Here is a 55,792-nt window from a genome sequence, read left to right on the forward strand (position 1 = left end):
AACTCCTGGGGGTAGGGAGCGGGCATGGTACACATCCTTCCAGGCCGCCCTACGGGCAAGCCAGATCAGATGTCACCCATCCTTGCGGCAGTCCCGTCCCGGTTGTTCGGGTCCTGTAGTGCCTTCTTCAGCGTGTAGTTGCTCGTCGTCCAGAACGATAGCCCCGCGTTGTCTGCGCTGCGGGTACGGATCTTGAGGTGCGTCCGCCGTTGCTGCTCACCGTCGTAGGTCGCGACCACCTCGCTCATCACCTCACGATGCGACTCCATGACGCACTCGAGACGGCGCAGGACAGTGAACGGAAGGATGACGGAGCCGTACTCGGCCTCCGCGTAGGGACCGCGCAGAGTGTCAGCGACACCCCACACAAAGCTGGAAAGGGCTGACACAGTGGCTCGATCTCCGATGCTGAATCGTGAAGTGGACGATGCTGCAACGATATCGGGTCACACGACATTCGGACCGTGGTCGGCCAACTTGTCCCGGGCCGAGACGTCCGTCCTGAAGCGGAATGGACTGGAGCCCGCGCTGCACTGCGCGTCGGCTCCAGAGCAACAGCCAACGGGCTCGACTTGAGCCCGCTCGGAACTGGCACGAGCACGTCAGGGCCCGCTCCGCCTCTGCATCCACGGATGATTCGGGGGACGGCCCGAGCAAATGACCTGTTCAACTCTCCGTCGGGAGCGGAGAATCAGCGCATGGACGATGAGCACCGCTTCGATGCAGCCGACTACATCCGCACGGCGGAAGACGTCGACGCGCTGCTGCGCACGGCTCTCGAGGACGCATCCGACGATCCGTCCGCGGTGGCGGCGGCCGACGGCATCGTGGAGCGATCCGGGCGTCAAGTTCCTAGCTGGTGGAAAGATTCTCGCTAGACGGCTCTACGCAAGTCGGGGGCGCGGGTTGCTACCGCCACGCTTGCTTGCCGCGTCAGCCGCCGCCCAGACGGACTCGTCGGCGAGCAGCGCTCGATCGTCATCGGTCAGCGGAGTCCCTGGGGTCTCGCCCTCAGAAGGCTTGTGGCCGTGCTCACTGTGTTCCATGGCGTGATCATCGCACGGTAGAGGCGATCAGCGACCGCCCAGCGCTGCGCAACCTTGCGTATAGCTCTGCGTATAGCTCGCTTGGACCCGGGCAAAGTGAAGGGCCCCTCCCTGGTGAAGTACCAGGTGAGGGGCCCTATTCGTAGCGGGGGCAGGATTTGAACCTACGACCTCCGGGTTATGAGCCCGGCGAGCTACCGAACTGCTCCACCCCGCGGCGACATGTTCAACTCTAGGACACCCCCGATTCGGAGTCCAGCCGGGAGGGCGGGAACGTGTGCCATGACACGTCACCCTCCTCCGACGGTCCTGGTCAGACGGGGCTCCGAGCGGCCGCGGGCATCCGCGCAGGCATCCGCGCGGACGTCGGCCGGACCCACGAGCACGGGTCCGGCCGGCGCCGTCGCGGTCGGCGGGTCAGTCCCCGCCGTCGCTCGCGCCCCCGCCGTCGCTCGCCGCGCCACCGGAGCCCTCGATCTCGCTGTTGGCGTCGACCGCCCGCTGCAGAGCGTCGGAGAGCTCGTCCTGCGCCTTGCCGTAGGCGTTCCAGTCGCCCTTCTTCATCGCGGCGTCGGCATCCTTGGTGGCCTGGTCCATGTCCTTCAGCGCCTGATCCAGACGCTGCTGGGCGGTGCCGCCGGCCGTGTCCGACCCCGCATCGCCGGAGTCGCCCGAGTCCTTCGAGGCGCCCGACGCGTCGCTCTTGTCGGCCTCCCCGCTCTCGGTGTCCACGGAGCCGGAGACCGCGCCGCTCTGGTCGCTCTCGACCTTCGCGTCGCCCGCGTTGGCCCCCGAGTCGCCCTCGAAGACCTTGTCGAGGGCCTCGTCGAGCGTCGGCGCGAAGCCGATCTTGTCCCCGAAGGACACCAGCACCATCTGCAGCAGCGGGTACTGGGTGCCGCCGCCGGCGGAGGAGGACTGGATGTAGACGGGCTGGACGTAGAGCAGGCCGCCGCCCACGGGGACCGTGAGCAGATTGCCGTTGATGACCTCGGAGTTCCCCGACTTCAGCAGGTTCAGCGCCTGCGAGACGTTGGGCTCGGCGTTGAAGGTGGCCTGGACCTGCCCGGGGCCGTTGACGGGGTTCGTCGTGGGCAGCACCAGGAGGTTCATCTTGCCGAAGGTCTTGGCCGGGTTCCCGGCCTTGTCCCCCGTCTCCGAGTCCACGGCGAGCAGGCCCGTCATCACGTTCTGCCCGCTCTGCCCCTGATAGGGGATGTAGTTCGAGGACAGGGTGAAGCGCGGGGACTCCTCCCCCGGCATCTGCATCGTGAGGTAGTACGGCGGCTGCGGGGCCTGGGTGCCCTTGGAGCCGTCGGCGTTGGTCGATGCCTTCGCCGTCGGGTCCGGCGAGACCTGCCAGAAATCCTGCTGGCCGAAGAACTCGTCGGCCTCCGTCACGTGGTACTTCGCGAGGATCTCGCGCTGGGCCTTGAAGTAGTCGGCCGGGTAGCGCAGGTGGCTCATGAGGTCGCCGGAGATCTCCGAGGCGGGCTTCAGCGAATCGGGGAACACCTGCTGCCACGACTTGAGGATCGGGTCCTCGGTGTCCCAGGTGTACAGGTTCACGCTGCCGTCGAAGGCGTTGACGGTGGCCTTCACGGAATTGCGCATGTAGTTGGCGTGCGCGTCCCTGTAGTTGTCGCTCGCGTCCTCCTCGGCGGTCTTGGAGTCGACCGTGGCGGAATCCAGATTCTGCTTCGTCGAGTACGGGTAGGCGTCGGTGGTCGTGTATCCGTCGATCACCCACACCATCTGCCCGTCCACGACCGCCGGGTACATCTCGGAGTCCAGCTGCAGGAACGGCGCGACCTCCTTCACGCGCTCCTGCGGCTGGCGGTCGTAGAGGATCTGCGAGTCGGAGTTGACGTAGCTGGAGATGACGATGTTGGGATCGCGGAACTTGATCGCGTACAGCAGACGGTTGAAGAAGCTGCCGACCTTCGGGCCGCCGTCACCGGTGAAGGTGTTGTTGTGCTGGGCGCCCTCGTTCTTCTCGTCGGTCCCCGTCTGGTAGTCGAACTCCTCCGGCTCCGAGCCCTCGGGCGCGCCGACGATCGAGTAGTCCGGCGAGTGGCGGCCGAAGTAGACTCGCTCCTCGAAATCGCCCAGCTCGCCCTTGCCGGGGACTCCGGACTGCAGGAAGTCGGGCTCGCCGTCCGAGTTGCGCTGGTTGCCGAAGGCGGCCGCGAGGCCGTAGCCGTGCGTGTAGACGATGTGCCGGTTGACCCAGCCGCGGCTGTCGAGGTTGAACTTGTCGGGGCGCAGCTCGCGCACGCCGATCACGGTGTCCTGGAGGCGGTCGTCGATCGTGTAGCGGTCCACGCTGAGCACCTGGTCGAAGCCCCAGTACTGGCGGTTCGCCTCGCGCTGCTCGAACGTCGGGGAGACGATCGAGGGGTCCAGCAGGCGGATCTGCGCGGTGGTGTCGGCGTCCTCGCGCAGCGCGCCCGCCTCGGCCGTGGTGGACGCGGAGTACGAGGTCTCGGTGACGTCGTCGACGTTCCACGCGGTGCGCGTCGCCTCGATGTTGCGCTGGATGTACGGCTGCTCGAGGGCGCGCTCGTTCGGGGTCACCTTGAACTGCTGGATGGCCCACGGGTAGGCGGTGCCCACCACGAGGGTGGAGAGCACCATGAGACCGGCGCCGACGGCGGGGATCCGCCAGTCGGCCCGCCAGATCCACAGCACGAACAGGGCCGCGACGATGACCGCGGCGATCGCGAGGATCGTCTGGGCGGGCAGGATCGCGTGGACGTCCGTGTAGGAGGCGCCGTCGAAGCGGTCGTGCTCGCCGGTGAGCATGCCGTAGCGGTGGAACCAGTGGCCCACGCCCAGCAGCAGCACGTAGACGGCGGCGACGATCCCGAGGTGGCGCCGCGCCGTCGTGGTGACCTCGAGGCCGCTCTCCTGCGTCCAGCTGATCCCGCCGTACACGAAGTGCCCGGCGACCGCCGCGACCGCGGAGACCAGCACCATGAACTGCAGGAACGAGATGATCATCGTGATCACCGGCAGCGTGAACACGTAGAAGCCGACGTCCAGGCCGAACACCGCGTCGGTGCTGCCGTAGGACTGGGGATGCAGGAACAGCTGGACATCCTGCCAGCGCCGGGTCGCGGCGAGCCCGGCGAAGGCGCCGATGACGATGGGCGCGACGATCGTGATGCCCCGGCGCAGCGGGTCCACGGCCGCGCGGAACTGCTCCATGGCCTCCTGCTCCCGCGTCACCGGCGGGTAGACCGGCCGATGTGTGTACGTCAGGCGCAGCGAGAAGAACAGCGGCACCGCGAACACCAGGAAGCCGCTCAGGAACAGGAGCCCCTGCGTCAGCCAGCGCGTGGTGAGGACGTCGGTGAAGCCGATCTGGTCGAACCAGAGGAATCTGGTCCACACCGCGGAGGCGATCAGCAGGAGGATCACGATGAGCGCGAGCACGCCGATCGTGATCGAGAGCGGGGAGAGGCGGCGGCGCCTCCCCGACGAACCGGCACCGGCCGGCTGTGGTCGGGGTCGGGGCTGGTCACCGAGGGGTGCGGAGAAGCTCACGGGGTCCTCTGGGAGAGTCGTGGGATGAACACCGCACCGGGGCTTCATCGCCGGGTGGAGGAGACGCAGCTCCGGATACAGTGTGGGGCCGACCGCGTGCAACGGTGGCCCTCCCATCTTGCCAGGTCTCCCCTGGAAGGATTGTGATGAGTGAGACTCCCCGCGGGGCCGATGCCCCGCACGACGATCTCGACCCCGCGCAGGCGGCCCTGGCCGGCGTGCTCCTGGAGGTGCTCCGCCATCTCGAGGAGCCTGCGCTCGAGCGCGTCCACTGGTTCGCCCTCCTGCGCAGCGCTCAGCTGCTCGCCGAGCAGCCGGGGCTCGCGGCGCTCCTGGGCGATGACGTGGCGCTCAGCCTGGCTCAGGACTCCCGGCACCTCACTCCCGTCGAGCTCGACGACGTGCCCTCGGACTCCGACCCCCTCTCCTCCCTCTCCGCGCTCGCGTGGCCCGAGGGCATCACCGGCCTGGCCGCGTGCTTCGACCTGAGCGCCGCGCAGCGCGAGGAGCGCGCACCCGAGGACTCGCTCCCCACGGGAGCCGGCAGCATGCGGGCCGCGGTCGCCGCGCTCGAGGACGGCACCATGTTCTGCGCGGTGCGCCGCGAGGGCCACAAGGAGGTCACGCTCGGCGCGCAGCTCCTCCCCGATGTCGTCGCGGCGATCCGCGAGGCCGTCACCGGGGAGGAGTGAGCCCGGTCCGGAGCGGCGGTCCGGTTCAGAACGGCGCGTCGGCGCCGCCCGCTCCCTGACCGGCGAGCTGCCTGCTCTCGTCCTCGTCGGCCCCGGGGCCGTCGGAGGCGCCCTCGGGCGGCGTGGCGGCGGGCGCACCGCCCCCGTCGTCGCCCACGACCCCGCTGAGGGGCCGCACCATGGAGGGCTGTCCGCCGGGGAAGACCTCTCCGGTGTTGATGTCGACGGGCGGATCGTCGTGGCGCTGGGCGCGCGTCATGTGCGTGGTGCCGAACACGAGATCGTGGCCCACCGCATCCGCGCGCACCTGCATGCTCCGACCCTCGGAGCCGTCCTCCCACGTCCACTCGGAATAGCTGAGGCGGCCGGTCGCGATGACCGGATCGCCCTTCTTCACCGAGCGCAGCATGTTCCTGCCCAGCGCCTTCGTGCCGTAGATGTTGTAGAAGTCCGGAGTGGCGGCATCCTTGTAGTCCTCGATCCCCTTGTCGTAGTAGCGGCGGTTCACGGCGATCCGCACCATGACGGTCGGCTCGCTCTGGTTGTTCGTGGTGTGGGCGTCGCTCGTCGCGTTGCCGCGGACGGTGACGTAGACATCCCTCATGCTCATGGCGGGTTCCTTCCTCGGAGGCGGGGCTCGGCCCGCCGTCGGCCCTCTGCCGACTCCCCCAGAGTTCCCAGCGGCGACGCCGTCCGCCACGGTCGCTGCAGGAATGGGGATAACCCGGCGTTGGGGAGGACCCACGGGGTCGAGGCGCGAACGCCGTGCCGTAAGCCGGGGGCGGCCGGCGCATCGGTTCCTCCGCCCGACCCCGCTGAGTCCACGAGACATGAAGAGACCGGCGGCCGGCTCCTCATCAGGAGCAGGCCGCCGGTCGAGCTGATCGCTCGCCCCCGCAGGCGGCGCCGGTGCTCGGGCGCCCGCGCAGGGGTCAGCGGATCAGGTGGGTCATGGCACCTCAGGCGCCGGGGTTGACCAGGCCCTTCGTGCTGCGCGCGTTCTCGAACCGCGCCTGGACATCCGCCCAGTTCACGATGTTCCAGATCGCCTTCACGTAATCAGCCTTCACGTTCTGGTAGTCCAGGTAGAACGCGTGCTCCCACATATCCAGCTGGAACAGCGGAACCGTCGCCACCGGGATCCCGTTCTGCTGATCGTAGAACTGCTCGATCACCAGGTTCCCCGCGATCGGCTCGTACGCCAGGATCGCCCAGCCCGACCCCTGGATCCCCAGAGCCGCCGCCGTGAACTGCGCCTGGAACGCATCGAACGACCCGAAGTACTCATCGATCGCCGACGCGAGCTCACCGGTGGGCTTGTCCCCACCCTCCGGCGAGAGGTTCTTCCAGAAGATCGAGTGGTTCGTGTGACCACCCAGGTTGAACGCCAGATCCTTCGACAGCTGGTTGATCGAGCCGAAATCATTCGCCTCGCGCGCCGCCGCCAGCTTCTCCAGCGCCGTGTTCGCACCCTTCACATAGGTCGCATGGTGCTTGTCATGATGCAGCTCCATGATCCGGCCCGAGATATGGGGCTCCAGCGCCGCGTAGTCATAATCGAGATCGGGAAGCGTGTACTCCGCCATGAGGTTCATCCCTTCCATTCGAGGTCGCGGGGACCGCAGACGGGTCCCGCCGTGTCGTCCATCCTGCCACGTCGGCCCTGCATACGGTCAGGGCGCGTTCACACAGGACATGCCGACGGCGACGCGCAGGCGGCACCGCCGCCGAGGCGAGGCGAAGGGCGGAGCAGGGCGAGTATCCGGGGCGCGCCCCGTTCGTCGGACCGCCTTGCGAGAATGGCCCGATGGCGCGCGGACGAGGTGCTGGACGGGGGACGGCCCCGGGTGCGGGGGCCGATCCCGCGGCGGACCGCGCCGCGCCCCCGGAGCGGGGTCCGGGTCTCGATGCGCCCTCGAGCGCGGATGCCCGCGCAATGCCCGATCGTTTCTCCCCCGCGACCCGAGCCTGGTTCACCGAGGCCTTCGCCGAGCCCACGCCCGCGCAGGAGGGCGCGTGGGAGGCGATCGGCCGCGGCGAGGACACGCTCGTGGTCGCCCCGACCGGATCGGGCAAGACGCTCGCCGCCTTCCTCACCGCGATCGACGATCTCGCCTTCGGCGGCGCCACGCTCCCGGAGTCCACCTCGGTCCTCTACATCTCCCCGCTCAAGGCGCTGGGCGTCGACGTCGAGCGGAACCTGACGTCGCCCCTGGTGGGAACGATGCGCGCGGCCCAGCGACTCAGCCTCGACCACCGCGAGCTCCGGGTGGGCGTGCGCACGGGCGACACCCCGCCCGCCGAACGCCGCCGCCTCCTCGCCCACCCGCCGGACATCCTCATCACCACCCCCGAGTCGCTGTTCCTCATGCTGTCCTCGTCGGCGCGGGAGACCCTCGCCGGCGTGCGCACCGTGATCGTCGACGAGGTCCACGCGGTCGCGGGCACCAAGCGCGGAGTCCACCTCGCGCTCTCCCTCGCCCGGCTCGACGCGATGCTCGACCGGCCCGCCCAGCGGATCGGCCTCTCGGCGACCGTCGAGCCGGTCGACGAGGTCGCCGCGTTCCTCGGCGGCGCCGGTCGACGGGGCAGGGCGCCCGGCGGCACCGGCGGCGGCACCGGCGGCGCCGTGCAGGTGGTGCGCCCGCCGTCGACCAAGGCCTGGGACATCGGCGTGCACCTGCCCGTGCCGGACCTCTCCGCGATCGATCCTCCCCCCGACGCGGTCGACGAGGACGACGTCTCCGGGACGATCTGGCCGCACGTGGAGCGGGCCGTGCTCGCCGAGGTCCTCGCCCATCGCTCGACCATCGTGTTCACGAACTCGCGCCGCCAGGCCGAGCGGCTCACCGCGAAGCTCAACACCCTGCACCGCCGGCGGCTCGTCGAGGATGCGGCCGCCCTCGCGCTGGGTGCCGACGGGGACTCCGACCTCGTGGCCCGCCCGACGGGCGCCTCGTCCCGGGACACCGGACCCGACGACGCCACCGTCGACCCCGACGGGATCGAGGACGTCGCCCGCGCGCACCACGGATCCATGTCCAAGGACATCCGCGCGAGCATCGAGGACCAGCTGAAGTCCGGCGCGCTGCGCTGCGTGGTCGCCACCTCCTCCCTCGAGCTCGGCATCGACATGGGCTCCGTGGACCTCGTGATCCAGGTGGAGACCCCGCTCAGCGTCTCGAGCCTGCTCCAGCGCATCGGCCGGGCCGGGCATGACGTCGGCGCGACCTCCCAGGGCGTGCTCCACCCGCTGCACGCCTCCGACGTGCTGCGCGCGGCAGTCACCGTGCACGAGGCGGTCGAGGGCCGCATCGAGCCCCTCGCCGTGCCCCGCAACGCCCTGGACGTGCTCGCCCAGCACACCGTCTCCGCGGCCCTCGCGGAGGACCTGGACGTCGAGGAGTGGTTCGACCTCGTGCGCGAGGCCCACCCCTACCGCTCGCTGCCCCGGTCCGCCTTCGACCAGACCATCGACCTGCTCGCCGGCCGCTATCCCTCGACCGCCTTCTCCGAGCTGCGTCCGCGCCTGGTCCACGACCACGCGAGCGGCACCCTGCAGGCGCGGCCCGGTGCCCAGCGCCTCGTCGTCACCAGCGGCGGGACCATCCCCGACCGCGGTCTCTACCCCGTGCACCTGGTCGCCGCCGAGGGCGAGACCCAGCCGCGGCGCGTGGGCGAGCTCGACGAGGAGATGGTCTACGAGTCCCGTCGCGGGGACGTGATCACGCTGGGCACCTCGAGCTGGCGGATCGAGGAGATCACCGCCGACCGCGTCACCGTCTCCCCCGCCTTCGGCCTCACCGGCCGCATCCCGTTCTGGCACGGCGAGGGCGCGGGACGGCCGGCCACCCTGGGCCGCGCCATCGCGAGCATGCAGGCCGAGCTCGCGGCCCTTCCCGAGGAGGCCGCGCGCGAGCGCCTCGGATCCCTGGGCCTCGACGAGAACGCGCGCGGCGCCCTCATCGACCACCTCGCCGAGCAGGAGCAGGCCACCGGCGTCGTCCCGGGCCCCGACCAGCTGATCATCGAACGCTTCCTCGACGAGCTCGGCGACTGGCGGGTCGTCCTGCACTGCTCGCTGGGCCAGCGCATCACCGGCCCCTGGGCCCTCGCCGTCGGCGCCCGCGTCGAGGAGCGGTACGGGCTCGACGGCCAGGCGATGGCGGCAGACGACGGCATCGTGCTGCGCATCCCGCACGGAGAGGAGCCGCCCGGGGCGGACCTCTTCGTCTTCACGCCCGAGGAGATCGAGGAGGAGGTGCGGCGGCTCGTCGGCACCTCCGCCCTGTTCGCGGCCCGCTTCCGCGAGTGCGCGGCCCGGGCGCTGCTGCTGCCGCGCCGGGATCCGCGCTCCCGGGCGCCCCTGTGGCAGCAGCGCCAGCGGGCCGGTCATCTCCTCGAGGTCGCCCGCCCCTATCCGCAGTTCCCGATCATGCTCGAGGCGGCGCGCGAGTGTCTGCAGGACGTCTACGACCTGCCCGCCCTGGTCGACCTCATGCGCGGGGTCGACGGGCGTCGCGTGCAGGTGCGGGAGGTCGAGACGGACTCCCCCTCGCCGTTCGCCCGCTCCCTGCTGTTCGGCTACCTGGCGCAGTTCATCTACGACACCGACGCGCCTCTCGCCGAGCGTCGCACCGCAGCCCTCGCGCTCGACCAGTCGCTGCTCGCGGAGCTGCTGGGCAGCGTGAGCCTGCGCGAGCTGCTGGACGCGCGCGTGATCGAGGACGTCGAGCGCCGCGCGCAGGGCCTCGACGGGGAGCGTCCGCTGCGCGGCGCCGAGGACGCGGCCGACGCCCTGCGCCGCCTCGGCCCGCTCACGCTCGACCAGATCTCCGCGAGGCTCCACGAGACGGACGAGCGCGCCTCCGATCGTGCTGCCGAGGTCGCCCGCGAGCTCGTCGACGCGCGCCGCGCCGTCGCCGTGCGCATCGGCGGCGTGGAGCACCTGGCCGCGATCGAGGACGCGGGGCTCCTGCGTGACGCGCTCGGGGCTGCGCTGCCGCCCGGGATCCCCGAGCCGCACCTGGCGCCCGTGCCGCGCGCAGTCGCGGATCTCGTCTCGCGATGGGCGCGCAGCCGCGGCCCCTTCGCCCCGTCGGACCTCGTCGACGCCTTCGACCTGGCCCCCGGCGTCGCGCGCACGGCGCTCGAGCAGCTCACCGGCGAGCGAGTCCTCCAGCAGGGCGAGTTCACGCCCGGGCGCGAGGGCGAGGAGTGGGTGGATGCCCAGATGCTGCGGCGGATCCGCCGCGCCTCCCTGGCCGCCTCGCGCAAGGACATCGCCCCCGTCCCCCATCCCGTCTACGCGCGCTTCCTCTCCGACTGGCAGCACCTGCCGGCGCGGCGGTCCGACGGCCGCCGGGCCCGGGCCGACTGGCGCGGGGCCGACGGCCTGCTCTCGGTGATCGACCAGCTCGCGGGGGTCTCCCTGCCGCTGAGCACCTGGGAGACCCAGATCCTTCCCGCGCGCCTCCCGGACTTCTCCCCCGCCGTCCTCGACGCAGCCTTCGCCTCCGGCGAGGTGGTCTGGTCCGGGCACGGCCGGCTCGGGGCGGCCGACGGATGGGTGCGTCTCCATCTGGCCGATGCACTCCCCCTGGGGCTGGATGCGGGCGCCCTCGAGGAGTCCGCGGGCGCGCTCGTCGAGGGATCGCTGAGCGCCCGCATCCTCGCCCTGCTGCGCGATACCCCGGGCGCCCTGCGCCACGGCGAGATCCTCACCGCGCTCGCAAGCGACGCTGGGGACGACGACGGCGAGGCCGCCCGTCCGCAGGACGTGCACGAGGCTCTCTGGGACCTGGCCTTCGCCGGACTCGTCACCAACGACTCCTTCGAGGCCCTGCGGACCTATGCCTTGGGGCCCGCGCCCTCCCGCGGCGCGAGCCGTACGGGCGGCGCGGGGCGGTCGGGCCGCTCGCGTCCCCTCACCCGGCGCGGCGCTGCGCGGCTCTCGGCAGCCATGATGCGACAGGGTGCCTCGGAGCCGTCGCAGCTGGTCACCGGGCCCGTCGGCGCGGGGCGGTGGTCGGCCCTGCGGGTCGAGGCGGTGGAGCCCTCCGCACGCTCCGCGGCGCTCGCGACGCTGCTGCTGGACCGCCACGGCGTCCTCACCCGCGGTGCGATGGACGTCGAGGACGTGCCGGGCTCGTTCGCGGGCGTCTACCGGGTGCTGTCGGCGCTCGAGGAGGCCGGCAGCTGTCGGCGCGGCTACTTCGTGGACGGCCTCGGCGCTTCGCAGTTCGCGCCCGTGGAGGCCGTGGACCTGCTGCGCGACCGCGAGCACGAAGCGCAGTCGCGGCGGGACGCAGGAGCAGATGGCCGCGAGGGCGGCGCCGGACCGTCGACGCTCGTGCTCGCCGCGACGGATCCGGCGAACCCCTATGGCGCCGCGCTGCCCTGGCCGGCCCTGCCGATCGCCCCGCCCGAGGGCACGACGGCGCGGCCCGCGCGCCGCGCCGGGACGCTCGTCGTCCTCGTCGACGGCGAGGTCGCCGCCTTCGTGGAGCGCGGTGGCAAGAGCCTGCTGTGGTGGGCCGGAGAGGAGGCCACGCCGCTGGTGGCCGAGCAGCTCGCCCGCGCGATCCGCGAGGAGTCCCTGCTGCCGCAGCTGCAGGTGGAGCGGATCGTCGGGCACGGGCTCGAGGACGCCGAGGTCGCCCATGTGGTCCGGGCGCTCGTCGACGCCGGCTGCTACCGCTCCCCGCGGTCGCTGCGCCTGCGCGCGGGAGGCCGCTGATGCCCGAGGGCGACACCGTCTTCCGCCAGTGCCGGATCCTCCACGAGGCCCTCGCCGGCGCCGAGATCACCCGCAGCGACCTGCGGGTGCCGAGTGCTGCGACCGCGGACCTGCGCGGCTGGAGGGTGCAGGAGGTGGTCCCGCGCGGCAAGCACCTGCTGCTGCGACTGCTCCCGCCCAGCGGTCCGGGCGCGACCTGCGGTCAGCTCACTTCCACCCGAACGGCCGAGCCGCTCACCCTCCACAGCCACCTGATGATGGACGGGATCTGGCACGTCGACGGCATCTCCCTGCGCTCGAGCGACACGAGCGCCGGCCCGCGTCCCCGGCACACCGCCCGCATCGTGCTCGAGGCGCTCCGCGACGACGGCCGCGAGGTCCGGGCGGTCGGGTACGACGTGAAGCAGGTGCGGTTGCTGCGCACGGCCGACGAGGACGAGCTCATCGGCCATCTGGGTCCCGACCTCCTGGACCCGGACTGGTCCGACCGGCATCGTGCGCAGGCGCTCGAGAACCTTCGGGCACGGCCCGAGCGGCCCGTGGGCCTCGCCCTGCTGGATCAGCGGAACCTCGCCGGGATCGGCAACATCTATCGCTGCGAGCTGTGCTTCCTGCAGCGGATCCACCCGTCGGCCCCGCTGCGCGAGGTCGCGGACCTGCCCGGCATGGTCGACCTCGCCCAGCGCCTGCTCACGGTGAACACGAGCCGCGCGGTGCGGATGACGACTGGCGGGATGATGGGCCGACGCGGCGACCTGTGGGCCTACGGACGCGCCCGCGAACCCTGCCGTCGCTGCGGCGCGCGCATCGAGCGCGGGGACCTCATCGAGCCTGCGATCGAGGGGTCCGAGGGACGGGTCATCTTCGTGTGCCCGCGCTGCCAGGCCGGTGCCCCCGAGGACGGAGCGCAGCGAGCCGCCGCGGGGACACGAGGATCCCGGCGACGCGGGTTCAGGACCTGACGAGCCCCTGGGCGATCATGCTGCGCCCGGCGTCGAGGATCACCTCTTGCGCGGGACGCGGCTCCCAGCCGAGCTCGCGGGCCGCCTTCTCGTGGGAAGCGCGCTTGGCAACGCCCAGGTCGGCGACGATGGCGCGCATCTGGCGGGAGAACAGTCCCGCGACCCGCACCACGGCGTTCGGGAGTGAGCGCGAGGGGACCTTCGCGGCGGCCTCCCCGAGGTGCTCGCGCAGGATCCGCGCGACCTCCTGCATCTCGAGCGCCGGTCCGTCGGACAGCAGATACCTCTGGCCCGCGGCCGACGGGCTCCGCAGCGCGAGCACATGGGCTCGGGCGACGTCGCGCACGTCGACGATCGGGAAGAACAGGTGCGGGCTCGCAGGGATGGCGCCCTGCAGGAGGCTCAGGACCACGTGGTTGGCGCCCGAGGCTCCCGCGCTCAGCAGCGGGCCCATGACCGCGACCGGCAGCATGGTCACGAGGTCCGGCGCATCCGGCTCGCTGCGGGCGAACTCCCAGGCGGCCTGCTCGGCGAGGGTCTTCGAGCGGGCGTAGGCGTCGGCCCCTGGGCCGTCGAGCACCGTCCAGTCCTCCTCGGTGAAAACCCGGTCCGTGTCGGCGTGCCCCAGCTCACGGCCCGGAAGGCGGAGGTGAGGACCACGCGCTCCACCCCGGCGTCGCGGGCGGCTCGCAGCACGCGCAAGGTGCCCTCGCGGGCCGTGGCCACGAGCTGCGCCTCGTCCTCCACATGGCCGGGCATGACCGGGGAGGCGACGTGCAGGACGGCGTCGACGCCGTCCAGGGCGCGCGCCCAGCCGTCGTCGGAGGTCAGATCCGCCGCGGCGAACTCGAGGTCCTCGCCACGGGTGAGGCCGGCCGCCTCGAGCTCGGAGCGCACACGCGCCTCCTTCTCGAGGGAGCGCATGGTGGCGCGGACCCGGTACCCCTCCTCGAGCAGCTGCAGGAGGCAGTGGCCGGCGATGAAGCCGGAGCCGCCGGTGACGAGGATGCGCTGGGCAGGCATGGGTGCCTCCGAGGGTGGGACGGGTGCGGGGTCAGGCGCCGTCGGGCACGACGGTCTCGAGGAAGAGTCGGGCGACAGCATCCTCCTGCGCCCCGAGAACGACCTGCACGTTCTTCCCGGTGTCCGCGAGCCCGTGCTCGGCGTCCTCTCCGGGCCCGCGCCGACGGTCCACGATGGTCTGGCCGCGTGCGGGACCGACCGCCGTCTCGACGCGCACCGGCAGGGTGCGGATGTCCATGAGGTCCGGGGCGACCAACGAGCAGACGGCGCCGGCGTCGCCGATCCGTGCCGCCTCCGGACCGCCGGGCAGGCCGTCCTCGTCGCGGAGCCAGAAGGCGAGCAGGTCGCCGAGCGCAGTGGTCAGGGGATCGGTGCTCGCCGCGAGCCGCGCCACGGACTCCTCGTCGAGACCCACGCGGTCGAAGACGTCGAGGCCGTACATGCGCACGGGCAGCTCGCTCTCGAAGACGATGCGCGCGGCCTCCGGGTCGTGCCACACGTTGAACTCGGCGACCGCGGTCGCGTTCCCGACCGAGGCGGAACCGCCCATCAGCACGATGCCCTGCAGGCGCGCCGCGGTCTCGGGGTACATGCGCAGCAGCAGCGCGACGTTCGTGAGCGGCGCGAGGGCGACCAGGGTGAGCGGCTCGTCGGAGGTCTCGATCGTCCGGCGTATGAGCTCGACGGCGTGCAGGTCGGAGACTGCACGATCACTGTGCGGGAGCGAGATCCCGCCCAGTCCGTCGGCCCCGTGGGCCTGCGCCGCATCGCGCGGCGGCTCGACGACCGGCCGGGAAGCTCCGGCCGCGACGGGCAGATCCTCGGGAGCATCGAGCGCGTCGAGCACGCGGCACGTGTTCTCGAGGACGCGCGCGAGGGGCACATTGCCGTCGACGCAGGTCACGGCGCGCACGTCGATGTCCGGGTGGCGGACCGCGAACATGATCGCCATCGCGTCGTCCACGCCGGTGTCGACGTCGAGCAGGATGTGGTGGGTCGCCATCGGGACCTCCAGGGGCGTGGTGGAAAGTGCGGGGAGCAGACGCATGCGACGAGCCCTCATCCCGGCCCGACGTGCAGGCTTCACCTTCGCACGGCGAAGGTCCGCAGCACGTCAAGAGGAGGCACCCGACCTGGCTAGACTGGTCGGCGCATCCGCACCGGTGCGCCGAGCGCACGGCGAGGATGCACGCCCCCATAGCTCAATGGATAGAGCAACGGCCTTCTAATCCGTCGGTTGCAGGTTCGAGTCCTGCTGGGGGCACCCCGTCCGCTTCGCAGGGAGCTCGACCCCGGGCACTGAGCCCCCGGATCCGGATCGGCACCGCTCGCCTGCTGCAGGTGAACTCCCTCGGGACCGGGCCGGGCCGGGCGAGGCCATCGTCCAGGCCGTCTGCGGCACCCCGTCCCCGCCGTGACCAGGATATCTCCCCCACCGGGGCTTGCGGCAAGGCCCCCACGGTCCGCCAGAATGCTCGCTCGCGGCCGGATGCTCCGGCCGCAGAGGGGCGGAGGCGCACATGGTGGACGCACGAGCGGACGAGGACGTGCACGACGTGATCGTCGCAGGCGGCGGGCCGACGGGCATGATGCTCGCGGCCGAGCTGCGACTGCGCGGCATCGACGTGGTGGTGCTCGAGAAAGAGGAGGAGCCGAGTCGTCTGGTGCGCTCGCTGGGCCTGCACGCCCGCAGCATCGAGATCCTGGATCAGCGGGGGATCCTCGAGCGGTTCCTCGCGGAGGGGACGGTGTACCCGGGCGTGGGACGCTTCGCCGGGATCCCGTCGACGGCCTCCCCCGAGCTGGACACCGCGCACGGGTTCATGCTCGGCATCCCGCAGCCCGTGACCGACCGCCTGCTCGAGGAGAGAGCGCGCGAGCTCGGGGCCGACGTGCGTCGCGGGAGCGAGGTCGTCAGCTTGGCCCAGGACTCGGAGTCCGTGGATCTCATCCTCGCCGGCGGCGAGCACGTGCGCGGGCGCTGGGCCGTCGCATGCGACGGCGGACGCAGCCGCGTGAGGGGCCTGCTCGGGATCGGCTTCCCGGGCGAGGCGGCCGAGCACGAGTGGCTGCTCGGGGAGATGGAGGTGACGGCCCCGGCCGAGGAGGTCGCCGCCGTCTCCGAGCGCGTGCGGCGCGAGCACCGCGGCTTCGGCATCGGCCCGTCCTCGAACCCTGGGCTCCACCGGGCCGTCGTCCCCGCGGCGAACGTCGCCGAGGACCGCACGGAAGGGCCGTCGTTCGAGGAGTTCCTCGAACGGCTGCGCACCTTCGCGGGCACCGACTTCGGCGCCCACTCCCCCGTCTCGCTCACCCGCTTCACCGACGCCACGCGGCTCGCCGAGCACTTCCGCAGCGGCCGGGTCCTGCTCGCGGGAGACGCCGCGCACGTGCATCCGCCGCTGGGCGGTCAGGGGCTGAACCTCGGTATCCAGGACGCCTTCAACCTCGGCTGGAAGCTCGCGGCCGTGATCTCGGGGCAGGCCCCTCCCGCACTGCTCGACAGCTACGAGGCGGAGCGGCGACCGGTCGCCGCCGACGTCCTGACCACCACACGCGCGCAGAGCGTGCTGATCTCCGGCGAGCCCGGCGCTCTCGCCCTGCGGCGCGTCCTCGGCGAGCTGATGGAGCTGCCGGAGGTCGACCGGCTCCTGAGCGAGAAGATCGCGTCGCTCTCGATCCGCTACGACCTCTGGCCCGGGGACGAGGCGCCGGGCGGCATCGTCGGCCGCAGACTGCGGGACATGCCCGTGGGGCCCGGGCGACTCTACGAACGGATGCGCGAGGGCAGGTGGCTGCTGCTCGATCCGACCGGCTCCTTCGACGCCGAGCAGTGGTCGGATGCGGTGGAGCACCTGGTCGAGCCCGCCGAGGGCCTCCCGACACGAGCCGTGCTGCTGAGACCGGACGGGCACATCGCCTGGGCCGCCACGGAACCGGCGGCCGACGGTGCCGGGGCCCCCGTCGCGCACCCCTCTCCCGACCAGCAGGGCCTGGAGTCGGTGCTCGAGCACTGGCTCCCGCGGTGACCTCGGGGCGCCCGGATCCGCATCCCGTCGCCTAGCGTGGGGGCGAGGGCCGGATCGCCTAGCCCTCGCCCATCCACGAGGACGTCGGAGGTCCAGGCCATGAGCGATGCATCCACCCCCATCACCGCGAGCGCGACGATCGCGGCGTGGCTCGAGCACCCCCGCGGTGGCCCCGTGCTGCGTGCTTTCCTCGAGCGCACCGGCACCAGCCCGGACTCCCTCGGCCCCGCACTCGACATGCCGCTGCAGCAGCTCGTGCCGCTCAGCCGCGGGGAACTCCCCCAGAGCGCCGTCGACGACATGGTGCGTGCTGCGAACGACGGGGAGATCCCCGCGGACGGGACCCCGGGCGGCGGGGCGGACGGGGCCGGGCGGACCGACCGGTCGGATGCGCCCGCGGGGCGCTTCGCCGGTCGCACGGTCGTGGTCACCGGCGCCGCCGGCGGCATCGGCCGGGCCACGGCCGAACGCCTGCTCGCCGAGGGCGCGCGCGTGGTCGCGACCGACATCTCCGCCGAGCGCCTCGAGGCGCTCGCGAACGAGACCTCTGAGTACCACGTGGACCGGCTGGTCACAGTCGTCGGCGATCTCGGCTCCGCGCAGACGATCGACGCGATCCTCGCAGCGGCCGGCGAGCGCGTCGACGCGCTCGCGAACGTCGCCGGGATCAACGACGACTTCTCCCCGAGCAGCTCGCCTCCTCGATCCTGTACCTGCTCTCCGAGGACGCCTCGAACGTCAACGGCGCGGTGCTCGCCTCCGACGGGGGCTGGTCGGCGGTGTGACCGGGCGCGGCATCAGGGCGTCCTCCCGGCTCACAGCAGGAGGGCGATGATCGCCCCGATCACGAGGACGGCTCCCGTGAAGGCCGGGATCATCCAGTCGCCCGGCGTCGCAGATCCACCGGCACCGGCGGGCACGGCAGCGAAGTCGTCGGTGCGCGTCGCGGCGAGCGCGTCGGCCCGCCGGTCCGCGAGGCGGCACACGATGAACAGCCCGATCGCGAGCACCCCGGCGAGGACCATGTACAGCGAGGTGCGGTAGAGCCACGAGTACGGGGAGAAGTGCACGATCGTCACCGCCGCGAGGACGATCGGGACCTGCCGGTGCGCGCGGCGCAGGATCAGGTAGAGGAGGATCGGCAGCGCGAACACCTGGGAGACGGCGAGCGCCGTGGACAGCTCGTCGAGCAGAGGGTTCTGCGGACGCGGCCCGGCGGAGGTCACGGCCATCAGACCGAAGGCGATCGGCAGGGCGATCACTCCCTGCAGGAGCACCGCATAGGCGCCCGCGTGCTCCCCGCGCCATCGCCAGACGGCCGCCGCCAGCAGCCAGGTGAGGCCGTAGGCGAGGAGGAAGGCGAAGCCGTGGTGGTTGACGGTCGCGAGCCGACTCAGATCCGTGTCCATGCCGACGGTCTACCAGGGGCGGCGCCCGCCGCCCCCGGGTCCGGGCGAGGTCATGACATCTGTCGTGGGGCGCCCCGTGACGCCGGTCCCTGATCGCTCCCGAACCCGGTCAGCACCTCGCGGACCACGGCCGCGGGGTCGCTCGCGCCCATGACCGCGCGCACCAGTGCGACCCCGGCGACGCCGGCCGCGGCGAGCGCGGGCACGTCGGCGGGCGTCACGTCGCCGATGGCGACGATCGGCAGGCGCGTGCTCGCGAGCAGCGTCCGGTAGCCGTCGATGCCCAGGGGCGTGCGTCCCGACTCCTTCGTGGGCGTGGGCCGGAAGGGGCCGGCACCCACGTAGTCGAGCAGCTCCGCCTGGGTCTCGGCGGACCTCACGAGGTCGAGGGTCCCCGTGGTCAGCCCGATGATCGCGTCCGGGCCCAGCAGGGCGCGGGCCCCGGCGACGGGCAGATCGTCCTGGCCGAGGTGGACACCGTGCACGTGCTCGCCGCACGCCCGGGCAGTGAAGGCCACGTCCGCCCGGTCGTCGACCAGAACCCGGCAGGTGGGCGCGGTGGAGCCGACGGCACGCCCCACCGCGGTCACGAGACCGAGCAGCTCACGGGCCTCGAGCCCCTTCGCACGGACCTGGACGACGCCCGCGCCGGCAACGGCGGCGGCCGCCGCGGTCTCCACGGTGCGGCGATCGGTCCCGGAGGTGACGAGATAGCAGCGCAGGTCGAGGGGCGCCGGGGCCGCCCCGTCCCCGTCCAGGCCCGGGTGGTCGTGGTCGTGGTCGTGGTCGTGGGTCATCGGTCCTCCGTGGTGATCTCCAGGGCGTGCTCGCCGATCTCGTCGAGGGCGTCGAGCAGGGCGGTGCGGAAGGCGCCGGGCCGCGGCGCGCGGCGCGCGGCTCGCTCCCCCGCGACGTCGAGCCACACGGTCGCGGCGTGAGCGGCGCGGGCGGCGGCGGTGGTGAGGTCCGAGGGCCCGACGGGCGAGTCGTCAGGCCCGCTCCTCTCGACCGCGACGAGGCACGCGGCGGTGAGCGCCCCGAGCAGACAGCCGGTGCCGGTGACGCGCGTGAGCAACGCATGCCCGCGTCGGACCTCGATCCCCGGTGTGCGATCCCCATCGGCCATGACTGCACCCGCACCGACGATCCAGTCGACGGGCCCCGAGACGGCCACGGCTCCGCCGGTGAGAGCGACGATCTCGCGGGCGGCACCGTGGGCGCTCTCGGCTCCGTCGCTCGCGTCGGCGCCGCGTCCGCCGGTCCCGCCGCGCAGCGCGAGGATCTCCGAGGCGTTCCCGCGCACCACGTCCGGCCGCAGGCCCACGAGCTCGCGGGCGAGGGGCGTGCGCACGGGCGCGCGCCCGATCGCGGTCGGATCGAGCACCCAGGGGTGACCGGCCGCGATGCTCGCGGCCACGGTCGCGGGGATGCCCGACATCGCATCGGTGCTGAGGGTCCCGAGGTTCACGAGCAGCGCGTCGGCCGCCCCTGTGACCACGGGCGCCTCGGCCTCGGTCTCGGTCATCATCGGGCGGGCGCCCGCGGCGAGCAGACCGTCGGCCACGATGCCCATCGACACCGTCGCGGTGAGGCAGTGGACGAGCGGCGGATGCCGGCGCACCTCGGCGAGCACCGGGGCGACCTCGCGCAGGTCCGGGTCGTCACCGAGCGCGGCGTCATCGTCGACGTCGTGGTCTTCGCGAGGGTGCGGATCAGTTCTCATCGCCCGCTCCCCCGGCTGCCGCGGTCGGCGACCGCGTCGAGGTCCCCGTCGATCTCCGCCGCCGACAGCCGGGGCCCGAGCGCCGCACCGACGATGAGGAGGACGCCGCCGAGCACGAGCAGTCCGAGCACCGCGGCGTGCACCCCGAGCAGCGCCGAGAGCCCGGGCAGGTAGAACGGGTAGAGCGCGGGCAGGATCAGCGAGAGGCTGTAGCCCATCCCGTACCCGGTAGAGCGCACCGACGTCGGGAAGCGCTCGGAGAGGTAGGCGGAGACCGGTCCGTACGCGGCGACGGTGACGACCTGCAGCGCGGCGGCGAGCACGGCGGCACCGGCCAGCGTGCTCGAGCCGACCGCCATCCACCACAGCACCGGGCCCAGCACGGTCGCCGCGATCCCCCACAGGACGAACAGTCGGCGCCTGCCGGTGCTGGTGGAGAGATGCCCGGCGAGCGCCATCGCGAGCGCCTGCGCGCACGAGGCGATGCCCATCGCGACCGAGACGCTGGTCGCCGACAGACCCGTATCCTGGCCGAGCTGGGCAGTGAGCATGATGACGGTCGTGTTCGTGAGCAGCCACAGGCCCGTCATCAGGGTGAACACCTGCCAGAAGGCGCGCGCCCAGCGTCCGCGGAGCATGGCCGCGATGCCCGAGGCTGCGGGCCCCTCGTCCGCCAGGGATTCGTCGGCCAGGAGCGGGCCGTCGTCCGTCGAGGGATCCTGGCCCTCCCGCTCCTCGATCACTCGTCGCGTCGTCGGCGCATCGACCACGCGCCGCCGGTAGTAGGCGAGCATGCCGAGCGAGGCGAGCGCCCCGAGCACGAACAGTGCGCGCCAGCCCCACGCGGCATAGGCGTCGGGCCCCAGGACCAGCAGCAGCGCAGCGGTCGCGAAGGCGATCGCGGCCTGCGCCCAGGGCGCCATCGAGAGGATGAGCCCGCTCATGAGGCCGCGCCGGCGCGGGGCCGACCATTCCATGGCCAGGGGGATCGCGGCCGAGTACTCGCCGGCCACGAAGATCCCGCCGAGGAACCGCAGGGCGAGGATCAGGCCGATCGTTCCCACGCCCAGCAGCTCGTGGGTGGGCATGGCGGCGATCAGGAGGGCGCAGGCGGCGGTGCCGGTGATCGCGACCTTCGTGGTGCGGGTGCGCCCCAGGCGGTCCGAGATCCTGCCGAAGACCATGCCGCCGACGGGCCGGCCGAGCATCATCGCGATCACCACGATCGCTCCGGTGGTGGCGGCGATCCCCGGGCCCGCGACGACGGCGAGCGCCGGGGTCAGCGCGGTCAGCGGCAGGAACACGTGGACGTTGTCGATGAAGTTGCCGACCACCCCGGCGCGCAGGGCGGCGCGGCCCTCGGGCGGCAGCTGCGGCATCGGCGTCGGCCCGGCCGACGGCGTGTGGACCGCGGCGGCGGTCGTGGGCGGGCTCTCGGGCAGACGTGACCGCATGGCGGACATCCCTTCGTCAGTGCGAACTGCATCAGGTTCCACGGGTGTGATCTCAGCGCGCGCGGCGCACCCCGTGTCCGGCGCGCCAGTATTCCAGAGCCGTCGGCGGCGACGCGGCGCCGTCCGCGGCGACTACCCTTGCCACGTGAGCACTTCGAACCGTGGAACTGCCGACCGCATCGTCTGGGTCGACTGCGAGATGACCGGACTGGACAAGGAGAAGGACGCGCTCGTCGAGATCGCCGTCCTGGTCACCGATGGTGACCTGAACATCCTCGGGGAGGGCGTGGACGTCGTCGTCAAACCCCCGGCCGAGGCGCTGGAGCAGATGGGCGATTTCGTGCGCACCATGCACACGAACTCAGGGCTGCTGGAGGAGCTGGACGCGGGCATCACCCTCGAGGCCGCGCAGGAGCAGTGCCTGGCCTACGTGCGCGAGCACTGCCCGGAGGCCGGCAAGGCGCCGCTCGCGGGCAACTCCGTGGGCACCGACCGCGTGTTCCTCGACAAGGACGTGCCGGAGTTCGCCGCCTGGCTCTCCTACCGCACGATCGACGTCTCGAGCCTCAAGGAGCTCGCCAAGCGCTGGTTCCCCCGCGTCTTCTACAACACGCCCGCCAAGCACGGCGGCCACCGCGCCCTCGCCGACATCCGCGAGTCCATCCAGGAGCTCAAGTACTACCGCGAGGTGCTGTTCGTGGCCGATCCCGGGCCGACGACCTCGCAGGCCCAGGCCGCCGCGCGCACCTTCGAGCTCGCCGTCGACGGCGAGAGCGCCGACGGGTCCGACGACGCGGCCGCCGGCGCCGCGGGATCCTCCGCGCCATCGGTGCCGTGGCTGCAGCGCGCCACCCACCGCACCTGGCTGGACTCCGAGGGCGAGGAGCTGCTCGTCTTCGGCGCCGAGTCGCTGCGGGAGGACGGCGGCTTCGGCTGGCTCGACGAGAACGGGGAGCTCGACGGCGACAAGCCGGCAGAGCTCTGGGTGACCTGCCGCATGACCCACTGCTTCGCGCTCGCCACGATGCTGGGAAGCCCCGAGTACGGGCGCTTCGTCGACCATGGCATCGAGTCCCTGCGCACCGTCTTCAAGGACGAGGAGCACGGCGGCTGGTACTCCAAGATCTCCGGCGAGACGGTCATCGACGACGCCAAGGAGGCCTACGCGCACGCCTTCGTGGTGCTCGCCGCCGCCTCCGCGACCGCCGCCGGCCGTCCGCACGCCGCCGAGCTGCTCGAGGAGGCCCTGGGCGTCCTCGACGCGAAGTTCTACGACGAGGAGGCGGGGATGAGCGTGGATACCTTCGACCGTGCCTTCGCCGTCTGCGAGGACTACCGCGGCATCAACGCGAACATGCACACCACCGAGGCGCTGCTCGCCGCGTCCGACGTCACCGGCGACCGCCGCTGGCTGGACCGCGCCGTGGGCATCATGACCCGCGCGATCGACGAGTTCGCGCGCGAGCAGGACTGGCTGCTGCCCGAGCACTTCGACACCTCGTGGAACCCGATCCTGGACTTCAACGAGGACAAGCCCGCCGATCCCTTCCGCCCCTACGGCGCGACCGTCGGCCACTGGCTCGAGTGGTCCCGCCTGGTCCTGCACGGCCGCGCCGCACTGCTCGCGAAGGACGGCGACGCCCCCGAGTGGATGCTCGAGGCCGCGAACGCCCTCATGGCACGGGCCGACGACGCCTTCGGCATGGACGGGGAGCCCGGCTTCCCGTACACCGTGGACTGGGACGGCACCCCCGTGGTGCACGAGCGCATGCACTGGGTCGCCGCCGAGGCCACGGCTGCCTCCGCCGTGATGTTCCAGGTGACGGGCGAGGCGAAGTGGGCCGACCGCTACCAGGCCTGGTGGGAGTACGTCAGCGAGTTCCTGCTGGATCCCGAGCGGGGCAGCTGGCACCACGAGCTGGACCGGCGCAACCAGCCCCAGGCGCGCACCTGGGAGGGCAAGCCGGACATCTACCACGCCTACCAGGCCACGCTCATCCCGCGACTGCCCGTCACCCCGACCATGGCCGCCGCCGTCCGCGACGGCCTGGTCGACGAGATCGGCTGAGTCAGCCGGGCGGTGCCGCCCTCACGTGCGGCGCCGCCCTCAGTTCCGGTCGAGGGCGGCGTCGAGGCGCTCGATCTTCCCGTCGAGCTCGCCCTCATGGCCGGGGCGGATGTCGGCCTTGAGCACGAGGGAGACGCGCGAGCCAAAGCGGCCGGCCTCGGCCGTCGCGCGCCGCACCACGTCCATCACCTCGTCCCAGTCGCCCTCGATCTCGGTGAACATCGAGCTGGTGCGGTGCGGGAGCCCGGACTCCCGCACCACGCGGACGGCGGCGGCGACGGCGTCGTGGACGCTCGCGGCGTCGGATCCCTCGGCGAGGTCGCGGGTGAGGCCGGGATCGGAGGGCTCACCGGTGGGCTGAACGGAGAAGGCGATGATCATGCCCCCACTGTTCTCCCCCATCGGCCCGCGGGCAAGCGGATCATGCGCCCAGGAGCATGCGGCGACCCTGTCATGACGAGGCTGGATCCGGCTCCTGCTTTTCCGGCCCCGGAGTCCTCCAGGCCCGACACCCCAGTCTGCCGTGCCGACGAAGTGCAAGGCGTCTCACAGCGAGAACCCCCGTTCGAGGGTGCGGAGCAGGGCCGACGCCCGGTATGCTTGCTTCTCGTTGCGGTCCTCGGAGCGCACATGGTGGTCGTAGCTCAGTAGGTAGAGCTCCTGGTTGTGGTCCAGGCGGTCGCGGGTTCAAATCCCGTCGATCACCCCAAGAAACGCCCTGGTGACAGGGCGTTTTTTCTGTCTGAGCCGATGTCTGGACACCCACGCGGACGACGGCGGCACCAGCGCACCGATCCACCTGCCACCTCTCGCCCCGCACCCATGCGACGCTCCCGGCCGTCCACCGACGCCCCTGACGTCCACCACTACCCGCAATTCATTCGATCGCCGGCGCATCGAAAACGTGATCGGTATTCAAGAAGGTGCCCGCGGAGAATCTCCGAACCCGTCGACCTGCGCATGCACCACGAGGCTCTGCCGCACGGCCTCCATTCTTCCTCCTCACCTTTCTTCAATTCACTTACCGTTCGTCCGCATCCCGTTCACCGCCCGTACACCTGACGTACTGCGTCCGTTCCCTCGGGCGGTGAAGTCGACCACGGAACCCCGTTCGAGACGGTTCCGCTCACCTCGCCGAGCAAGCAGGCGACACGTGTCGGAGCCCGTCCCCGCCGCCACGACCTGCACGCCATGGCCACCAGCGCCTCTCACCTGGGGCGATGCCCCGCCCGTGGCGAGCACCTGAAGATGCACCGCCCCGCGCTCCCACGTCCAGCGCCCCGCCCTCCAGGTCCGGCCGCCGCGGCGGCCCCGGCCGGCCTGCGGGATCTCCCCAAGACACCGACGCGACACGACCGATTTCCCCCAGCGGTGCTGGGCTAGACTCGCCGCAAGCATTTCGATCGCCCGCCCGGAAGAGCTCACGCAGCGAATTCACGGGCACATGCACGAAATGCACCCCAGACTCCAGGCGTCACCTCCTGCAGCAAGCGATGAGAGGCAAGGATTCACCAGATGACCGATCCGAAGCAGACATTCGACGTCGCCGTGTGCGGTTGGTGGTACGGGAAGAACTACGGGTCGATCCTCACGTACTACGGCCTGAACCGCGCGATCGAGAACCTCGGCCACTCGGTGCTCATGGTCCACGAGCCCCTGGGCTACAACGGCTTCCGCGTCGAGTGGCCGGACGACATCGTCTCGATGCAGTTCGCCGAGCGCGTCGGCTACCACACCACCCAGCAGATGCACTTCACCGAGCTGCCGCGCCTGAACGAGCGCGCGCGCACCTTCGTGGTGGGCAGCGACCAGCTGTGGAACCCGCTCATCGGCCGCGTGAACAGCGACCTCTTCCTGGACTTCGTCTCGGAGAAGAACAACCGCGTCGCCTACGGCACGTCCTTCGGCAACCGCGGCACGAAGAAGTTCACGCCCGACTTCATCGCCACCCACGCCGCGCAGCTGCAGCGCTTCAAGGCGATCTCCGTGCGCGAGGGCTACGCGGTCGACACCGCGCGCGACATCTTCGGCGCCAAGGCCTCCCTGGTCGTCGACCCCGTCTTCCTGCTCCCCCGCGAGCACTACGACGAGCTCGCCGCGAACGCCACCGTCGCCCCGGAGGGCGAGTACCTCAGCGTGTTCTTCCTCGATCCGACCGAGGAGAAGAAGGCCGTCGCGCAGGGCATCGCGGACAAGCTCGGCCTCGAGATCATCCGTGTGATCCCCAACCCCGACGACGGCATCGAGCACTGCCGGACCCTGTGGGCCGACGAGCCGCGCGCCCAGATCCTCGACGAGGATCGGCCCGAGAACTTCCTGCGCACGTACAAGGACGCGGAGTACGTCGTCACCGACAGCTTCCACGGCTCCGCCTTCGCAGCGATCTTCGAGAAGCCCTTCTCCTCGATCTTCAACACCAAGCGCGGCGCGGACCGCTTCAAGAACCTCATGAGCTCGCTCGGCTTCGACGAGACGCGGCGCGTGCGCGAGACCGACTCCCACGAGGACATCGCCGCGAACCCGCACGTCACCCGCGAGATCGACTATTCGACCGCCCGCGACTACATCAGTTCCGGCCGTGAGTCCTCGATGGCATGGCTGAAGGACGCGCTGGACCCGAGCACCACGGGCTCCGCCGCGCTCTACCCGCGTCAGAAGCTCACGCTCACCGCGCCGGACTTCGCGACCGGAGGGTCCGGCTGGAAGATCTCGCGCCGCGGCAAGCAGACCCGCCTGCGGGTGGCGCGCGATGGCTCCGTGCTGGGCAACCTGGTGTGGACCGACCTGCCGGAGCCGCTCGTGGCCGGTTCCGCCTACCAGCTGCGCATCGACTGGACGCCGACGACCGACGCCAAGAAGGTCAACATCCACGTGCGCAACCCCGAGACGACCCGGTTCCGCGTCGTCGGCGCCGTGAACGTCGAGGGCGCGCGCGGCCAGGCCCGCACCGACACGCTCACCTTCACGGTCTCCGAGCCCGGATTCACCCAGTTCATGCTCGGCGGCGTGCACTTCACCGGTCGCCGTGCCGGGGCAGACATCCGCAGCATCGAGATCGAGCGGATCCCCACCGGCGCGCTCGCCGCGCAGGCCCCGGCCAAGCGCAAGGGCGGAGCGCCCGCGGGCGGCTTCTCCTCCCAGGCGAAGGCTCTCGCGCTCAAGGACTCCGAGCGCCAGGTGCGCTCCTTCAGCCACGCCCGTTCGGCCGACGGCGTCTCCGGCGCCCAGGCGCGGATGATCTTCCACGCCCACGCCATCGAGAAGGGCCTGAGCCGCAGCAATTTCCGACCCGGCTTCGGTGGGCGTGCGGTCCCGGGCCTCTCCAAGGAGATGAACGCCTGGCTCGCGGCGGATCGCGACATCTCGGACGAGTTCCTGCAGAGCTCGGCCGCCGTGATGAAGGCCTACTTCGACCGCCACGACCAGCTCGGCACCGACGTCTCGCACTTCCGCCAGCTGTTCTCCGAGGCCGCCCAGGACCTCATCGACGGCACCACCCACTCCGAGGGCGGCGTGCTGCCGGCCGGGCAGGTCCGGGAGCTCGTCGGCGAGGTGGAGAACGAGGACGAGGAGCGCAGCTTCCTCGACGTGGTCTACGGCCGCCGCAGCGTGCGCGAGTACACCTCGGAGCCCGTCAAGGACGAGGAGATCGCGCGCGCGGTGCAGATCGCGCTGCAGTCGCCCTCGGTCTGCAACCGCCAGGGCGCGAGGGTCCACCAGTTCGAGGACCCGGACGTCATCAAGAAGGTGCTGGACATCCAGGGCGGCTTCGCCGGCTACGAGATGCCGCCCAGGCTGCTGCTGGTCTCCGCGGACCTGGACGCGTTCCTCTTCGCGCCCGAGCGCAACCAGCCGTTCGTGGACGGCGGGCTGTTCATGATGTCGCTGCTGCTGGGCCTCACGCAGGTGGGCCTGGGCTCGGTGCCGCTGAACACGGCGATGGGCACGGAGAAGGAGACCAAGATCCGCGAGCTCATCGACATCCCGGACCACGAGGTCTTCATCTCGTTCATCGGCGTGGGCCACTTCGACGAGAGCGTGCTGGTGCCCCGTTCGAAGCGCACGGGCGTGCAGCGCGCGCTGGTCCAGCACAAGGACGCCTGAGTCCCGGAGCTCCGGCGGCCTCTCCCCCGCCCGGTCACGACGAGCGCGCTCACCCTCGGGTGGGCGCGCTCGTCGCGCTCCTGCTCCGCGCGTCCGCGAGCACGCCGTCGAGCCGGTCGCGCGCCGCGTGGAGCTGCTCGATCTGGTCCTCCATCCGAGCCCGCTCGCGCTCCAGCCGCTCGACCATCGCGGCCGTGGTGCGGCCGCTGCTCATGCACGGCAGCAGCTCGGCGATGTCGCCGCTGCTGAGCCCCGCGGCGAACAGCTGCTGGATGAGCAGCACGCGATCCACGGCCTCCTCCGGGTAGGAGCGCTGACCGCCGCCCGTGCGCTCCGCCGCAAGCAGGCCTCTCGACTCGTAGTACCGCAGGGAGCGCACGCTCACCCCGGTGCGCCTCGCGAGCTCGCCGATCCTCAGCATTCCGGTGCCTCCTGCATCGTGCCTCCCGATCGCTTGCACCTGACATGGCTGTCAGGTCCTAGTGTCGCGCACATGGACATCGCACACAGCACCGCACTCGTCACCGGAGCCAACCGGGGCATCGGCCGCATCGTCGTCGAGCAGCTGCTCGAGCGGGGCGCCCGACGCGTCTACGCCACCGCCCGGCGCCCGGAGTCGCTCCCCTTCACCGATCCGCGGGTCGTCCCGCTGCGCCTGGACGTGACCGACGCGGCGCACGCCGCCTCCGCCGCCGAGCAGGCCCACGACGTCGACCTCCTCGTGAACAACGCCGGCATCGCCTCGGCCCAGAACCTGCTCACGGGCGACCTCGAGCGCATCCGCGCCGAGATGGGGACGAACTTCTTCGGCGCCCTGCACGTCTCGCGGGCGTTCGCCCCGGTGCTCGCCGCGCACGGCGGCGGCGCGATCATCAACATCATGTCGCTGCTGTCCTTCCGCACCTTCCCCGGCAATGGCTCGTACGCCGCCTCGAAGGCCGCCGAGTGGCAGCTGACCAACAGCACGCGGCTCGAGCTCGCCGCCCAGGGGACGCAGGTGCTGGGCGTCCATCTCGCCTCGACCGACACCGACATGATGGCCAGCTGGGACATCCCGAAGAACGACCCCCGGCAGGTCGTGGCGATGACCCTCGACGCCCTCGAGGCCGGCCGCAGCGAGGTGCTCGACACGGACTCCGCCGCGATCAAGGCGCGCCTCGCGAGCCCTCCCGAGGAGCTCTACGCGGAGCTCGGCTGAGCCTCCGGGACCAGGGCAGGTGGGAGGATGCCCCGATGGACACCTCCCCCTCTCTGGTCCCCGAGCTCATGGTCGAGGACCTCGCGCGCAGTCTGCGCTTCTGGGTCGAGGGTTGCGGCTTCTCCGTCCGCTATGCGCGGCCCGAGGAGGGCTTCGCCTACCTCGAGCTGGGAAGCGCCCACGTCATGCTCGATCAGCGCGGCATCGGCCGAGACTGGGCCACCGGGCCGCTCGAGTCCCCGCTGGGCCGCGGCATCAACCTGCAGATCGGCGTCGCGGACGCCGAGACGCTGGCACGGCGCCTGGCGGCGCGCGGCGTGGAGCTGTTCCTCGCTCCCGAGACGCGCTGGTACCGCACGGGAGCCCAGGAGGCGGGCGTCGTGCAGTTCCTGGTCCAGGATCCCGACGGCTACCTGCTGCGCTTCCAGTCGTCCCTGGGCAGGCGACCGGTCTAGGCGGTCGCCTCGTACTTCCGCGCGCCCTCCTGGACGCCCGCGAAGCGGAAAGGCGCCGTGGTCACGCGCGGGGTCTCGACGTCCTCGTCGCTGCCCAGCAGGCGCTCGTGCAGCTCCTCGTACTCCTCGACGGTCACGGGGACGCGCGCGTCCAGGGCCGCTCGGGTCGCCGCGGCGCGCTCGGGTCGCGCGTACCCGGGCTGGACGGTGCCGGTGAGCATCTCCCCCGCGCTGCCGGATCCGTAGCTGAACAGGCCGATCCGTCGGCCCTCGAGCCCTTCTCGATGGTCCAGCAGCGCGGCGAGGCCCGCCCACAGCGAGGCCGTGTAGGTGTTACCGAGCCGGCGGTCGTAGACGGCGCCCTGCTCGAGCGCCTCGGGATCGAGGCGGCCCCCGGTGTGCTGGTCGAGGAAGCGCTGCGCCTTGACGGCCATCTTCGTGAAGGGCTGGTGGTAGACCACGGCCTCGAGCTCGTCGACGCCGGGGCCGCCCTGCGCCTGCAGGTCGTCCCATGCCCCCAGCAGGGCGTTCTTGTAAGCGCTGATCGAGAGCCTTCCGTTCACGAGCGCAGTCGTGGAGTCGTTCGGGCGCCAGAAGTCGTCGACGTCGGCCGAGTACACGCCGGAGACGGGGTCGATCGCGAGGAGCGCGGGGTCGGCGGCGATCAGCAGCGCGACGGCGCCGGCGCCCTGGGTGGGCTCTCCGGAGGTGCCCAGGCCGTAACGGGCGACGTCGGCCGCGATCACGAGGACCTTCTCCTGGGGCCGACGGGCCACGATGCCGATGGCCGTCTGCACGGCGGCCGCGCCCGCGTAGCAGGCCTGCTTGAGCTCGACGGAGCGCACGGAGCTCGGCAGCCCCAGCAGTCCGTGGACGATCACCGCACCGGACTTCGACTGGTCCACGCCGGACTCGGTCGCGAACAGCACGGTGCGCAGCCCCTCGGTCCCGGTGCGCTCGAGCAGGCGCGCGGCGGCGGAGGCGCCCAGGGTGACCACGTCCTCGTCGGCCGCGACCACGCCCATCTCGTCCAGCCCGATGCCGCGCGTGTACTTCGCGGGGTCGACGCCGCGGGCCTCGGCAAGCCGGCCGAGGTCCAGGACGTGGTGGGACGCGCCGAGCTCGAGGTCCTCGATGCCGATGCTCGCGCTGGAACTGGTGCTGGTGGATTCTCCGGTGCGGTTGCTGGTCATGAGCGCGGTGCCTTCCTCCGCTCGAGGCGACGATGGGCCGTCATCAGCTCACCCTGGTTGGTCTGGGCGGCCAGCAGCGAGAGCTCGCCGCAGAGCACGCTCGCGGCGATCAGCGCGGCCAGCCGGCGCGAGTTCGCGCCGGGCTCGCGCTCCTCGCGGCAGCCGAGGCGCTCCATCGCGTAGTCGACGTGCGGGAGGTCCTTGCCGTTGCCGACGGTGCCGACGATCAGGTGCGGGAGGGTGCACGAGAAGTACAGCCCGTCCTCGCGGACCTCGGCGTGGGTGAAGCCCTGGGAGCCCTCGACGATGTTCGCGGCGTCCTGCCCGGTCGCGAGGTAGAAGGCGAGCAGCATGTTCGCGTAATGGGCGTTGGCGGAGCGCAGGGCGCCGGCGATCGTGGAGCCGATCCAGTCCTTGCGCACCACCAGGTCGGTGATCCGCTCGGCGGTCGAGCGCAGCTGCTTCTCGACGACGTCGTGCGGGATGAGGATCTCGGCGACGACGCTGCGGCCGCGGCCGAGCACGCCGTTGACGGCGGTGGCCTTCTTGTCCGAGCAGAAGTTCCCGGAGATCGAGCCGTACTCGATCCCCAGGTCCCAGGAGAGGATCCGCTCCATGAGCTGCTCGGAGGCCTGCGTGACCATGTTGTGGCCGGAGGCGTCGCCCGTGGTGAGCGCGAAGCGCGTGAACAGCAGGTTCCCGACGATCTCGGGGTGGATCTCCTCGAGGCGGGCGAAGCGGGACCCGGTGGAGACGACCTCGCGCAGCTCGTCGACGCGCTCGGCGATGACCTTCGACGCCTCGAAGGCGGTGGCCGCGTCGGGGGCGACGAACAGCGTGGAGCGGGTCATCCGCTCCCCCAGCACGGTCGCGCGGATGCCGCCCTCGACCAGACGGGAGATGCGCGCTCCGCGGCCGACGGAGGGCCACAGCGGCGTCTCGTAGGTCGCGAGCGGCACCTCGACCTCCCCCTCGACGGCGTTGCCGCTCATCCGCAGGGGCCCCACCCAGCGGGTGGGGATCTGCGTGGTGGGCGCGGGCGCGGTCGGATCGGGTGCGGTGCTCATCGCTGCTCCTGGGGGTCTGCGGGGAGGTCGACGGGATGGAACATGGGTGCGGGCGCGGGCCGGGGCGAGACGGCCTGCTTCCGCCGCGCGCAGGCGCTCGCGTCGATGCCGCGCAGCGTGCAGAACTCGCGCAGTCGCCCGCGCACGAGCACGTCGGTGCTCTCGAGGTCGGCGGCCGTGCGGGCTCCGAGCAGGGCCGCGAGCTCGCGGGTGTGCCGCTGCCAGGAGCCGATGAGCTCGACGAGCCCGTCGGGCCCGCCCTCGACGACGGCCTTGAGGAAGGAGCCGGCGACGCCGACGGCGCGGGCGCCGAGCGCGAGGGCCTTGACCACGTCGAGGGGGTCGCGGACCCCGCCGGAGGCGAGCAGCGTCATCCCGCCCAGCTCGCCCTGGTGGGCGCGGGCGTCCAGCAGCGCGGCGGGGGCGGACTGGCCGAAGCCGGTGAGATAGGAGTAATCGCGGCCGGGGCGGCGGTCGTTCTCGATCGCGAGGAAGTCCGTGCCGCCGCGCCCGGAGACGTCGGCCCAGGCGACGCCGATGGAGGCGAGGTCGGCGAGGGTGCGGGCGCTGAGCCCGAAGCCGACCTCCTTAACGAGCACGGGCACCTCGAGCGCCGCCACGATCTGCTCGATGCCCCGCAGCCACGAGGAGAAGTCGGGGCTGCCCTCGGGCATGACGGTCTCCTGCACGGCGTTGACGTGCACCTGGAGGGCGTCGGCCCCCACGAGGTCGACGGCGCGGCGGGCGTCCTCGACGCTGCGGCCCACGCCGATGTTCGCCATCACGAGGCCGTCGGGGTTCTCGCGGCGGATCACGCGGAAGGCGTCCGCGGCGGACTCGTCCTCGAGGGCGATGGAGACGGATCCGCAGCCCATGGCGGTGCCGGTCTCGCGCGCGGCGATCGCGAGCTGCTGGTTGATGCGCCCGGTGGACTCCGTGCCGCCGGTCATGCCGTTGATGTAGAAGGGTGCGGCCACGGTGCGGTCGAACAGCTCGACGCCGAGGTCGACCTCGGGAAGGCTCACCCCGCCGAGGGCGTGGTGGACGAACTCGAGGTCGTCGAACTCGGTGGTGCGCGTCCCGCCCTGCCACTGCGCGGTGGCGAGGCGCACGTGGTCCTCCTTGCGCTCGCGGCGCCCCGCGGCGTCGGCGTCGGGCCTCGCCCCGTCGGTCCCCGCGCTCATCGCACGGCCCCCGCGGTGTCGGCGGTCTGCGGGAGGTGGGGGCGCAGGTCCAGGCGCAGGATGTCGTGCTCGCGCCAGGTGGCGAGCACCGCGTCGTCGCTGACGCCACCGGGCAGGAGCATGATGCCGCAGTCGCCGCCGCCCGCCCCGGAGGGCTTGCCGGCGGCGCCGCTCGCCTCGGCGAGATCGCACAGGGTGCGCAGCTGGTCGGTCTCGATGGTGGTGCCGCGCAGGCGACCGAGCTGCTGGAGCAGGCGGCGGCAGCGGCGGATGATCTCGAGCATCGTCCCCGGGTCGCTGTCCCAGGCGGCGACGAGCTCCTCGACGGCGGCGCGGGAGTCGTCGAGGAACCGGGCGTAGTGCGCGTCGAGGTCGTCCTCGCTCATGCGCACGCGGTCCACGAGCCGCTCGGTCGAGGCGGGAGAGCCGGTCCAGCCCACGAGCAGGCGCAGCGCGGTGAGGTCCGGCAGCGGACGCACCGTGCACACGTCCCATTCGGGGGCGGAGAGCACCTCGGCCACCGGGAGGGCGTCGCTGAGGGCGAGCAGCCTCGCCCGGTCGGGCGCTGTGTAGGCGATCCAGCCGCCGAAGGTCGAGGCCGCGAGGTCGCCGCCCGAGGCCTTCGGGGCGACGTGGATGGTCGCGAGCAGCGCGAGGCGGAAGCGCTCCATCGCGGTGAGCCCGAGCCCGTAGAACCGGTCGAGCGCATCGACGACGGCGACCGTGACGGCGGCCGAGGATCCCAGCCCGAACTTGCGGCCGCTGGAGTCATCCAGCTCGGAGTCGATGTGCAGGTCGAAGTAGCGCGGGTCGAGGCCACGCTCGGAGCGCAGGCGCTCGAGGATCGTGATCGCGGCCGTGACGTAGTCGAAGGGGCTGTGGTCCACGACGATCGTGTCGCCGTCGGCGTCGCGCACCCAGGTCACGGGCCCGTGGCCGTAGCGGCTGGAGTGGACGCGCCCCATCCCGATCGCCTCGGTGAGGCGCACGGTGAGGTAGCGGTCCACCGCGACGAGGATCGCGGGGTGGCCGGGCTCGACGACGGCGTACTCGCCGGCGATGTAGAGCTTGCCGGGGGCGCGGGTCTCGATCATCGCGCCACCCCGTCCGTCTCGCCCGCATCGACGGTCTCGTCCACGAGGTGCGCGCCGGGCCCCGGGCCGACGATCCGGACGCTGCCGTGCGCGGCCACGGCCTCGGCGACCCGCTCGGCGTCCGCGGGCGTGGTCAGCACGCACACGTTGGGGCCGGCGTCAGCCGTCGGGTGGGCGAAGACGCCCTGGGCCCGCAGCGCCGCGGCGCTGTCGAAGACGGCCACGCTCGCGGGCGCGAGGTAGCGCACGGGCGGCTCGCTCGAGGCGATGACGGCGTGCATGCGCAGGGCGTGGGACTCGGTGATCTCGCCGATCCGGGTGAGGTCGCCGGCGGCGCACGCGCGCACCATCTCCTCGAGGGTGCGGGCGGTCGAGGTGATCCAGGCATCGTAGAACGGCGAGGTCGCGGCCGTGCGGCGCATGCCCTCGCGGCTCGAGACGGCCTTCTGGGCGCCGTCGACCGTGACGATCACCAGACGCAGGTCGGGTGCGTCGATCTGCTCGGCGTACGAGGTCTCGTCGTCGGTCCCCGCATGCCAGACCGCATAGCGGTCGACGACGGAGCGGCAGGCCGAGCCGGAGCCGCGGCGGGCCAGGCGGCTGAGCGCGCGCTCGTCGAGGGCGAGCCCGAAGGCGCGGGAGGCGGCGAGGGCGAGGGCCGCGAAGCCCGAGGCGGAGGAGGCGAGGCCCGCGGCGGTCGGGGCCTCGTTCACCGAGTCCACGTGCGCGCGCTCGCGCGAGCCGGCGAGCTCTCGCACGTGGTCGAGGAAGCGCGTGGTCCGCGCGAGCGCGGTGCCGGTCGCCGGGGAGCCGTTCAGGACGAAGGAATCCTCGTCGGCCTCCGGATCCAGGGTCACCGTGGTCGTCGTCGCGAAGGCGTCGAGGGTCATGGACATGCTGCCGGCGACGGGGAGGATGAGCTCCTCGTCGGCCTTGCCCCAGTACTTCACGAGCGCGATGTTCGGGTGCGCGCGTGCTGTCGCCGTTCTCATGCGGTCTCCACCGTGGTCTGCCAGGTGCGGGTCGCGCCGGCGTCCTGCAGCATCGTCTCGAGGTGCGCGGCGCGGGCCGCATCGGGCGCGAGGGCGAGCACGCAGCCTCCGCGCCCTCCCCCGGTGAGCTTCGCGCCCGCCGCGCCGGCCTCGCGGGCCGCGCCGACGAGGCGGTCGAGGGTCTCATCGGACACCTCGAGCTCGGTGAGCAGGCCGTGCGCCTCGTCCATGAGCGCGCCGAGCGCGGGGACGTCGCCGGTGGCGAAGCGGTCGAGGGACTCCTCGACGATGGCGCCCAGGCGGCCGATGATCCCGTCGACCCGGCTCGGGAAGGTCTCGCGCAGCTCGCGGACCGCCCCGACGGCCTCCGCGGTCGAGCCCTCGTGGCCGCTGTCGGCGAGCACGAAGGTGAGGGGGGCGCCGACGGGGACGGGAGTGACCTCGCCGGCGCGGAAGCGGATGGGCACGTCGGACGCGACGGCCCGCCCGTCCAGTCCGCTCGAGCGGCCGTGGGCGATCGTCTCGGCGGCCATCACGACGTCGTGCACGGCCTCGGGATCCAGGGGCGTCTCGGTGAGGTCGCCGATCGCGCGGGCGATGCCGGCGGCGACGGCCGCGCTCGAGCCGAGCCCGCGCTCGAAGGGGATCGCCGAGTCGATCTCGACGTCCAGGCCGAGCGGCGCCGAGGTGGTGAGGGCGAGGGCCGCGTGGATCGCGGTCACGAGGGGGTGCAGGCGCTGCGGGGCGTCGGCCGCGGAGCCTGTGAACAGAGCGCTGCGCAGGTGGAGCTGCTCGTCGGCGCGCTCGGAGACGCGCACGGTGAGGTCGAGCGCGTGCAGCGGGACGGCGATCGCGGGGGCGCCGTAGACGACGGCATGCTCGCCAAGCAGGATCGACTTCGCGTGGGCCCGACCGATGCCGGTGCGCGCACCGTGCACGCTCGTGCGCGCTGGGTTCATCCTCGTCTCTCCCCGCTGCCTGGTGGATTGCCGGCCGACCTCCGGCCGTGCGCCAGGATACGGCGCGCCGCCCCGGGGCCGCCCGCCGCGGTGGGCCTGCTCACCTGCACGCTCACCTGCACGGACGTCGAGGGAGGACATGCGTCGATTCTGGCACGCGCCGGACGGTCCCGAGCGGGGTTCCTGGGCCGGGCGTGCGAAGGTTCTGTGAACACCCCGGCGGAGCCGCCGGAGGGTCCGCCTCACATGCGCGACCAGCCGGGGGTCGAGGGACCGATGAGGGGGCGCCAGCCCGTCTCGGACATGAAGCGCACGGAGCTCACGCGCAGGCTGCGGCGCTGGACCTCGAGCCGCGTGCCGACGACGGTCTGCGCGATCTCGGGATAGAACTTCGCGGGCCCCTTGGCCTTGGCCTCCGTGCCGAGGTCCTTGGCCCAGCGTCCGCGGGTGATCGGCTCCCCGCCCACGTTGTAGAAGCCGCTGCGCGCGCCGAGGGCGGCGACGAAGGCGCGGCCCGCGTCGCGGTGGTGCAGCAGGGTGATGTAGCTCTCGGGCCGACCCAGCAGGATCTGGTCGCCGCCGCGGGTGGCCTTGAGCGTGTGGGTGGTCTGCGGGTCCCGGCCGAAGAGCTGGCCGAGGCGCAGGATCACGGCGCTGCGACCGCCGGTCGCGAAGTCGACGGCCGCGCGCATCTCGCGCACCCGCGGGCGGAAGGCCTGGTTGCGGACGGACAGCGGCTCGTCCTCGCCGATCCACTCGTCGCCGTTGTCCGGGTAGAGGAACATCGTCGACTCCTGGACGAGGCGCTGCACGCCGGCCTTCTGCGCGGCGGAGGCGATCGCGACGGAGGCCTCCATGTGCAGCTTGTCGTCCTCGCGCCAGGCCAGCGGGCGCATGGCCGCCATGCCGATCGGCACGTGGGCGAGGGTGTTCACGACCACGTCGTGGCCCGCGAAGACGTCCTCGAGGGCGGCGGCGTCGAAAACATCGGCGACGACCGCGGAGGCGCCGCGGCCCTCGACCACGGGAATGCCGCGCTCACGGCGGGTCACCCCGGTCACCTCGTGGCCCGCGGAGACGAGCGCCTCGACCGCCTCCTGCCCCAGAACGCCGGTGGCACCGGTGACGGCGATCTTCACAGCCGATCTCCTTCCGCAGGTCGCATGTCGCGTCGTGCGCGGATCGTCCGGATCGAGAGCCCTCGAGCGGTCCGAGCCTGCACAGGTCGAGTCTAAGTGATCCTGCACCGCTCTCCCGATCCGCGGCTGGGAGCGGCGTGCACGCGGACCGGACACGGGGCGAACGGTCGATGGGAGCGACGAAGCCCCCGCCGCTTCCGCGACGGGGGCTTCTCGATCGGGTGCGCCATCAGGGACTCGAACCCCGGACCCGCTGATTAAGAGTCAGCTGCTCTAACCAACTGAGCTAATGGCGCCGACGAACGAAAACATTACCCCGCTCCGGTCCGAGTGCAAAACCGGAGGCCACACCCTGTGAGCGAGCAAACAGGAAGCGGCCCGCACCGGGCGCATCGCGCGTCGGCCGGGCCGCCCCGCCGGGGATCAGTGGGCGCCGGCCCGCTGGGCGAGGACGAAGGACTCGGCCTCCTCGCTGAGCTCCTTCGCGTGCGCCGTGGCCTCCTTGCGGTCGCTCGCGGCGGGCTTCGAGCCCCACAGCGGCCGGCCGTTGCTCTCGGGCACGATGTGCACGCAGATCAGACCGATCACGCCGGCGGCCATCAGGTAGATCGCGGGCCACATGAGGAAGTGGGTCCACGTCACCAGAGAGGTCATCACCGTGGAGGTGGTGCCGCCGAACAGCGAGATGGCGACGTTGAAGGAGATCGACAGGGCGCCCGCGCGCACGGCCGTCGGGAACAGCGACGGCAGCGTCGAGGGCATGGTGGCGCTGAAGCAGATCAGGCTCAGCCCCATGATGAGGAGGCCGAACATCACCGTGACATCGCTGTTCCCGCGGATCAGCAGCACCGAGGGGATCGAGAGCACGATGAGCGCGATCGAGCCGGCGCGCACCACGGCCTTGCGGCCCACGCGGTCGCTCAGGCGGCCGACCACGGGGATCAGGACCAGGCACATGACCATGACGATGATCTGCAGGATCGAGGAGGCGAGGTCGGAGACGCCGCCGCTGCCCTGGTACTCGCGGATCATCGGGAAGAACTGCGGCATGAACGCCGTGAGCATGTAGTTGGTGACGTTCCAGGCGAGCACGAGGCCCATGCACGCCAGCAGGTTCGGCCACAGGCGCAGGATGCCCTTGATCTCCCCGCGGCCCTTCTTCGTGTCCTCGGTCTCGGTGCTCACCGGGGCGCCGGCCTTCTTCGCGGCCTCCTTCTCCTCGACCTTGGCCTTGGCCTCCGCGTCCTGCTGCTTCTCGAGCTCGCGGTAAGCGGGGGTGTCCTCGAGCTTGGAGCGCAGGTAGACGCCGACGAGGCCCAGCGGCAGGGCGACGAAGAACGGCAGGCGCCAGCCCCAGCTGAGCAGCTGGTCCTGGGTGAGGATCGCGGTCATGATCGTCGCGACCGAGGCGCCCAGCACGTAGCCGCCGAAGGTGCCCACCTCGAGCAGGCTCCCGAAGAAGCCGCGGCGGCGGTCCGGGGCGTACTCGGCGATGAACGCCATCGCGTTGCCGTACTCGCCACCGGTCGAGAAGCCCTGGATCAGCCGGCAGGCCAGCAGCAGGAACGGAGCGGCGAGGCCGATCGTCGCGTAGTCGGGCAGGACGCCGATGAGGAAGGTGCCCAGCGCCATCATGATCATCGTGGTGGCGAGGACCGACTTGCGTCCGATGCGGTCCGCGAGCGGGCCGAAGAACATGCCGCCCAGAGGGCGGACCAGGAAGGCGACGGCGAACAGTGCGGCCACGATGATCGCGCCGGCGGCTCCCGCGTTCTTCGGGAGGAAGACTCCCTCGATGGTGACCTGCAGATATCCGTAGACGCCGAAGTCGTACCACTCCGTGATATTGCCGATGGCCGCGGCGCCGATCGCGCGACGGATCACCGAGGGTTCGGTGATGGTGACCTGCTCGGGACGCCACTTCTGCGGCGTATAGCTGATCGTGCTCAAAGAACTCCTCCTGCGTGCTCGATGAACGGGTGCGCTGGGCGCCGTCGTCCAGGAACCGCTCGTGCACCGTACTCCTGTGATCTCCCCGACACGGTGGGGAAGGCGCGCACGGGAACCGCCGAGCCCTCGCCCCTCACGCGGGCGTCGGCACGGGACTAGGGTCGTGGCAGGACACGACGAGGAGGCCGCGATGACGCAGTTCCAGGATTCCTACCCGTACGTGATCGTCGGCGCGGGAGTCGCCGCGGCCAGCGCCGTTGCGGGCATCCGCGAGAAGGATGGCACCGGCTCGATCGTCGTCCTCGGCGCGGAGCCCGACCCTCCCGTCTACCGACCCGATCTGTCCAAGACCCTGTGGCTGGACGCCGACGCGTCTCTCGAGGACTCGCTCCTGGATGTGACCGGAGAGGGCGTCGAGCTTCATACCTCGAGCACGGTCGCCGCGATCGACCCGGACGGGCATCGCGTCGAACTCGCCGACGGCACCCGCATCGGCTTCGAGCACCTGCTGATCGCGACGGGCGCGTCGCCGCGCACCGGCCCGATCGCGCCGGGCCCGCGCGTCATCCACTACCGCACGAGCGCCGACTACCGGGCTCTGCGCGCCGCGGCGAGGCCGGGCGCGCACGTCGCCGTGGTCGGCGGCGGGTACATCGGCGGCGAGATCGCCTCCGCGCTGCTCCAGAACGACGTCGAGGTGACGCTGGTCCTCCCCCACGGCACGGTCCAGCCCGGCATGTTCCCGCCGGACCTCTCGGACCGGGTCACCCGGAAGCTGGCCGCGAAGGGCGCCCGCATCGTCACCGGCCGTCTCGCCGGAGGATCGGAGGACGAGGACTCCGTGACCCTGGCCCTCGAGGACGGCACCGGGATCACCGCGGATGCGGCCGTGATCGGGATCGGCGTCACGCCGAACACGTCCCTCGCCCAGGAGGCGGGCATCGAGGTGGACGACGGGATCATCGTGGACGAGCTGCTGAGGACCTCGGCCGCCGACGTCTTCGCCGCCGGGGACGTCGCCTCCTACCCCGACGCCCTGCTGGGCAGGCGTCGCGTCGAGCACGTCGACAACGCCGAGACCATGGGGAAGGCCGCCGGCCGGGCGATGGCGGGCGACCTCACCCCCTACGAGCACACGCCGTTCTTCTGGTCGGACCTCCTCGAGGACGGCTACGAGGCGATCGGGGACCTCGACTCCTCGCGCGTCCTGCGCGAGGACGCCTCCGAGGACAGGTCCGCCGAGGTCGTCCTCTACGGGGCCGACGGACGGGTGCGCGGCGTGCTGCTGTGGAACACGTGGGACAGCGTCGACGCCGCCCGCGAGCTCATCGCCCAGACGCGCGAGACCCCGGTGGCCGGCCCCGAGGACCTGCGCGGCAGGATCAGCCCCGGCGGCTGAACGGTCCGCCCACTAGGCTCGCCCCCATGCACCGCATCTTCACCATGCCCGTGGCCGAGGTCTACCCGCACTACGTCACGAAGGCCGAGAAGAAGGGCCGCACCGAGGCCGAGGTGCGCGCGGCGATCACCTGGCTGACCGGCTTCGAGGATGCGACCATCCAGCATCACCTGGACGCGCGCACGACCTTCGAGGACTTCTTCGCCGAGGCGACGCTGAACCCCTCGAGTGCGCTCATCACGGGCTCGGTGTGCGGGGTGAAGGTCCAGGAGGTCGAGGATCCGCTCATGCAGCGGATCCGCTTCCTGGACAAGCTCGTCGACGAGATCGCCAAGGGCCGACCGATGGAGCAGGTGCTGCGCGACTGATCCCGGGCGCGCCGGATCAGGAGCGGGTGCGCTCGCTCCCGCGGTCGACCTCGGCGTCGCCCTGCTCGACCTCGGCCGATGTCGAGGCCCCCTCCGTGCCGCCACGGGTGCGCAGCAGGCTCGCGACCGTCGCGATCGCGACCACGAGGCCGATGAAGGACAGCGAGAACCAGATCGGGACCTCGGGCACCCACAGCAGCGGCTGGCCGCCGTTCACGAAGGGCAGCTCGTTCACGTGCAGGGCATGCATCACGAGCTTGACGCCGATGAAGGCGAGGATGATCGCGAGCCCCTGCGCGAGGTAGACGAGGCGCTGCAGCAGACCGCCGATGAGGAAGTACAGCTGACGCAGGCCCATCAGGGCGAAGGCGTTGGCCGTGAACACGATGTACGTCTGCTCGGTGAGTCCGAAGATCGCGGGGATCGAGTCGACGGCGAAGACGACGTCGACCACGCCGATGGTGAGCACCGTGAGCATGAGCGGGGTGACGAAGCGTCTGCCGTCGATGCGGGTCATGAAGCGGCCGCCGTCGTACTCGTCGCTGACCGGGAGGACGCGGCGCACCAGGCGCATGCTCCGGCCGTCGGTCGGATCGGAGTCCTCGGAGCCGAAGGCCTGGCGCCAGGCGAGCACGAGCAGCAGCGCGCCGAACACGTAGAAGGCCCAGGAGAGGTTCTCGATCAGCGTCGCGCCCACGGCGATGAAGGCGCCGCGCAGCACGAGGGCGATGACGATGCCGATCATCAGCACCTTCTGCTGATGGACCCTGGGCACGGCGAAGCTGGTCATGATGAGCAGGAACACGAAGAGGTTGTCGATCGACAGCGCCTTCTCCGTGAGGTAGCCCGCGAAGTACTCGCCGCCGTATCCCCATCCGGAGAAGACCCCGATGCCGACGCCGAACAGCAGAGCCAGGCCGATGTAGAGGGCGGACCAGCGGGCGGCCTCGCCGATCGAGGGCTCGTGCGGGGTGCGCACGTGCGCGAAGAACTCGTAGACGAAGAAGGCGACGGTCACGGCGAGCGTGATCGTCCAGACGAGGGGTGAGACGTCCAAGAAGGGCTCCTGAGGGGCTCGGGCATGCGATGGCTGCCAGAGTCTCCTTCGTCCTGGTCCCCCAGAACCGACGGCCCGGGTCGTGATCGCACGACCGTATTGACGAGCCCGCCGAGGCGAAGTACTCCCTCTGCACCGCAGACGCTACGGAGAGAAGGTGAACCGGAGCTGGGAACGGCCGGCTCGGTCCGCTCAGACCGCTCAGTCCGCGCGTTCCGCCCGGCGCGCGAGCCGCGAGGGCCACCACACGCTGCGCCCCACGTCGAAGGCGAGCGCCGGGACCAGCAGGGTGCGCACCACGAAGGTGTCCAGCAGGACCCCGAAGGCGACGATGAAGGCCAGCTGCGCGAGGAAGAGGATCGGGATCACGGCGAGCGCGGCGAAGGTGGCCGCGAGCACGATCCCGGCCGAGGTGATGACGCCGCCGGTGAGGGTGAGGCCGCGCAGGATCCCCGGTCTCGTGCCGTGCGCGAGGGACTCCTCGCGCACGCGGGTCATGAGGAAGATGTTGTAGTCGATGCCCAGGGCGACCAGGAACACGAAGCCGTACAGCGGCACGGCCGCGTCGGCCCCCGGGAAGTCGAGCACGTGGTCGAAGACGAGCGCGGAGACCCCGAGCGCCGCGCCGAAGGACAGGGCCGTGGTCGCGATGAGCAGCAGCGGCGCGAGCAGGGAGCGCAGCAGCAGCACGAGGATCGCCGCGATCACCGCGAGGACCACGGGGATGATGAGGTTCCGGTCGTGCACGGAGGCGTCGTCGGTGTCGATCGCGGTGGCGGTCTCTCCGCCCACGAGGGCATCCTGCGGCAGGTCCTCGCGCAGGTCGCGCACGGTGGTCTCGGCGGCCGCGGAGTCGGGGGCGTCGGCGAGCGTCGCCTCGAGCAGCACGCGGCCGTCCTCGACACGGGGAGCGGCCCCGCCCCGGATCCCGTCGGCCGTGACCGCGGCGCTGCCCGAGGGGGCGTCCGAGGAGCGTGCGCTCACCGACTCCACCCCGTCCGCGTCCAGGAGCCGGTCCGCCGTCTCCTGCAGCTGGCCCTGCGGGACGAGGATCTGGGCGGGGCTCCCGGAGCCGCCGGGGAAGTGCTCGCCGAGCACCTCCTGGCCGGTGCGGGCCTGGGAGTCGCCGAGGACGAGCTCGGACTGGGAGACGCCGTCGGCCCGCAGCTGGAGCAGGCCCGCGCAGGCGACGCACAGCACGAGCACCACACCGATCCAGAGCCGGCGCGGGTGGCGCTCGACGCGGCGGGCGACGCCGGCCCAGAGCCCGCGGGTCACGAGCCGCTCCTCGCTGCGCTCGGCCTCGGCGGGGTCGTAGAGAGGCCGACGGGGCCAGAACGCGGTGCGCCCCGCGAGGAACAGGAGCGCGGGCAGGAAGGTGAGCGCCGAGAGCATCGCGAAGGCGATGCCGATCGCGGCGACCGGCCCCAGCGTCGAGTTCGAGCGCAGGTCGCTCAGCAGCAGGCAGAGCAGGGCGGCGATCACCGTTCCGCCGGAGGCCAGGATCGGCTCGGCGGTGCCGCGGATCGCCCGCAGCAGCGCGACGCCGCGGTCGGGGACGGCCCGCAGCTCCTCGCGGTACCGGGCGACCATGAGGAGGGAGTAGTCGGTGGCGGCGCCGATCACGAGGATGAACAGGATGCCCTGGGTCTGCCCGCTCAGCAGCAGCACTCCCGCGTTCGCCAGGTGCCAGAGCACCGCGAGCGCCGCGCACAGTGCGAACATGCTGGTCGCGAGCACCATGAAGGGCAGGAGCGCCGAGCGGTAGACGATCAGGAGGATCGCGAGCACGGCGGCGAGCGCGACGCCCAGCAGCAGGCCGTCGATGCCGGAGAAGGCCTCCGTGAGGTCGCCCGAGAAGCCCGCGGGCCCGGTGACGTACGAGGTCGTCCCCTCGGGCAGGTCCGCCGCAAGGGCGGTCTCGAGGTCGGAGACCGCCGCGCCGAGGTCCGCATCCGCGTCCAGGGGCACGAAGGATTCGACGGCCCGGCCGTCGTCCGAGGGGATCGGCGGCGAGGCGCTCCCGGCGGCCTGGTCGATGTCCTCGGCGGAGGCGAGGGCGTCCTGGACGCCGCGCAGCTGGTCCTCGCTGAGCGTCCCATCGCCCGCGCCGTCGGTGGTGACGACCACGATCGCGGGGATGGTGTCCCCCTCGGTGAAGGCCTCGGCGGCCTTCTGCACCTGCGTCGCCTCGGCCGAGGTCGGGAGGTAGGCGGTCCGGTCGTTGGAGGAGACCTCGTCGATGCGGCCGAACAGGGGTCCGCCGACGGAGGCTCCCGCGAGCCAGAGCACCACGAGCAGCGCGGGCAGCACGATCCGCACGGCGCGGATCCAGCGGGTCCGGGGCGGGGGCGTGCCGCGGTGGGTCATGGAGGACTCCGTCCAGAGATTGCTAGCCTGGCGAGCAATCTACCCCATCGCCGCCCCATCACGACCCCGCCCCCGCCCATCGCCGCCGGTCCGGTCGCGGGCGGTGGCTACGCTGTCGCCCATGAGCACGAGCCCCGAGCCGCACTCCCCCTCCCCGTGGCGGGTGCAGGACATCGACGCGAGCGACCCGTCCGGGGAGCTCGTGGACCGCTCGGGGCTCACGCGCGAGGCGATCACGGGGATCGACGAGCTGATGGCGGCCCTCGTGGAGCTGCGGCGCACCGAGGAGGAGCTGCGCGAGGCCTCCGAGGCGTACATGCAGCTGAACTCGACGGACATGCGCGCGCTGCACTACCTCATCGCCGCGGCCCATCGCGGCGAGCGGCCGACGGCCGCGGCCCTGGGCTCGGAGCTGCGGATCTCGAGCGCCTCGACGACGAAGCTGCTGGACCGCCTCGAGCGCGGCGGGCACGTCCACCGCCGCGCGCACCCCTCGGACCGCCGCGCGATCACGATCGAGGTGGCGCCCGCGACGCGGCAGGCGGCCATGGAGACCATGGGACGTCAGCAGGCGGGTCGCTTCCGGGCCGCCGCGCGCCTCACCGACGCCGAGCGCGAGACGATCACGTCGTTCCTGCGCTCGATGGCCCGCGAGATCTCCGTCGAGGACGCTCCGTGGGCGCGTGGGGCACGACCGCCCGCACCCGCCCCCTCCCCTTCCAGAGAACCGAGGACCTGACGATGACGTCCCAGCCGGTGCCCGTCGCCGCCCCGCACACCCTGCCCGGATCGCCCTGGTACGAGCGCCTCTCCTGGCTGTTCGTCCTGGTCGTCGGGGTGCTCGCCTACATCGTGGTCTTCGTGGTCATGCTGCTCACGCGCAACACCACCCTGCTGCCGACCGTGCTGCTCGTGGGCGCCGGGACCGTGCCGCTCACGGTTCTGCTGGCCGCGCAGACCACGCGCCGCGGGATCCTGGTGCCGATCCCGATCGTCCTGCTGACGGTCGGCGTCGGCGGCCTCCTCGCCGTCACCCTCGCGGGCTTCCTCGAGACGATCGCGGCGCTGCTCCTCGGCCAGGAATCCATCCTGCTGGTCGGGATCATCGAGGAGACCGCGAAGCTGATCGTCCCGCTGCTCGTCCTCGCCATCGCGCACCGCGCCACCCGCGGCGGCGGGATCGCCGTCGGCATCGCGGCCGGGACGGGCTTCGCGGTGCTCGAGACGATGGGCTACGGGTTCAACGCCCTGCTCGAGCGCGGTGGCGGCCTCGCGGCGCTCGACTCGACGCTGGTCCTGCGCGCGATCCTCGTCCCGGCGGGCCACGTGGCGTGGACGGGCGCGATCTGCGCCGCCGTCTGGCACCTCGTCGAGGGACGGCGCAAGGGTCTCGCGGTGCTCGAGCTGGCGCTCACGTATGTGGTCGCGGTCGTCCTGCACACGGCCTGGGACGCGACGTCGAGCGCGGTGCTGCACGTGCTGATCGGGGTCGTGAGCGTGGGCGCGCTCGTGTTCCTCATCCTGCGCGCGCACCGGACGCACGTGAGAGCGCTGGAGGGCGCTACCGGCGACCCGCGCTGAGGCGACCCTCTCCCCTCACTCCCCTCACCAGGAGCGCGCGGCACTCTCGAGGGCCTCGCGCACGCGGACCACGGCAGGATTGCACTCGGCGCCGGGCCGCTGGACCAGGAACAGCGTGTTCAGGGGCGGCACGTCCTCACCCCCGAGGTCCACGAGGTCCCCGGCCTCGAGGTCCTCGCGGCACAGCGACCGCGGCAGCACGCTCGCGCCGGCCCCCGCGCGCACGGCCGCGAGGACGGCGTGCAGGGTGGGGGCGATGAGCGCGGCCCCGGGAGGCTGCGCGCCGAACACGGAGCGCCAGTAGCGGCGCACGATCGGCATGTCCTCGGCGATGCTCACGAGCGGCACCTCCCGCAGCGCACGGCAAAGGCTCTCCCCGTCCCCGCGCCCCTCGAGTCGGCGCGCCCAGTCGGGGGCGACGACCAGCACGTACTCCTCGTCGCTGAGCGGCGTCGCCGCGAGCGCTCGGCCCCGCGGCCGACGGGTCGTGATCACCAGGTCGTGGACCCCCTCGCGCAGCGACTCGAGGAGCTCGTCGGTGAGCCCCTCGGCCGTGCGCAGCTGCACGCCCTCGGCGACGAGCGGGGCGAGGGCTGGGAGCACGCGCGAGCACAGCAGCTCGGCGGGGCCCGCGAGATGGACGGGGGTGGCGACGCCGTCGAGATCGCACTCGTCGGTGCGCAGGGCATCGAGGGCGTCGAGCGGTCCGCGCACGCGCTCGGCCAGCTCGTGCGCGTAGGGCGTGGGCTCCACGCCGCGCGGCAGGCGCGTGAACAGCGAGCGGTCCACCTGCGCCTCGAGGGCACGGATCTGCGTGGTGACCGAGGGCTGGCTGAGACGGAGCGCGCGCGCCGCCGCGGTGAAGGAGCCGGCCCGGTGGACGGCGAGGAAGGTGCGCAGCAGGTTGAGGTCGAGGACGGGAGTGGTCACGACCCCATCCTACCGCCCGACCCATACGCGAACACATGTCCGCCATAGGCGCAGCTATTGGACTCCCGTCGCACCGAGGTATAACTTCGTCGATGTCAGTCAGCGTCGCTGCCATGTCCGGGATCGCCATCGCGAGGTCCCTCGCCCTGGGGCGCGCGGACGCGGCGGGCGGCGCTCGTCCCCCAGCTTCGAGGAGCCGTGGCATGAGCCGCACCCTGTTCGACCCCATCACCCTGCGCGATCTCACCGTGCGCAACCGCGTGTGGGTCCCGCCGATGTGCCAGTACATGGTCGAGAAGACCGACGGGGTCGTCGCCCCGTGGCATCTCATGCACTACGGCTCGTTCGCGCGCGGCGGCGCGGGCGCCGTGATCGTCGAGGCGACCGGCGTGGTCCCCGAGGGGCGCATCAGCCCGCAGGACCTGGGCCTGTGGAACGACGCGCAGCGCGATGCCCTGCGCGGCGTCGTCGACCTCGTGCACTCCCTGGGCGCCGCCGCCGGCATCCAGCTCGCACATGCGGGTCGCAAGGCGTCGACCTACAGCGAGTGGGGAAACGCGGCGCCCGGCACCTCGATCCCCGCCGCCGACGGCGGCTGGGAGACCGTCGGCCCCTCGGATCTGCCCTTCGGCGATCTGGCCGCGCCGCGAGCGCTCGACGCGGCCGGGATCGACGGCGTCATCGAGGCCTTCGTCGCCGCCGCCCGCCGCGCCGTCGAGGCCGGGATGGACATGATCGAGATCCACGGGGCCCACGGCTACCTGATCCACGAGTTCCTCTCCCCGCTCAGCAACGTCCGCACCGACGAGTACGGCGGCAGCCTCGAGAACCGCGCGCGGCTGCTGCTGGGCATCGTCGATGCCGTGCGCGGGTCGATCCCCGAGGGCATGCCCCTGCTGGTGCGGCTCTCGGCGACCGACTGGGTCGAGGACGGCCTGCACGTCGAGGACACGGTGCGCGTGGCGGGATGGCTGCGCGAGCACGGCGTGGACATGGTGGACATCTCCTCGGGAGGCAACAGCCCCGAGGCGCAGATCCCCGTCGGCCCCGGCTACCAGACGCCGCTCGCGACGGCCGTGAAGCAGGGCGCGGGGATGCCGGTCTCGGCCGTCGGCATGATCGACGAGCCCTGGCAGGCCGAGCAGATCACCGCGACGGGCCTCGCGGACGTGGTGCGCGTGGGCCGCGAGTTCCTGCGCGATCCGAGCTTCGCGATCCGCACGGCCCTCGCGCTGCGCGTCGCGGAGCCGCCCATCCCGACCCCCTACCTCCGCGCCTACCGCCAGCAGCTGCGCGGCTGACGCAGGGCAGGGGCCGGCGGGTCACAGCCCCAGCAGGGAGTGCACGGAGGCGGTGCGCTCGGCGAGCAGACGGGGCACGTCGGCCGAGGCGGCGGCGAGGCTCTCCGCCTCGGCGTCACGGTCCGGCCGATCACGCGTCGGCCCGTCGCTCGCCGGGCCCCGCCCCAGCACCCGGTCGACGGCGGCGGCGAAGGTCTCCGTGGCGATGTCGTCCCGCGCGTGCGAGCCGTGCAGCGGCACGCCCGCCATCAGCGGGTCCATGAAGCCGCGCAGGAGGCACTGCAGGGAGAAGGCCTGGTGATCGGCCTCGCACACGAGGCACACCAGGCCGCGCTCGCGCCAGATCCCGACCATCTCGGCGACCAGGCCGACGGGCATGAGCTGCCGCGTGAGCTGCACCGTGCGGGGGTCGTCGACCGCGTCGCCCAGGAGGTCCCCGTCGGCGCGCTGCAGCGCGCACACCAGGACCCGCGAGCGCAGGCTCTCGACCAGATGCAGGCAGAGCCGGTCGGGCCGCGCGCGTCCGGGGTCCTCGCGCAGCGCGCGGGACACGCGGCGAGAGGCCTCGAGCAGGTACCGGGCGATGAGGCCGACCATGAGGTCCTGGTCGGAGCTCCACAGCCGACGTGCGCCGGCGGGTTCGACCCGCGCGGCGCTGATCACCTCGTCGAGGGTCACCGCGGCGCCGGGCTGCTGGGCGAGCACTTCGCGCGCGGAGTCCAGGACCCGCTGGGCGATGGGGTCCCGGCTCTCGGGCAGGAGGGCGCCGGCGCGTCGAGCGTGCACGCGAGTCCCCTGCTCCCCCATGCGTCTCCCCTCGTCACTCCTGCGGCTGGTCCGACGGACTGCTCTCTCCGTCCGGGACGGGCCGGGCGAGTCCGATTTGAACGACCTGTCCGATCCGCCTCACCGGCAGAGAATACGTCATCGCACGGCCGGTCCAGGTGCGGGGTCGGTGCGGGAGACCGGCGGCCCGGACGACGCGCCGCGTCCGGTCGGGCGCGTGGTCCGCGGCGCGGGCATCAGGCCTGGTCGTCCGCGACGTCCCCGGGGTCCGCGTCGCTCCCGTCGGCCGCAGCCCGGCTCCCGTCTCCGTGGGGCCGCGACCCGGGGAGGGGCCGACGGGCGGTGCCGCGGAAGGCGCGGTAGCCCCAGATCGTCATCACGATCACGACCGCCCACGACGCGGCGAGGACGACGCCGATCATGACTCCCGGGTCGGCGAGGAAGGCCCCGATCGCGACGAGCGAGACCTGGCCGGGGATGCAGGCGATGAGCGAGGCGGTGAGGAACTCGCGCTGGGTGATGCCGAAGGCTCCCGCCCCGTAGTTCACCGGCCAGTAGGGCAGGCCCGGCATCACCCGCAGGAGGAAGACCGCGGCGAAGCCGCCGTTCTCGAGCCGGTCACCGACGGTGCGGGCATGGCTGCCCAGGATCTTGCCGACGACGCCGCGGCCCAGCAGCCGGGCGATCCAGTAGGCGCCCCAGCAGCCCAGCATCACGCCGACGATCGAGAGCACGCCTCCCTCGAGCACGCCGAAGAGCATGCCGCCCGCGACCGCCATGATCGTCACCGGGATCGGCGTCAGCGCGACCACGGCGTAGAGCAGGGCGAAGACTAGGAAGGCCGCCCAGCCGTAGTCCTCGAGGCGCTGCTGGAGGACGTCCAGCGAGGGCAGGCGCACGGTGAGGGCGAGCCACACCATGAGCAGCACCACCGCGACGAGCGCCAGCGACCGCAGCACGGGCAGCGGCTCGAACCGGCGCGGCGGATGCTCGTGCGGGGAGCGCTCGGGCGGGGCGGTCTCGCCGCGGGGCGCGGCGGGATCCCCGGATGCGGGCGGCGTGGCGTCCCCGCTCAGGAATCCGTGGACTGGGCGAGGAAGTCCTCGGCGCCGCCGACGAGCTCCACGTGCCCGGTCTTCACGTCGGCCGTGGCCATCTTCGCGACCTCGGCCGCGAACTCGGCGACCGAGTACAGGCGGCCGGCGGCCTCGCGGCGCGCGTCCAGGGCGCCGGGCTCGGCGCGGTTCAGCAGGGTCGCGGTGACCGTGCCCTCGATCATGTCGCCGGAGACGACGACGAGGTCGATGCCCTTGGCCTCGAGCTCGGGGATGCGCTCGACCAGGGCGTCCTCGCCGGCGCGCTTGGACAGCGCCACCGCGACGTACTGGTCCATGGTCTCGACGTCGCGGATGAAGTGGGCCTGGTGGCTGGTCACGAAGACGACGCGGCCGCCGTCGGTCATGAGCTCGGTGCCGGCGAGCAGCGCGTCGAGCTGCGCGTCGCGATTCAGGCGCATCGCGTAGTCCTCGCCGAGGTCGGCCTCCATGCCGCCGGAGGCGTTGAGGACCAGCACGTCCAGGCTGCCGAAGGCGTCGACGGCCGCGCGCATGAGGCCGCGCACCTCCTCGGGGCTGGTGAGGTCGGCGCCGACGGCGATCGCGCGGCCGCCGGCCTCCTCGATCTCCTTGACGACCTTGTTGGCGCGGGGCGCCTTCTGCCGGTAGTTGATGACCACGTCCGCGCCCTGGGCGGCGAGCAGCTTCGCGGTGTCCGCGCCGACGCCGCGCGAGGATCCGGTGATGACGGCGGTCTTGCCTGCGAGGGACGTCGACGACATGGTGCTGCTCCTTCGATGGGGTCTGGGCGCCGGTGCGCGACCGGCATCGTCCCGAGGCTACCGGACGCTCAGAGCTCCCGGACCACCCGTGCGGGGCTCCCCACGGCGAGGACGCCGGGCTGCACGTCGGACGTCACGACAGAGCCCGCGCCGATCACGGATCCCGCGCCGATGGTGACGCCGGGGCAGACGATGACGCCGCCGCCCAGCCACACGTCGTCCTCGAGCGTGATCGGCTCGGCCGCCTCCCAGCCCTGGGCGCGCGCCTCGCGCTCGAGCGGGTGGATCGGGGTGAGCAGCTGGATGTTCGGGCCCAGCTGGCAGCGCTCGCCGATGCGGACGTCGACGACGTCGAGTGCGACGAGCCCGAAGTTCACGAAGGTGCCGGCGCCGATGAACAGCCGACTGCCGTAGTCGGCGCGCAGGGGCGCCCGCACGTGGGCCCCCTCCCCCAGGCCTCCGAGCAGGCCGCCGAGGATGCCCTGGGAGGCGTCGGGATCCTGGGCGTAGACGTCGTTGAAACGGGCGGTCTCGCGCAGGGCGCGACGGAACTGCCGCTGGATGTCGGGGTCGTCGGCGATGTACCAGTCCCCGGCGAGCATCCGCTCGAGCTGGCTGCGGGGGTCGTCGGGCTCGACGGCGAAGGGCTTCATGCGCACGAGCCTACGGGCGAGGGGCGGGTGGTGGAGGCCGGGGCGCGGGTGGTGGAGACCGGGATCAGCGCCCCGCGAGCCGCATGCCGAGCGACGGGGCGACGTCCACGAAGCCGGTCGCGTCGTAGAGCCGGCGCCCGGGCGGATCGGCGATCAGCGTGATGTAGGGGTCGGGCGGGGCGGCGGCGCGGATCCTCTCGATGAGGAGGTCCAGGAGGACGCGGCCGATGCCGCGGCCCTGCTGGGCGGGCGCGGTCGCCATGTCGGCGATGTGGAAGTACCACCCGCCGTCGCCGATCACCCGGCCCATCGCGACGAGGGCCCCGTCGGCGTCGCGCACGATCTGCCAGGCCCAGCTGCCTGCGAGGATCGGCGCCGCCTGCTCGGGAGTCCTCGGGCTGAGCCCGGAGGCGATGCGCAGGCGCACGTACTCGTCGACGGCGGGCGCCTCCGTGCTCGCGACGAGGCCATCCGGCAGAGTCCAGGGCGGGAGATGCGAGGTCATGCTCGTCATCTTCGCAGTCGGTGGGCTCCGCGGGATACTGGGGCGATGCCCTCCCCCGGCCCCTCCAATGACCCCGGCGACTCCCTGCGGCACGACGGCCGCGAGCGTGGCGCTGGTCCTGCGGCTGCTGCTGCTCCGGCCCCCTCCCCTGAGCCCAATCCGACTCCCGCTCCTGATGATTCCTGCCTCTGCGGCAGCGGAGAGGCCTTCGCCTCCTGCTGCGGACCGATCCTCGCCGGCGATCATCACGCCCCGACCGCCGAGGCGCTGATGCGATCGCGCTTCTCGGCCTTCGCCCTCGGTGACACCGCGCACCTTCGGCGCAGTTGGGACGCGGCGCAGCGCCCGTCGGCCGCGGAGCTCGAGGCGTCGGACGACGATGACCTGCGCTGGCAGAAGCTGCGGATCCTGGACGTGGTCGCGGGCGGTCCTGGCGATGCGGAGGGAGTCGTGGAGTTCGTGGCGATCGCGCGTGGGAGCGCGGGCAAGGTGCGTCTGCGCGAGCGCTCGCGATTCCGGCGGGTGGAGGAGGCGCCGGGGTGGGTCTACGTCGACGGGGAGATCCGCGGCTGACGCGGACGGTGAGCGGGGCGCGGGTCCTCGGACGCAGTTCGCCCCCGGTACGCGGAACGTTCCGCGCCGGGGGCGAGCATGTGCGCTGCGGGTCAGCGGCGGAAGAGGCCCTTCACGGTGCTGACGGCCTCGTTGGCCCAGCGGGCGACGGCGTTCTTGGGGTTCACGCGGTCCACGAGCTCGTCGATGTCCGAGGCCAGGTTGTCCTGGCGCCTCGTCGCCTCCTGGCGCATGTCCTCCAGGGACACCTTGTTCTTCTTGGCCACGGCTGCCTCCGGGTCGTCGGGTGCTGACGGATCCGATCGTATCGTGCACACGGAGCTGCCGCGTCCGGACCGCTACTCTGGTGCGGCGCGCGAGTGGCGGAACTGGCAGACGCGCTGGATTTAGGTTCCAGTGCCCGAGGGCGTGCGGGTTCGAGTCCCGCCTCGCGCACCTATCCCACATTTCGTGCGGACCTCGGATGCGAGGCAGTGGCACGCTGCGGTTGCCAGCCCGGGCCCGCACCCTGTTTTCGGGCGTGCGTGTAGAGGGGCACGGTGGTGTGTCCCTCTACAGGTGGGGTTCTGACCTGGATCCCCTGCGAGGGGCGGACCGACTCGGCCCGTCAGAAGGGTGGTGGTCCGGGGTCGAACTTCGGAGGCGGATCCTGTCGCTTGCGTGGTTTTCGGGTGGTGGCGCTGATGGGGATGTCTCCGTCGTAGTGGAACGTCGGGAGCGGTTGGTATCGGCGCCGAACGGGTTTCTCGACGGGGACTTCTTCCAGGTCAGCTGCTCCGGCGTGGTCCATGTCCACGCGTGGCCAAGGGTCAGGTGGCCCGGGCCGGATCGGCCACGGCGAGTCCAGGCGCGAGGGATCGGGAGACGGTGCCTCTGCGCTGGTCCCGTCCTCTGCCTCGCGTTGCTGCGTGAAGTCGTCCTGCCTGCGTTGCATCGAGTCCCAGACCGCGTCGAGCTGTGCGACGGCTTGTGGGGTGAGGAGGTCGGTGTCGTCTTCGCGGAATACGCGGAAGCGTTCATGCATCTCCCACACGGTGCCCGCGGTCCCTGCCGGGGATTCGTCGGCCTCCACGCGGACGGGGTCGAGTTTGCCTGCGGTTTTCATCGCGTGGTGGAACCAGCACAGGAAGTGCAGGTTCTCCACCGCCGTCCGACCACCACACACGGGATCGGCATGGTTGTACTCGACGATGTGGTCGGCTTCGGAGGCCACGGAAGCGGCGCGTTCGCAGCCGGGGACGCCGCAGGACTGGCCGCGCAGGCGGAGGTGTTCGAGCATCGCCCCCGTGGGCCGGTACTTGTCCGCCGGCCGCGGCAGAAACTCCCCGCTCGAGGGATCTGTGAGGACTCGGAACCATTCCTCGCTCTTCCCGGCGATCTCTCTCGCCATCTGCGCGGGAATCGGGGTCCCGTCCTCGAGCACACCCGGTGCGTCGTCGCCGCCGGCCAGGGTGAGGAAGGGGACGAGGACGTTCAGACGGAATCTGGCTTCGGGCACGGTGATGCCGCCGGTGTCGAGCTGGGCGGCGTGGGCGAGGTGGTACCGGATCAGGTTCAGCGACAGGGGCATGCCCTCGTTCTCGACCTGACGATCCGGATCCAGCGGGATCTCCGTGCCCTCCATCAGGGCGTGACGCTGGGCGTTCTGGATCGCCCGCGCCGCCTGATCGAACTTCCCGGCGAGGGCTTTGATCTCCGGGGCCGGGCCGATGATCCGCAGGGAGGCCACGCCGTCGAGTGTTCCGGGGTCCAGGACCATGCGGCGGCGGGTCGCGGAGACTTCTTCGGGTTCTTTCGGGTGTCGCTGCTGAATCTTCGTCACCAGGAGGTCGAGGCATTTCGTGAACACTCTCGGCATGATCGCCAGACACCACGAGGCGACCGTGACATCCACCAGCACCATTTCCGCCGGCGTGAAATCCGCGGTGCGCCGCAGCAGGGTCCGGAACCATTCCGCAGGGAATTCACCCGCCTCCAGGGCTTGGGTGCAGCGAGGCAGGAGGTCCACGGCCCGGTGGGCGTCGGTGATGGCTTTGGCGGCCTGGCCGCGGGTGCACCGCATCGCGACAGCGACCATCAGGTCCTTCTGCTCGACCTCAAAGGGGTCGGCGTCCATGTCCTCGCGTCCCGCCCAGAACGGTGCCAGGGCCACGAACCGGCGGGAGAGCTCATAGGACTCGTCGACGCCCTCGTCCCACAGGGCACGGACCTGCGCGGTGAGCTCCGCATCCGGGCGGGCCTTCACCCTGCGCGCCACGACATCACGGCAGACAGGCTTCTTGGATTCCTTCACGACGAACAAGGGCTTCACACCCTCCGGGGGCGCGGCCACGAACCGGGGCGTGTGGACATGCATGTCCTCCCGCTGACGCTCGGACATCTTCTCCAAGTCATCGAGGATCGTGAACGTCGACTCGATTGCCGCCTCTCCGGGAAGGTCCAGACGACCCTGCGACTCCGGCTGCTCCACCGCACTCATGTCACCCGCCCCCTTCCCCGGCATTCCACGGCCCCACACGAGATATCTTGATCGGGACACTGATTCGACTGGCGCAATCACAAGATTCGTCGACCTCACCAATGAAGTCGTTGCCGTCCGCTCTCGATATGTCCGATTCTATCCCGCCGCGCCACCGAAAACCAGAGCTCAATCGAGAATGTGGATAAACCTGCGGATATTCCCCGCTTCGTCTGCATCCGCCACCCCGCAGTGGATAACCCCGTGGAAAACACCCCCTGTGGAGGAACCGATGAATGCATCCGAGAACCCCTCAGCACGACGGGACACGAGACCCTCCCTTTGCCCTCCCCGCGCACTTCCGTCGCCAGCGACGCCGCCTCAGCCGCGAAGCGCCGATCCCCTCCGTCCACCCGCCCGCACGCCCCCTGACCCTGGACACCGGACCACCGCCGCGGACGGCTACCCTGGCCGGGATGACGATGCGCGGCATCCGCCGCCCCGTCGGCCCCATCCCTCTTCGTCCTCAGGAGCGTTCCCGACGATGACCCTCTTCGGCCTCGTGCGACACGGGCAGACCGACTACAACCTGCGGGGCCTGTTCCAGGGCTCGAGCGACATCCCGCTGAACGCGACCGGCCGTGAGCAGGCGCACCACGCGCTGGACGGCGCGCCGGACATCGCCTGGGACGCGGCCGTCTCCTCCCCGCTCGGGCGCGCGGAGGAGACCGCGCGGATCATCGCCGAGGACCACGGCATCTCCTTCGTCGGGACCGATCCACGCCTGGCGGAGATCGACTGGGGCGAGGCCGAGGGGCACGACGTCGCCGAGATGGAGGCCCGCTACCCCGGGCGCGCGTTCCCCGGGCGCGAGGGCCTGCAGGCCGTCGCCGATCGCGGCTACCTCGCGCTCGACGATCTCGCCGAGCGCTTCGCCGACCAGAA

47 protein-coding genes, 5 tRNA genes, 2 pseudogenes and 1 riboswitch (1 of these 55 cut by a window edge) are annotated in these 55,792 nt (G+C 72.0%); of the genes and pseudogenes, 21 read left to right on the top strand and 33 right to left on the bottom strand.

Going from position 1 to position 55,792, the window contains the following annotated elements; all coding sequences use genetic code 11:
• Positions 1 to 65: 65 nt before the first annotated feature.
• The gene (locus ACFQ53_RS04025; protein ID WP_377855671.1) at positions 66 to 389 is read right to left on the bottom strand and encodes a type I restriction-modification system subunit M N-terminal domain-containing protein; all 324 of its coding nucleotides are present in this window, start codon (positions 387 to 389) and stop codon (positions 66 to 68) included.
• A gap of 309 nt (positions 390 to 698) precedes the next feature.
• Between ACFQ53_RS04025 and ACFQ53_RS04030 the strand changes: the two genes are divergently transcribed.
• Entirely contained in the window at positions 699 to 878 is a 180-nt protein-coding gene (locus ACFQ53_RS04030; protein ID WP_377855674.1) for a hypothetical protein, read from the top strand.
• Between the two features lie 311 nt (positions 879 to 1,189).
• Here the strand turns inward: ACFQ53_RS04030 and ACFQ53_RS04035 are convergent.
• Together ACFQ53_RS04035 and ACFQ53_RS04040 are read right to left on the bottom strand one after the other, a co-directional pair.
• Positions 1,190 to 1,263: transfer RNA gene (locus ACFQ53_RS04035), tRNA-Met, on the bottom strand.
• 200 nt (positions 1,264 to 1,463) lie between these two features.
• On the bottom strand, positions 1,464 to 4,595 hold the full coding sequence (locus tag ACFQ53_RS04040; RefSeq protein ID WP_377855677.1) for a UPF0182 family protein: 3,132 nt from the start codon (positions 4,593 to 4,595) through the stop codon (positions 1,464 to 1,466).
• A 146-nt stretch (positions 4,596 to 4,741) separates the two neighbouring features.
• Here ACFQ53_RS04040 and ACFQ53_RS04045 point away from each other — a divergent pair, with 146 nt between their 5' ends.
• On the top strand, positions 4,742 to 5,287 hold the full coding sequence (locus ACFQ53_RS04045; protein ID WP_249479348.1) for a PPA1309 family protein: 546 nt from the start codon (positions 4,742 to 4,744) through the stop codon (positions 5,285 to 5,287).
• A gap of 25 nt (positions 5,288 to 5,312) precedes the next feature.
• On the opposite strand, the gene ACFQ53_RS04050 is transcribed toward ACFQ53_RS04045, so the two are convergent.
• Together ACFQ53_RS04050 and ACFQ53_RS04055 are read right to left on the bottom strand one after the other, a co-directional pair.
• The gene (locus ACFQ53_RS04050; protein WP_377855682.1) at positions 5,313 to 5,897 is read right to left on the bottom strand and encodes a single-stranded DNA-binding protein; all 585 of its coding nucleotides are present in this window, start codon (positions 5,895 to 5,897) and stop codon (positions 5,313 to 5,315) included.
• Between the two features lie 349 nt (positions 5,898 to 6,246).
• Positions 6,247 to 6,873, bottom strand: a complete 627-nt coding sequence (locus tag ACFQ53_RS04055; protein ID WP_239201773.1) for a superoxide dismutase — start codon at positions 6,871 to 6,873, stop codon at positions 6,247 to 6,249.
• Between the two features lie 350 nt (positions 6,874 to 7,223).
• On the opposite strand from ACFQ53_RS04055, the gene ACFQ53_RS04060 reads away from it, so the two are divergent.
• Together ACFQ53_RS04060 and ACFQ53_RS04065 are read left to right on the top strand one after the other, a co-directional pair.
• The gene (locus tag ACFQ53_RS04060) at positions 7,224 to 12,026 is read left to right on the top strand and encodes an ATP-dependent helicase (protein WP_377855685.1); all 4,803 of its coding nucleotides are present in this window, start codon (positions 7,224 to 7,226) and stop codon (positions 12,024 to 12,026) included.
• Positions 12,026 to 12,988, top strand: a complete 963-nt coding sequence (locus ACFQ53_RS04065; protein WP_377855688.1) for a DNA-formamidopyrimidine glycosylase family protein — start codon at positions 12,026 to 12,028, stop codon at positions 12,986 to 12,988. The genes ACFQ53_RS04060 and ACFQ53_RS04065 overlap by 1 nt, the downstream gene beginning before the upstream one ends.
• Here the strand turns inward: ACFQ53_RS04065 and ACFQ53_RS04070 are convergent.
• Genes ACFQ53_RS04070 through ACFQ53_RS04080 form a run of 3 tightly spaced genes read right to left on the bottom strand, consistent with a single transcriptional unit; the run spans position 12,978 to position 15,059 of the window.
• Positions 12,978 to 13,568 (bottom strand): hypothetical protein, encoded by a 591-nt coding sequence (locus ACFQ53_RS04070; RefSeq protein WP_377855692.1) that lies wholly within the window; start codon positions 13,566 to 13,568, stop codon positions 12,978 to 12,980. The genes ACFQ53_RS04065 and ACFQ53_RS04070 overlap by 11 nt on opposite strands.
• A complete protein-coding gene (locus ACFQ53_RS04075) occupies positions 13,463 to 14,011 on the bottom strand; it encodes an NAD-dependent epimerase/dehydratase family protein (RefSeq protein WP_377855695.1) in 549 nt (182 codons plus the stop codon). Before ACFQ53_RS04075 ends, ACFQ53_RS04070 begins: the two co-directional genes overlap by 106 nt.
• 31 nt (positions 14,012 to 14,042) lie before the next feature.
• Complete coding sequence (locus tag ACFQ53_RS04080) at positions 14,043 to 15,059, bottom strand: nucleoside hydrolase (protein WP_377855698.1); 1,017 nt, start codon at positions 15,057 to 15,059, stop codon at positions 14,043 to 14,045.
• A gap of 143 nt (positions 15,060 to 15,202) precedes the next feature.
• Here ACFQ53_RS04080 and ACFQ53_RS04085 point away from each other — a divergent pair.
• The 4 genes and pseudogenes from ACFQ53_RS04085 to ACFQ53_RS04100 all read left to right on the top strand — a co-directional run.
• A tRNA-Arg gene (locus ACFQ53_RS04085) sits at positions 15,203 to 15,275 on the top strand.
• A 256-nt stretch (positions 15,276 to 15,531) separates the two neighbouring features.
• Positions 15,532 to 17,040: an FAD-dependent monooxygenase gene (locus ACFQ53_RS04090; RefSeq protein WP_377855701.1), complete on the top strand. Its 1,509-nt coding sequence runs from the start codon at positions 15,532 to 15,534 to the stop codon at positions 17,038 to 17,040.
• A 300-nt stretch (positions 17,041 to 17,340) separates the two neighbouring features.
• Positions 17,341 to 17,655, top strand: a pseudogene (locus ACFQ53_RS04095) (SDR family NAD(P)-dependent oxidoreductase); the annotation flags it as partial.
• Positions 17,656 to 17,729: 74 nt separating this feature from the next.
• Positions 17,730 to 17,825, top strand: a pseudogene (locus ACFQ53_RS04100) (short-chain dehydrogenase); the annotation flags it as partial.
• A gap of 30 nt (positions 17,826 to 17,855) precedes the next feature.
• Here the strand turns inward: ACFQ53_RS04100 and ACFQ53_RS04105 are convergent.
• The 4 genes from ACFQ53_RS04105 to ACFQ53_RS04120 form a co-directional block, all read right to left on the bottom strand.
• The gene (locus ACFQ53_RS04105; protein WP_377855706.1) at positions 17,856 to 18,449 is read right to left on the bottom strand and encodes a DUF7010 family protein; all 594 of its coding nucleotides are present in this window, start codon (positions 18,447 to 18,449) and stop codon (positions 17,856 to 17,858) included.
• A 50-nt stretch (positions 18,450 to 18,499) separates the two neighbouring features.
• Positions 18,500 to 19,246: a thiamine phosphate synthase gene (locus tag ACFQ53_RS04110; RefSeq protein ID WP_377855709.1), complete on the bottom strand. Its 747-nt coding sequence runs from the start codon at positions 19,244 to 19,246 to the stop codon at positions 18,500 to 18,502.
• Entirely contained in the window at positions 19,243 to 20,172 is a 930-nt protein-coding gene (locus ACFQ53_RS04115) for a hydroxyethylthiazole kinase (RefSeq protein WP_377855712.1), read from the bottom strand. The genes ACFQ53_RS04110 and ACFQ53_RS04115 overlap by 4 nt, the downstream gene beginning before the upstream one ends.
• Complete coding sequence (locus ACFQ53_RS04120) at positions 20,169 to 21,626, bottom strand: MFS transporter (RefSeq protein ID WP_377855715.1); 1,458 nt, start codon at positions 21,624 to 21,626, stop codon at positions 20,169 to 20,171. The genes ACFQ53_RS04115 and ACFQ53_RS04120 overlap by 4 nt, the downstream gene beginning before the upstream one ends.
• Positions 21,618 to 21,710, bottom strand: a riboswitch (TPP riboswitch). Its footprint overlaps the gene before it by 9 nt.
• A gap of 61 nt (positions 21,711 to 21,771) precedes the next feature.
• On the opposite strand from ACFQ53_RS04120, the gene orn reads away from it, so the two are divergent.
• Entirely contained in the window at positions 21,772 to 23,694 is a 1,923-nt protein-coding gene (gene orn / locus ACFQ53_RS04125; RefSeq protein ID WP_377855719.1) for an oligoribonuclease, read from the top strand.
• A 39-nt stretch (positions 23,695 to 23,733) separates the two neighbouring features.
• Here orn and ACFQ53_RS04130 read toward each other — a convergent pair whose 3' ends face one another.
• On the bottom strand, positions 23,734 to 24,075 hold the full coding sequence (locus ACFQ53_RS04130) for an MTH1187 family thiamine-binding protein (RefSeq protein WP_377855722.1): 342 nt from the start codon (positions 24,073 to 24,075) through the stop codon (positions 23,734 to 23,736).
• A 252-nt stretch (positions 24,076 to 24,327) separates the two neighbouring features.
• On the opposite strand from ACFQ53_RS04130, the gene ACFQ53_RS04135 reads away from it, so the two are divergent.
• Positions 24,328 to 24,403 (top strand) — tRNA-His (locus ACFQ53_RS04135).
• An 806-nt stretch (positions 24,404 to 25,209) separates the two neighbouring features.
• A complete protein-coding gene (locus ACFQ53_RS04140; RefSeq protein ID WP_377855725.1) occupies positions 25,210 to 27,798 on the top strand; it encodes a polysaccharide pyruvyl transferase family protein in 2,589 nt (862 codons plus the stop codon).
• A 49-nt stretch (positions 27,799 to 27,847) separates the two neighbouring features.
• On the opposite strand, the gene ACFQ53_RS04145 is transcribed toward ACFQ53_RS04140, so the two are convergent.
• A complete protein-coding gene (locus ACFQ53_RS04145; protein ID WP_377855728.1) occupies positions 27,848 to 28,219 on the bottom strand; it encodes a MerR family transcriptional regulator in 372 nt (123 codons plus the stop codon).
• 72 nt (positions 28,220 to 28,291) lie between these two features.
• On the opposite strand from ACFQ53_RS04145, the gene ACFQ53_RS04150 reads away from it, so the two are divergent.
• Both ACFQ53_RS04150 and ACFQ53_RS04155 read left to right on the top strand, forming a co-directional pair.
• Complete coding sequence (locus ACFQ53_RS04150) at positions 28,292 to 28,996, top strand: SDR family oxidoreductase (RefSeq protein WP_377855731.1); 705 nt, start codon at positions 28,292 to 28,294, stop codon at positions 28,994 to 28,996.
• Positions 28,997 to 29,031: 35 nt separating this feature from the next.
• Positions 29,032 to 29,451, top strand: coding sequence for a bleomycin resistance protein (locus tag ACFQ53_RS04155; RefSeq protein ID WP_377855733.1), 420 nt, complete (start codon positions 29,032 to 29,034; stop codon positions 29,449 to 29,451).
• On the opposite strand, the gene ACFQ53_RS04160 is transcribed toward ACFQ53_RS04155, so the two are convergent.
• The 9 genes from ACFQ53_RS04160 to ACFQ53_RS04200 all read right to left on the bottom strand — a co-directional run bounded on the left by ACFQ53_RS04160 (position 29,448) and on the right by ACFQ53_RS04200 (position 39,029).
• Entirely contained in the window at positions 29,448 to 30,644 is a 1,197-nt protein-coding gene (locus ACFQ53_RS04160) for a hydroxymethylglutaryl-CoA synthase (protein ID WP_377855735.1), read from the bottom strand. The two genes, ACFQ53_RS04155 and ACFQ53_RS04160, sit on opposite strands and share 4 nt — an antisense overlap.
• On the bottom strand, positions 30,641 to 31,711 hold the full coding sequence (locus ACFQ53_RS04165) for a hydroxymethylglutaryl-CoA reductase (RefSeq protein ID WP_377855740.1): 1,071 nt from the start codon (positions 31,709 to 31,711) through the stop codon (positions 30,641 to 30,643). The genes ACFQ53_RS04160 and ACFQ53_RS04165 overlap by 4 nt, the downstream gene beginning before the upstream one ends.
• Entirely contained in the window at positions 31,708 to 32,895 is a 1,188-nt protein-coding gene (gene fni / locus ACFQ53_RS04170) for a type 2 isopentenyl-diphosphate Delta-isomerase (protein WP_377855743.1), read from the bottom strand. The genes ACFQ53_RS04165 and fni overlap by 4 nt, the downstream gene beginning before the upstream one ends.
• Complete coding sequence (locus tag ACFQ53_RS04175; protein ID WP_377855746.1) at positions 32,892 to 33,989, bottom strand: phosphomevalonate kinase; 1,098 nt, start codon at positions 33,987 to 33,989, stop codon at positions 32,892 to 32,894. Before ACFQ53_RS04175 ends, fni begins: the two co-directional genes overlap by 4 nt.
• Complete coding sequence (gene mvaD / locus ACFQ53_RS04180; protein ID WP_377855749.1) at positions 33,986 to 34,981, bottom strand: diphosphomevalonate decarboxylase; 996 nt, start codon at positions 34,979 to 34,981, stop codon at positions 33,986 to 33,988. Before mvaD ends, ACFQ53_RS04175 begins: the two co-directional genes overlap by 4 nt.
• Positions 34,978 to 35,940, bottom strand: coding sequence for a mevalonate kinase (gene mvk / locus ACFQ53_RS04185; RefSeq protein ID WP_377855752.1), 963 nt, complete (start codon positions 35,938 to 35,940; stop codon positions 34,978 to 34,980). The genes mvaD and mvk overlap by 4 nt, the downstream gene beginning before the upstream one ends.
• Before the next feature lie 242 nt (positions 35,941 to 36,182).
• Complete coding sequence (locus tag ACFQ53_RS04190; protein WP_377855755.1) at positions 36,183 to 37,079, bottom strand: NAD-dependent epimerase/dehydratase family protein; 897 nt, start codon at positions 37,077 to 37,079, stop codon at positions 36,183 to 36,185.
• Between the two features lie 222 nt (positions 37,080 to 37,301).
• Positions 37,302 to 37,375: transfer RNA gene (locus ACFQ53_RS04195), tRNA-Lys, on the bottom strand.
• A 127-nt stretch (positions 37,376 to 37,502) separates the two neighbouring features.
• Positions 37,503 to 39,029 (bottom strand): MFS transporter, encoded by a 1,527-nt coding sequence (locus tag ACFQ53_RS04200; protein WP_377855758.1) that lies wholly within the window; start codon positions 39,027 to 39,029, stop codon positions 37,503 to 37,505.
• 190 nt (positions 39,030 to 39,219) lie between these two features.
• Here ACFQ53_RS04200 and ACFQ53_RS04205 point away from each other — a divergent pair, with 190 nt between their 5' ends.
• Complete coding sequence (locus ACFQ53_RS04205) at positions 39,220 to 40,428, top strand: NAD(P)/FAD-dependent oxidoreductase (RefSeq protein WP_377855761.1); 1,209 nt, start codon at positions 39,220 to 39,222, stop codon at positions 40,426 to 40,428.
• A gap of 26 nt (positions 40,429 to 40,454) precedes the next feature.
• Positions 40,455 to 40,796: a DUF2200 domain-containing protein gene (locus ACFQ53_RS04210; RefSeq protein ID WP_377855764.1), complete on the top strand. Its 342-nt coding sequence runs from the start codon at positions 40,455 to 40,457 to the stop codon at positions 40,794 to 40,796.
• A 16-nt stretch (positions 40,797 to 40,812) separates the two neighbouring features.
• Here ACFQ53_RS04210 and ACFQ53_RS04215 read toward each other — a convergent pair whose 3' ends face one another.
• Together ACFQ53_RS04215 and ACFQ53_RS04220 are read right to left on the bottom strand one after the other, a co-directional pair.
• Positions 40,813 to 41,853 (bottom strand): TerC family protein, encoded by a 1,041-nt coding sequence (locus ACFQ53_RS04215; protein WP_377855767.1) that lies wholly within the window; start codon positions 41,851 to 41,853, stop codon positions 40,813 to 40,815.
• A 201-nt stretch (positions 41,854 to 42,054) separates the two neighbouring features.
• Positions 42,055 to 44,223, bottom strand: coding sequence for an MMPL family transporter (locus ACFQ53_RS04220; protein ID WP_377855770.1), 2,169 nt, complete (start codon positions 44,221 to 44,223; stop codon positions 42,055 to 42,057).
• 121 nt (positions 44,224 to 44,344) lie between these two features.
• Between ACFQ53_RS04220 and ACFQ53_RS04225 the strand changes: the two genes are divergently transcribed.
• Together ACFQ53_RS04225 and ACFQ53_RS04230 are read left to right on the top strand one after the other, a co-directional pair.
• Complete coding sequence (locus ACFQ53_RS04225; protein ID WP_377855773.1) at positions 44,345 to 44,962, top strand: MarR family winged helix-turn-helix transcriptional regulator; 618 nt, start codon at positions 44,345 to 44,347, stop codon at positions 44,960 to 44,962.
• Positions 44,963 to 44,964: 2 nt separating this feature from the next.
• Complete coding sequence (locus ACFQ53_RS04230) at positions 44,965 to 45,804, top strand: PrsW family intramembrane metalloprotease (protein ID WP_377855776.1); 840 nt, start codon at positions 44,965 to 44,967, stop codon at positions 45,802 to 45,804.
• 24 nt (positions 45,805 to 45,828) lie between these two features.
• Here the strand turns inward: ACFQ53_RS04230 and ACFQ53_RS04235 are convergent, their stop codons facing one another.
• Positions 45,829 to 46,734, bottom strand: coding sequence for a LysR family transcriptional regulator (locus ACFQ53_RS04235; RefSeq protein WP_377855779.1), 906 nt, complete (start codon positions 46,732 to 46,734; stop codon positions 45,829 to 45,831).
• Positions 46,735 to 46,937: 203 nt separating this feature from the next.
• Here ACFQ53_RS04235 and ACFQ53_RS04240 point away from each other — a divergent pair, with 203 nt between their 5' ends.
• Positions 46,938 to 48,035 (top strand): NADH:flavin oxidoreductase/NADH oxidase, encoded by a 1,098-nt coding sequence (locus tag ACFQ53_RS04240; protein ID WP_377855782.1) that lies wholly within the window; start codon positions 46,938 to 46,940, stop codon positions 48,033 to 48,035.
• A gap of 21 nt (positions 48,036 to 48,056) precedes the next feature.
• Here ACFQ53_RS04240 and ACFQ53_RS04245 read toward each other — a convergent pair whose 3' ends face one another.
• The 5 genes from ACFQ53_RS04245 to ACFQ53_RS04265 all read right to left on the bottom strand — a co-directional run bounded on the left by ACFQ53_RS04245 (position 48,057) and on the right by ACFQ53_RS04265 (position 51,816).
• Positions 48,057 to 48,821 carry a hypothetical protein gene (locus ACFQ53_RS04245; RefSeq protein WP_377855785.1) on the bottom strand — a complete coding sequence of 255 codons (765 nt, stop codon included), beginning with the start codon at positions 48,819 to 48,821 and terminating at the stop codon, positions 48,057 to 48,059.
• A 236-nt stretch (positions 48,822 to 49,057) separates the two neighbouring features.
• Positions 49,058 to 49,780 (bottom strand): TVP38/TMEM64 family protein, encoded by a 723-nt coding sequence (locus tag ACFQ53_RS04250; protein ID WP_377855787.1) that lies wholly within the window; start codon positions 49,778 to 49,780, stop codon positions 49,058 to 49,060.
• Positions 49,781 to 49,893: 113 nt separating this feature from the next.
• Complete coding sequence (locus ACFQ53_RS04255; RefSeq protein WP_377855790.1) at positions 49,894 to 50,658, bottom strand: SDR family oxidoreductase; 765 nt, start codon at positions 50,656 to 50,658, stop codon at positions 49,894 to 49,896.
• Between the two features lie 68 nt (positions 50,659 to 50,726).
• On the bottom strand, positions 50,727 to 51,311 hold the full coding sequence (locus ACFQ53_RS04260; RefSeq protein ID WP_377855793.1) for a sugar O-acetyltransferase: 585 nt from the start codon (positions 51,309 to 51,311) through the stop codon (positions 50,727 to 50,729).
• A 64-nt stretch (positions 51,312 to 51,375) separates the two neighbouring features.
• A complete protein-coding gene (locus ACFQ53_RS04265; RefSeq protein WP_377855796.1) occupies positions 51,376 to 51,816 on the bottom strand; it encodes a GNAT family N-acetyltransferase in 441 nt (146 codons plus the stop codon).
• A 45-nt stretch (positions 51,817 to 51,861) separates the two neighbouring features.
• Between ACFQ53_RS04265 and ACFQ53_RS04270 the strand changes: the two genes are divergently transcribed.
• On the top strand, positions 51,862 to 52,389 hold the full coding sequence (locus tag ACFQ53_RS04270) for a YchJ family protein (RefSeq protein ID WP_377855799.1): 528 nt from the start codon (positions 51,862 to 51,864) through the stop codon (positions 52,387 to 52,389).
• 92 nt (positions 52,390 to 52,481) lie between these two features.
• Here ACFQ53_RS04270 and ACFQ53_RS04275 read toward each other — a convergent pair whose 3' ends face one another.
• Positions 52,482 to 52,655 carry a DUF3618 domain-containing protein gene (locus ACFQ53_RS04275; protein WP_228358047.1) on the bottom strand — a complete coding sequence of 58 codons (174 nt, stop codon included), beginning with the start codon at positions 52,653 to 52,655 and terminating at the stop codon, positions 52,482 to 52,484.
• 87 nt (positions 52,656 to 52,742) lie between these two features.
• On the opposite strand from ACFQ53_RS04275, the gene ACFQ53_RS04280 reads away from it, so the two are divergent.
• Positions 52,743 to 52,824, top strand: a tRNA-Leu gene (locus ACFQ53_RS04280).
• Between the two features lie 172 nt (positions 52,825 to 52,996).
• Here the strand turns inward: ACFQ53_RS04280 and ACFQ53_RS04285 are convergent.
• Positions 52,997 to 54,868 (bottom strand): DUF222 domain-containing protein, encoded by a 1,872-nt coding sequence (locus ACFQ53_RS04285; RefSeq protein WP_377855803.1) that lies wholly within the window; start codon positions 54,866 to 54,868, stop codon positions 52,997 to 52,999.
• 523 nt (positions 54,869 to 55,391) lie between these two features.
• On the opposite strand from ACFQ53_RS04285, the gene ACFQ53_RS04290 reads away from it, so the two are divergent.
• On the top strand, positions 55,392 to 55,792 hold the 5' portion of the coding sequence (locus ACFQ53_RS04290) for a histidine phosphatase family protein (RefSeq protein WP_377855806.1). 235 nt of this gene lie beyond the right edge of the window; only the first 401 of its 636 coding nucleotides appear in the window; the start codon lies at positions 55,392 to 55,394; its stop codon lies off the right edge, out of view.

Origin of the sequence: Brachybacterium sp. NPDC056505 (assembly GCF_042794925.1) — a bacterium.
Classification (GTDB): domain Bacteria; phylum Actinomycetota; class Actinomycetes; order Actinomycetales; family Dermabacteraceae; genus Brachybacterium; species Brachybacterium kimchii.

Coding starts and splice junctions, on each gene's coding strand:
- ACFQ53_RS04130 (WP_377855722.1), bottom strand. CDS start 24,075: ATGATCATCGCCTTCTCCGTTCAGCCCACCGGTGAGCCCTCCGATCCC.
- ACFQ53_RS04165 (WP_377855740.1), bottom strand. CDS start 31,711: ATGAGCACCGCACCCGATCCGACCGCGCCCGCGCCCACCACGCAGATC.
- ACFQ53_RS04155 (WP_377855733.1), top strand. CDS start 29,032: ATGGACACCTCCCCCTCTCTGGTCCCCGAGCTCATGGTCGAGGACCTC.
- ACFQ53_RS04145 (WP_377855728.1), bottom strand. CDS start 28,219: ATGCTGAGGATCGGCGAGCTCGCGAGGCGCACCGGGGTGAGCGTGCGC.
- ACFQ53_RS04260 (WP_377855793.1), bottom strand. CDS start 51,311: ATGAAGCCCTTCGCCGTCGAGCCCGACGACCCCCGCAGCCAGCTCGAG.
- ACFQ53_RS04205 (WP_377855761.1), top strand. CDS start 39,220: ATGACGCAGTTCCAGGATTCCTACCCGTACGTGATCGTCGGCGCGGGA.
- ACFQ53_RS04050 (WP_377855682.1), bottom strand. CDS start 5,897: ATGAGCATGAGGGATGTCTACGTCACCGTCCGCGGCAACGCGACGAGC.
- ACFQ53_RS04140 (WP_377855725.1), top strand. CDS start 25,210: ATGACCGATCCGAAGCAGACATTCGACGTCGCCGTGTGCGGTTGGTGG.
- ACFQ53_RS04270 (WP_377855799.1), top strand. CDS start 51,862: ATGCCCTCCCCCGGCCCCTCCAATGACCCCGGCGACTCCCTGCGGCAC.
- ACFQ53_RS04230 (WP_377855776.1), top strand. CDS start 44,965: ATGACGTCCCAGCCGGTGCCCGTCGCCGCCCCGCACACCCTGCCCGGA.
- ACFQ53_RS04175 (WP_377855746.1), bottom strand. CDS start 33,989: ATGATCGAGACCCGCGCCCCCGGCAAGCTCTACATCGCCGGCGAGTAC.
- ACFQ53_RS04030 (WP_377855674.1), top strand. CDS start 699: ATGGACGATGAGCACCGCTTCGATGCAGCCGACTACATCCGCACGGCG.
- ACFQ53_RS04105 (WP_377855706.1), bottom strand. CDS start 18,449: ATGGACACGGATCTGAGTCGGCTCGCGACCGTCAACCACCACGGCTTC.
- ACFQ53_RS04120 (WP_377855715.1), bottom strand. CDS start 21,626: ATGCGGTCACGTCTGCCCGAGAGCCCGCCCACGACCGCCGCCGCGGTC.
- ACFQ53_RS04075 (WP_377855695.1), bottom strand. CDS start 14,011: ATGCCTGCCCAGCGCATCCTCGTCACCGGCGGCTCCGGCTTCATCGCC.
- ACFQ53_RS04110 (WP_377855709.1), bottom strand. CDS start 19,246: ATGACCCACGACCACGACCACGACCACGACCACCCGGGCCTGGACGGG.
- ACFQ53_RS04225 (WP_377855773.1), top strand. CDS start 44,345: ATGAGCACGAGCCCCGAGCCGCACTCCCCCTCCCCGTGGCGGGTGCAG.
- ACFQ53_RS04055 (WP_239201773.1), bottom strand. CDS start 6,873: ATGGCGGAGTACACGCTTCCCGATCTCGATTATGACTACGCGGCGCTG.
- ACFQ53_RS04115 (WP_377855712.1), bottom strand. CDS start 20,172: ATGAGAACTGATCCGCACCCTCGCGAAGACCACGACGTCGACGATGAC.
- ACFQ53_RS04220 (WP_377855770.1), bottom strand. CDS start 44,223: ATGACCCACCGCGGCACGCCCCCGCCCCGGACCCGCTGGATCCGCGCC.
- ACFQ53_RS04065 (WP_377855688.1), top strand. CDS start 12,026: ATGCCCGAGGGCGACACCGTCTTCCGCCAGTGCCGGATCCTCCACGAG.
- ACFQ53_RS04060 (WP_377855685.1), top strand. CDS start 7,224: ATGCCCGATCGTTTCTCCCCCGCGACCCGAGCCTGGTTCACCGAGGCC.
- mvk (WP_377855752.1), bottom strand. CDS start 35,940: ATGAACCCAGCGCGCACGAGCGTGCACGGTGCGCGCACCGGCATCGGT.
- ACFQ53_RS04150 (WP_377855731.1), top strand. CDS start 28,292: ATGGACATCGCACACAGCACCGCACTCGTCACCGGAGCCAACCGGGGC.
- ACFQ53_RS04045 (WP_249479348.1), top strand. CDS start 4,742: ATGAGTGAGACTCCCCGCGGGGCCGATGCCCCGCACGACGATCTCGAC.
- ACFQ53_RS04265 (WP_377855796.1), bottom strand. CDS start 51,816: ATGACCTCGCATCTCCCGCCCTGGACTCTGCCGGATGGCCTCGTCGCG.
- ACFQ53_RS04210 (WP_377855764.1), top strand. CDS start 40,455: ATGCACCGCATCTTCACCATGCCCGTGGCCGAGGTCTACCCGCACTAC.
- mvaD (WP_377855749.1), bottom strand. CDS start 34,981: ATGAGAACGGCGACAGCACGCGCGCACCCGAACATCGCGCTCGTGAAG.
- ACFQ53_RS04090 (WP_377855701.1), top strand. CDS start 15,532: ATGGTGGACGCACGAGCGGACGAGGACGTGCACGACGTGATCGTCGCA.
- ACFQ53_RS04080 (WP_377855698.1), bottom strand. CDS start 15,059: ATGCGTCTGCTCCCCGCACTTTCCACCACGCCCCTGGAGGTCCCGATG.
- ACFQ53_RS04240 (WP_377855782.1), top strand. CDS start 46,938: ATGAGCCGCACCCTGTTCGACCCCATCACCCTGCGCGATCTCACCGTG.
- ACFQ53_RS04160 (WP_377855735.1), bottom strand. CDS start 30,644: ATGACCAGCAACCGCACCGGAGAATCCACCAGCACCAGTTCCAGCGCG.
- ACFQ53_RS04255 (WP_377855790.1), bottom strand. CDS start 50,658: ATGTCGTCGACGTCCCTCGCAGGCAAGACCGCCGTCATCACCGGATCC.
- fni (WP_377855743.1), bottom strand. CDS start 32,895: ATGAGCGCGGGGACCGACGGGGCGAGGCCCGACGCCGACGCCGCGGGG.
- ACFQ53_RS04285 (WP_377855803.1), bottom strand. CDS start 54,868: ATGAGTGCGGTGGAGCAGCCGGAGTCGCAGGGTCGTCTGGACCTTCCC.